The organism is Peribacillus psychrosaccharolyticus ATCC 23296 (assembly GCF_000305495.1).
GTDB lineage: Bacteria > Bacillota > Bacilli > Bacillales > DSM-1321 > Peribacillus > Peribacillus psychrosaccharolyticus.
Window position 1 is genome coordinate 57,672 of sequence record NZ_AJTN02000230.1, and the last position, 57,671, is coordinate 115,342.

General features: G+C 38.9%; 51 protein-coding genes, 3 pseudogenes and 3 riboswitches (2 of these 57 cut by a window edge). Of the genes and pseudogenes, 40 read left to right on the plus strand and 14 right to left on the minus strand.

What is annotated here, in order from left to right:
- Together WYK_RS18005 and WYK_RS18010 are read left to right on the plus strand one after the other, a co-directional pair.
- On the plus strand, positions 1-925 hold the 3' portion of the coding sequence (locus WYK_RS18005) for a TrkH family potassium uptake protein (RefSeq protein WP_040375844.1). Its footprint begins 413 nt before the window's first position; only the last 925 of its 1,338 coding nucleotides appear in the window; its start codon lies beyond the left edge, outside the window; the stop codon is at positions 923-925.
- Positions 926-949: 24 nt separating this feature from the next.
- Positions 950-1,612 (plus strand): potassium channel family protein, encoded by a 663-nt coding sequence (locus tag WYK_RS18010; protein ID WP_040375845.1) that lies wholly within the window; start codon positions 950-952, stop codon positions 1,610-1,612.
- A gap of 506 nt (positions 1,613-2,118) precedes the next feature.
- On the opposite strand, the pseudogene WYK_RS26400 reads toward WYK_RS18010, so the two are convergent.
- Positions 2,119-3,491 (minus strand): annotated as a pseudogene (locus tag WYK_RS26400) (DUF2254 domain-containing protein).
- A gap of 266 nt (positions 3,492-3,757) precedes the next feature.
- Between WYK_RS26400 and WYK_RS18020 the strand changes: the two are divergent.
- The 4 genes and pseudogenes from WYK_RS18020 (at position 3,758) to rbsK (ending at position 8,232) form a co-directional block, all read left to right on the plus strand.
- Positions 3,758-4,692, plus strand: a pseudogene (locus tag WYK_RS18020) (sugar-binding transcriptional regulator).
- A 207-nt stretch (positions 4,693-4,899) separates the two neighbouring features.
- Positions 4,900-6,237: an L-fucose:H+ symporter permease gene (gene fucP / locus WYK_RS18025; RefSeq protein WP_040375846.1), complete on the plus strand. Its 1,338-nt coding sequence runs from the start codon at positions 4,900-4,902 to the stop codon at positions 6,235-6,237.
- Between the two features lie 46 nt (positions 6,238-6,283).
- Positions 6,284-7,297, plus strand: coding sequence for an aldose 1-epimerase family protein (locus WYK_RS18030; RefSeq protein ID WP_040375847.1), 1,014 nt, complete (start codon positions 6,284-6,286; stop codon positions 7,295-7,297).
- A gap of 14 nt (positions 7,298-7,311) precedes the next feature.
- On the plus strand, positions 7,312-8,232 hold the full coding sequence (rbsK, locus tag WYK_RS18035; protein ID WP_040375848.1) for a ribokinase: 921 nt from the start codon (positions 7,312-7,314) through the stop codon (positions 8,230-8,232).
- A gap of 128 nt (positions 8,233-8,360) precedes the next feature.
- Here the strand turns inward: rbsK and WYK_RS18040 are convergent, their stop codons facing one another.
- Entirely contained in the window at positions 8,361-9,365 is a 1,005-nt protein-coding gene (locus tag WYK_RS18040) for an aldo/keto reductase (protein WP_040375849.1), read from the minus strand.
- Positions 9,366-9,607: 242 nt separating this feature from the next.
- Here WYK_RS18040 and WYK_RS18045 point away from each other — a divergent pair, with 242 nt between their 5' ends.
- Positions 9,608-10,222 (plus strand): PH domain-containing protein, encoded by a 615-nt coding sequence (locus tag WYK_RS18045; protein ID WP_040375850.1) that lies wholly within the window; start codon positions 9,608-9,610, stop codon positions 10,220-10,222.
- A 244-nt stretch (positions 10,223-10,466) separates the two neighbouring features.
- On the plus strand, positions 10,467-11,720 hold the full coding sequence (locus WYK_RS18050) for a cytochrome P450 (protein WP_040375851.1): 1,254 nt from the start codon (positions 10,467-10,469) through the stop codon (positions 11,718-11,720).
- 40 nt (positions 11,721-11,760) lie between these two features.
- On the opposite strand, the gene WYK_RS18055 is transcribed toward WYK_RS18050, so the two are convergent.
- Positions 11,761-13,308: a phosphodiester glycosidase family protein gene (locus WYK_RS18055; protein ID WP_040375852.1), complete on the minus strand. Its 1,548-nt coding sequence runs from the start codon at positions 13,306-13,308 to the stop codon at positions 11,761-11,763.
- A 196-nt stretch (positions 13,309-13,504) separates the two neighbouring features.
- Here WYK_RS18055 and WYK_RS18060 point away from each other — a divergent pair, with 196 nt between their 5' ends.
- From WYK_RS18060 to WYK_RS18085, 6 genes are all read left to right on the plus strand, one after another.
- Entirely contained in the window at positions 13,505-14,074 is a 570-nt protein-coding gene (locus WYK_RS18060) for a nitroreductase family protein (RefSeq protein ID WP_040375853.1), read from the plus strand.
- Between the two features lie 668 nt (positions 14,075-14,742).
- Positions 14,743-15,798, plus strand: coding sequence for a Delta(5) desaturase DesA (gene desA / locus WYK_RS18065; RefSeq protein ID WP_040375854.1), 1,056 nt, complete (start codon positions 14,743-14,745; stop codon positions 15,796-15,798).
- Between the two features lie 417 nt (positions 15,799-16,215).
- Complete coding sequence (locus WYK_RS18070) at positions 16,216-17,343, plus strand: sensor histidine kinase (protein ID WP_040375855.1); 1,128 nt, start codon at positions 16,216-16,218, stop codon at positions 17,341-17,343.
- An 11-nt stretch (positions 17,344-17,354) separates the two neighbouring features.
- A complete protein-coding gene (locus tag WYK_RS18075) occupies positions 17,355-17,954 on the plus strand; it encodes a response regulator transcription factor (protein ID WP_040375856.1) in 600 nt (199 codons plus the stop codon).
- A 91-nt stretch (positions 17,955-18,045) separates the two neighbouring features.
- Positions 18,046-18,762 (plus strand): 3-ketoacyl-ACP reductase, encoded by a 717-nt coding sequence (locus WYK_RS18080; protein ID WP_040375857.1) that lies wholly within the window; start codon positions 18,046-18,048, stop codon positions 18,760-18,762.
- Positions 18,763-18,889: 127 nt separating this feature from the next.
- Positions 18,890-19,849: an LCP family protein gene (locus WYK_RS18085; RefSeq protein ID WP_040375858.1), complete on the plus strand. Its 960-nt coding sequence runs from the start codon at positions 18,890-18,892 to the stop codon at positions 19,847-19,849.
- 41 nt (positions 19,850-19,890) lie between these two features.
- Here the strand turns inward: WYK_RS18085 and WYK_RS18090 are convergent, their stop codons facing one another.
- On the minus strand, positions 19,891-20,961 hold the full coding sequence (locus WYK_RS18090; protein ID WP_040375859.1) for a glycosyltransferase: 1,071 nt from the start codon (positions 20,959-20,961) through the stop codon (positions 19,891-19,893).
- Positions 20,962-21,048: 87 nt separating this feature from the next.
- Here WYK_RS18090 and WYK_RS24155 point away from each other — a divergent pair, with 87 nt between their 5' ends.
- From WYK_RS24155 to WYK_RS18105, 4 genes are all read left to right on the plus strand, one after another.
- Positions 21,049-21,318, plus strand: a complete 270-nt coding sequence (locus tag WYK_RS24155) for a hypothetical protein (RefSeq protein ID WP_081704951.1) — start codon at positions 21,049-21,051, stop codon at positions 21,316-21,318.
- 125 nt (positions 21,319-21,443) lie between these two features.
- Positions 21,444-21,851, plus strand: a complete 408-nt coding sequence (locus tag WYK_RS24160; protein ID WP_152526503.1) for a GNAT family N-acetyltransferase — start codon at positions 21,444-21,446, stop codon at positions 21,849-21,851.
- Positions 21,852-21,860: 9 nt separating this feature from the next.
- On the plus strand, positions 21,861-22,343 hold the full coding sequence (locus WYK_RS18100; protein WP_174391526.1) for a tetratricopeptide repeat protein: 483 nt from the start codon (positions 21,861-21,863) through the stop codon (positions 22,341-22,343).
- A gap of 22 nt (positions 22,344-22,365) precedes the next feature.
- On the plus strand, positions 22,366-23,406 hold the full coding sequence (locus tag WYK_RS18105; RefSeq protein ID WP_051387654.1) for a glycosyl hydrolase family 18 protein: 1,041 nt from the start codon (positions 22,366-22,368) through the stop codon (positions 23,404-23,406).
- 83 nt (positions 23,407-23,489) lie between these two features.
- Here the strand turns inward: WYK_RS18105 and WYK_RS18110 are convergent, their stop codons facing one another.
- Positions 23,490-25,379, minus strand: a complete 1,890-nt coding sequence (locus WYK_RS18110) for a terpene cyclase/mutase family protein (protein WP_040375861.1) — start codon at positions 25,377-25,379, stop codon at positions 23,490-23,492.
- Positions 25,380-25,514: 135 nt separating this feature from the next.
- Between WYK_RS18110 and WYK_RS18115 the strand changes: the two genes are divergently transcribed.
- The 4 genes from WYK_RS18115 (at position 25,515) to WYK_RS18130 (ending at position 30,598) form a co-directional block, all read left to right on the plus strand.
- Positions 25,515-26,228: a YwaF family protein gene (locus tag WYK_RS18115; protein ID WP_040375862.1), complete on the plus strand. Its 714-nt coding sequence runs from the start codon at positions 25,515-25,517 to the stop codon at positions 26,226-26,228.
- A gap of 121 nt (positions 26,229-26,349) precedes the next feature.
- Positions 26,350-26,433, plus strand: a riboswitch (cyclic di-GMP riboswitch).
- Positions 26,434-26,586: 153 nt separating this feature from the next.
- Positions 26,587-28,308 (plus strand): methyl-accepting chemotaxis protein, encoded by a 1,722-nt coding sequence (locus WYK_RS18120; RefSeq protein ID WP_040375863.1) that lies wholly within the window; start codon positions 26,587-26,589, stop codon positions 28,306-28,308.
- Positions 28,309-28,324: 16 nt separating this feature from the next.
- On the plus strand, positions 28,325-29,071 hold the full coding sequence (locus WYK_RS18125; protein WP_040375864.1) for an SDR family NAD(P)-dependent oxidoreductase: 747 nt from the start codon (positions 28,325-28,327) through the stop codon (positions 29,069-29,071).
- A 21-nt stretch (positions 29,072-29,092) separates the two neighbouring features.
- The gene (locus WYK_RS18130; protein ID WP_040375865.1) at positions 29,093-30,598 is read left to right on the plus strand and encodes a sodium:solute symporter family protein; all 1,506 of its coding nucleotides are present in this window, start codon (positions 29,093-29,095) and stop codon (positions 30,596-30,598) included.
- A gap of 501 nt (positions 30,599-31,099) precedes the next feature.
- Here the strand turns inward: WYK_RS18130 and WYK_RS18140 are convergent.
- Entirely contained in the window at positions 31,100-31,594 is a 495-nt protein-coding gene (locus WYK_RS18140; RefSeq protein WP_040375867.1) for a cupin domain-containing protein, read from the minus strand.
- 161 nt (positions 31,595-31,755) lie between these two features.
- Here WYK_RS18140 and WYK_RS18145 point away from each other — a divergent pair, with 161 nt between their 5' ends.
- The 3 genes from WYK_RS18145 to WYK_RS18155 are packed head-to-tail and all read left to right on the plus strand — an operon-like array spanning position 31,756 to position 33,867.
- A complete protein-coding gene (locus WYK_RS18145) occupies positions 31,756-32,499 on the plus strand; it encodes an SDR family NAD(P)-dependent oxidoreductase (RefSeq protein WP_040375868.1) in 744 nt (247 codons plus the stop codon).
- Complete coding sequence (locus WYK_RS18150) at positions 32,489-33,502, plus strand: S-adenosylmethionine:tRNA ribosyltransferase-isomerase (protein WP_040375869.1); 1,014 nt, start codon at positions 32,489-32,491, stop codon at positions 33,500-33,502. Before WYK_RS18145 ends, WYK_RS18150 begins: the two co-directional genes overlap by 11 nt.
- A gap of 14 nt (positions 33,503-33,516) precedes the next feature.
- Positions 33,517-33,867, plus strand: a complete 351-nt coding sequence (locus WYK_RS18155; protein WP_040375870.1) for a VOC family protein — start codon at positions 33,517-33,519, stop codon at positions 33,865-33,867.
- A gap of 18 nt (positions 33,868-33,885) precedes the next feature.
- On the opposite strand, the gene WYK_RS18160 is transcribed toward WYK_RS18155, so the two are convergent.
- Positions 33,886-34,155 (minus strand): DUF1450 domain-containing protein, encoded by a 270-nt coding sequence (locus WYK_RS18160; protein WP_040375871.1) that lies wholly within the window; start codon positions 34,153-34,155, stop codon positions 33,886-33,888.
- 590 nt (positions 34,156-34,745) lie between these two features.
- Between WYK_RS18160 and WYK_RS18165 the strand changes: the two genes are divergently transcribed.
- A complete protein-coding gene (locus WYK_RS18165) occupies positions 34,746-36,695 on the plus strand; it encodes an LTA synthase family protein (RefSeq protein ID WP_040375872.1) in 1,950 nt (649 codons plus the stop codon).
- 78 nt (positions 36,696-36,773) lie between these two features.
- Here WYK_RS18165 and WYK_RS18170 read toward each other — a convergent pair whose 3' ends face one another.
- Positions 36,774-36,983 carry a hypothetical protein gene (locus WYK_RS18170; RefSeq protein WP_040375873.1) on the minus strand — a complete coding sequence of 70 codons (210 nt, stop codon included), beginning with the start codon at positions 36,981-36,983 and terminating at the stop codon, positions 36,774-36,776.
- 187 nt (positions 36,984-37,170) lie between these two features.
- On the opposite strand from WYK_RS18170, the gene WYK_RS18175 reads away from it, so the two are divergent.
- The 3 genes from WYK_RS18175 (at position 37,171) to WYK_RS23435 (ending at position 38,645) form a co-directional block, all read left to right on the plus strand.
- Positions 37,171-37,518, plus strand: a complete 348-nt coding sequence (locus WYK_RS18175; protein ID WP_051387655.1) for a DUF948 domain-containing protein — start codon at positions 37,171-37,173, stop codon at positions 37,516-37,518.
- Between the two features lie 6 nt (positions 37,519-37,524).
- Positions 37,525-37,619: riboswitch (guanidine-I (ykkC/yxkD leader) on the plus strand.
- Positions 37,620-37,694: 75 nt separating this feature from the next.
- Positions 37,695-38,015, plus strand: coding sequence for a quaternary ammonium compound efflux SMR transporter SugE (gene sugE / locus WYK_RS18180; RefSeq protein WP_040375874.1), 321 nt, complete (start codon positions 37,695-37,697; stop codon positions 38,013-38,015).
- A gap of 78 nt (positions 38,016-38,093) precedes the next feature.
- Complete coding sequence (locus WYK_RS23435; protein WP_081704953.1) at positions 38,094-38,645, plus strand: YhcN/YlaJ family sporulation lipoprotein; 552 nt, start codon at positions 38,094-38,096, stop codon at positions 38,643-38,645.
- Between the two features lie 57 nt (positions 38,646-38,702).
- Here WYK_RS23435 and WYK_RS18190 read toward each other — a convergent pair whose 3' ends face one another.
- Positions 38,703-40,154, minus strand: coding sequence for an amino acid permease (locus WYK_RS18190; RefSeq protein WP_040375875.1), 1,452 nt, complete (start codon positions 40,152-40,154; stop codon positions 38,703-38,705).
- A 92-nt stretch (positions 40,155-40,246) separates the two neighbouring features.
- A riboswitch (Lysine riboswitch) is annotated at positions 40,247-40,426 on the minus strand.
- A gap of 88 nt (positions 40,427-40,514) precedes the next feature.
- Positions 40,515-41,477 (minus strand): LacI family DNA-binding transcriptional regulator, encoded by a 963-nt coding sequence (locus WYK_RS18195; protein ID WP_040375876.1) that lies wholly within the window; start codon positions 41,475-41,477, stop codon positions 40,515-40,517.
- A 399-nt stretch (positions 41,478-41,876) separates the two neighbouring features.
- Between WYK_RS18195 and WYK_RS18200 the strand changes: the two genes are divergently transcribed.
- The 3 genes from WYK_RS18200 (at position 41,877) to WYK_RS18210 (ending at position 44,551) form a co-directional block, all read left to right on the plus strand.
- A complete protein-coding gene (locus WYK_RS18200; protein WP_040375877.1) occupies positions 41,877-43,049 on the plus strand; it encodes an FtsW/RodA/SpoVE family cell cycle protein in 1,173 nt (390 codons plus the stop codon).
- A 160-nt stretch (positions 43,050-43,209) separates the two neighbouring features.
- Positions 43,210-44,244 (plus strand): GGDEF domain-containing protein, encoded by a 1,035-nt coding sequence (locus tag WYK_RS23440; RefSeq protein ID WP_051387659.1) that lies wholly within the window; start codon positions 43,210-43,212, stop codon positions 44,242-44,244.
- A gap of 55 nt (positions 44,245-44,299) precedes the next feature.
- Positions 44,300-44,551 (plus strand): DUF2573 family protein, encoded by a 252-nt coding sequence (locus WYK_RS18210; protein WP_040375878.1) that lies wholly within the window; start codon positions 44,300-44,302, stop codon positions 44,549-44,551.
- A gap of 32 nt (positions 44,552-44,583) precedes the next feature.
- Here WYK_RS18210 and WYK_RS18215 read toward each other — a convergent pair whose 3' ends face one another.
- Entirely contained in the window at positions 44,584-44,919 is a 336-nt protein-coding gene (locus tag WYK_RS18215) for a spore coat protein (protein ID WP_040375879.1), read from the minus strand.
- 17 nt (positions 44,920-44,936) lie between these two features.
- Positions 44,937-45,206, minus strand: a complete 270-nt coding sequence (locus WYK_RS18220) for a hypothetical protein (RefSeq protein ID WP_040375880.1) — start codon at positions 45,204-45,206, stop codon at positions 44,937-44,939.
- 180 nt (positions 45,207-45,386) lie between these two features.
- On the opposite strand from WYK_RS18220, the gene WYK_RS18225 reads away from it, so the two are divergent.
- Entirely contained in the window at positions 45,387-46,301 is a 915-nt protein-coding gene (locus WYK_RS18225) for a proline dehydrogenase family protein (protein ID WP_040375881.1), read from the plus strand.
- Positions 46,302-46,347: 46 nt separating this feature from the next.
- Here the strand turns inward: WYK_RS18225 and WYK_RS24165 are convergent, their stop codons facing one another.
- Positions 46,348-46,473, minus strand: a complete 126-nt coding sequence (locus WYK_RS24165; protein WP_081704954.1) for a YuzL family protein — start codon at positions 46,471-46,473, stop codon at positions 46,348-46,350.
- Between the two features lie 177 nt (positions 46,474-46,650).
- Here WYK_RS24165 and WYK_RS18230 point away from each other — a divergent pair.
- The 7 genes and pseudogenes from WYK_RS18230 to WYK_RS18260 all read left to right on the plus strand — a co-directional run bounded on the left by WYK_RS18230 (position 46,651) and on the right by WYK_RS18260 (position 53,800).
- Positions 46,651-49,079 (plus strand): annotated as a pseudogene (locus WYK_RS18230) (3-hydroxyacyl-CoA dehydrogenase NAD-binding domain-containing protein).
- Positions 49,080-49,116: 37 nt separating this feature from the next.
- Entirely contained in the window at positions 49,117-50,295 is a 1,179-nt protein-coding gene (locus WYK_RS18235; protein ID WP_040375882.1) for an acetyl-CoA C-acetyltransferase, read from the plus strand.
- 27 nt (positions 50,296-50,322) lie between these two features.
- Positions 50,323-52,107 (plus strand): acyl-CoA dehydrogenase family protein, encoded by a 1,785-nt coding sequence (locus tag WYK_RS18240; RefSeq protein ID WP_040375883.1) that lies wholly within the window; start codon positions 50,323-50,325, stop codon positions 52,105-52,107.
- Positions 52,108-52,278: 171 nt separating this feature from the next.
- The gene (locus WYK_RS18245; protein WP_040375884.1) at positions 52,279-52,635 is read left to right on the plus strand and encodes an arsenate reductase family protein; all 357 of its coding nucleotides are present in this window, start codon (positions 52,279-52,281) and stop codon (positions 52,633-52,635) included.
- Positions 52,636-52,673: 38 nt separating this feature from the next.
- Positions 52,674-53,057, plus strand: coding sequence for a glycine cleavage system protein GcvH (gene gcvH, locus WYK_RS18250; RefSeq protein ID WP_040375885.1), 384 nt, complete (start codon positions 52,674-52,676; stop codon positions 53,055-53,057).
- Between the two features lie 80 nt (positions 53,058-53,137).
- A complete protein-coding gene (locus WYK_RS18255; protein WP_040375886.1) occupies positions 53,138-53,479 on the plus strand; it encodes a toprim domain-containing protein in 342 nt (113 codons plus the stop codon).
- 9 nt (positions 53,480-53,488) lie between these two features.
- Entirely contained in the window at positions 53,489-53,800 is a 312-nt protein-coding gene (locus WYK_RS18260; RefSeq protein ID WP_040375887.1) for a thioredoxin family protein, read from the plus strand.
- A gap of 705 nt (positions 53,801-54,505) precedes the next feature.
- Here WYK_RS18260 and WYK_RS18265 read toward each other — a convergent pair.
- Positions 54,506-57,671 carry the 3' portion of a S8 family serine peptidase gene (locus WYK_RS18265; RefSeq protein ID WP_040375888.1) on the minus strand. It continues 1,166 nt past the right edge of the window, so 3,166 of the gene's 4,332 nt are visible here — the last part of the coding sequence; its start codon lies beyond the right edge, outside the window; it ends in the stop codon at positions 54,506-54,508.

Sequence of the window (57,671 nt, forward strand, 5' to 3'; positions counted from 1 at the left end):
TATTGGCGGTATCGTATTGGCCATTCGTTTTTCATTTGATATGCCTATCGGTCAAGCCATATATTTTGGATTCTTCCATTCGATTTCAAATTTTAATAATGCAGGTTTTGATTTAATGGGCCAGTTCAATAGTCTAACAGGTTATGTTGACGATCCATTTGTAGTTTTGACGGTTGGTGCTCTTATTATAGTAGGTGGACTAGGTTTTATTGTTATTAATGAACTGTATGAATATCGTAAAACTCATATTCTCTCTGTTCATACGAAAGTTGTACTTAGTACAACTGTGGTCCTTATTGTTGGAGCAACCATCTTAATATTTCTCTTTGAGTATGGTAATCCAAAAACATTAGGACCCTTATCTACTGCTGGAAAAGGACTTGGCTCCTTTTTCCATAGTGTGTCACCCCGAACTGCTGGTGCTAATACTTTGTCTATGGCAGATTTAACTCATGCAACCTTGTTCTTAACCATTTTTCTAATGTTCATCGGTGGAGGTTCAGGTTCAACTGCAGGGGGGATAAAGGTTTCTACATTTGCTCTTTTAATGATTACAGCTCTTTCACAACTAAAAGGGAAAGAAGATGTGGTTTTATTTAAACGTCGTATTGTCATTGAAAACATCTTAAAAGCGCTAACTGTTGCAATGAGTGGAATTATGATAGTAGTAATTGTTACTTTCTTGTTAACCATTACGGAAAAAGGTCATGATTTTATAATGTATCTATTTGAAGCTACCTCAGCTTTCGGCACTGTAGGTCTTTCCATGGGTTTAACACCTGAACTTTCTCTAGTAGGTCGTATAATGATTATTTTAACAATGTTTGTAGGTAGATTAGGACCTCTAACATTAGGTTTCGCAATTACAAAACGTCGTAAAAAAGAAGCGTACCGATATACAAAAGGGAAAATAATGATTGGTTAATATTTAGTAAGGAAGGGATATAGAATGGCTATCAAAAAACAATATGCAGTAATTGGTTTGGGGAGATTTGGAACTAGTATTGCCAGAAGATTACATGAAGCCGGGCAAGAAGTTTTGGGAATTGATATAGATGAAGAAAAAGTAGAAGACGCTTTAGCTTATGTTACAGAGGGAGTCATTTCAGATTCTACTGAGGAGAAGGCACTTTCATCGTTAGATATTACTAACTTTGATTGTGTAATTGTAGCAATTGGAGATGATATTCAAGCAAGTATATTAACATGTATGCTTCTTAAAAACCTTGGGATCCAAAAAATTATTGCTAAGGCCATTGGAAAACGTCATGGACAAGTGTTGGAAGCTATAGGAGTAGATTTAATCATCTATCCTGAAAGAGATATGGGAGAACGAGTAGCAAATCACCTTCTTTCGCCAAATACACTTGATTATATCGAACTATCTAAAGACCATAACCTAGAAGAAGTCATTACTCCATCTAAGATGATTGGGAAAAATCTAAGGGAATTGGATGTTCGTGCTAAATTTAACGTTAGTGTAATTGCTATTATAAGAAAGGGTGATATGATTATTGTCTCGCCATCTCCAGAAGAATTACTCCAAAAAGAAGATATACTAGTTACTATTGGAAGTAAAAATGATTTAGTGAAATTTTCAAGTATAGACTAACAATAATTTCACCTGAATAATAGACACTAAGAAATAAGTGCTTGTTATTCTTTATTTATCCGAAGAGATAATTTCAATTATTGGGTGCATTGCGCTATAATGGCCCAACATTAGGCCAACTTCCTTGTTCAGGACTTATGTTAACTTAAAGAAAGAAAAAGGCTTTTCATAAGCTACTGCTTTTTTTGTTACATCTATTTACTTGGTAAGCATCCTTATCATCCCTTGTCGATAATTTTGACATAAGAGTATTTTTTAACTGGATAGGTCTCAATTTCATTTTTTCTTATTGATCGAAATTTTTTGAAATATATAAATGAACATTAATTAATTTCAAGGGAAAAGTTTTTGGAGTGCGAAAGTAGCCCTTATCGCACTCTTTGATTAGGTTAGGTATATGTTCCAGCACTATGCCTTTTTGTTCTGCCGTCTCCATTACTACTAACCGCCTAAGGCGAAGGTATATTTCAATAAACCCTAAACTGTCCAGACGGATCGTTTAGGGTTTACTTTTTTCTATTTTCCCAGTACTCCTCATACTCTTTTTCATGTCTTGTTGTAACAGCAAGGTTAGAGAGCGCTTGGTAAAATTGTTGGTGGTCAATTTTATATAAAAAGTGATCTTCAAATCCACTTGCTGTAAATAATCCAAATTCCCAAACGGCTTTATAGTCGCGTGTATTAAGGGAATGGGCCATTAATGCTAATACTTTTATAATTTCAGTGGATACAATGACATTTGCTTTAGCATAATGTCTAATATAACCAAACCCATGATAAAGATAATGGTTGAAATCCCTTTTCTGTAAAATGATTCGAAGCTTATTGCTTTCATCCATTAAATAATTAGAAAATATGGATTCACGTGAGATCGAAGCTAGAATCTCACCAATTTGATAGATCACATTCGTAGCAGTTTTGGGATCATAATGTCCGATGGACCTAATCGCAACTTCTACTAGTTTGTTTATACTGAATTCAATATCTTGAACTTCTGTTTGCTTTCTTCTAATACTAATAAGAGAAAGATACTTTAGTTCGTCTATTTCAATCGCGTTATTTTTCCAATACGTTATGATAGGCGTAGAAGCAAAGACATAATTTCCTATTGTATATTCCAACCGAATAACGATGTCATCTTTTTGAGCTTCTTCAATCATCGTAATAAAATCGACGAGTTGAATGTAGCCCGATTTTCTAGCTGTAATAGTCAATCCCATACTCTTGTATGATTGATCGTTAATCGTGCTTAAATCTTTTACTTTATTAGGATCAACTTCATCTTCTAATGTACTTTTGACAATACTTAACGCTTCTTTTTTCATGTCATAAGTCATCTGGTTAACTTGGAGCCATTCGACCGCATGATTAATAAAAAGATAAACGTTCCCATAGATAATGCAGCTATTAATGTGGCGAAAACGGGTACTGCAAAATAATATTGTGCCGTTTCTTTATTTAGAAATAGAAAACATAATAACATATAGAAAAAACTTGAGGTGAATATCCCAAGTACTCGCTGGGTGCTTTTACTTGCGATGAAATTTTTCAACATACGGGGTGAAAATTGTCCGGAAAATGTCGTAAAAACTAACAGAATCAAGTTAAATGTGAACGTAGTCAATGTCAAAATAGCTGCAGTAAGCGTACCGACAAGTGCTTGAGTTAAGCTATAATCTACGGAAAAGTAAGGTCTCATATGTTTTCCCAGCTCATATTGGAAATCAGCCGTTAATGCAACACCTACAAAAAGAAAAGAGAAAAATACATAAATAACAGGCGTAAACCACAAATTGGATTGAATCGTATGAGACAATTCCCTGTTTGACATTCTTATATATTTCTTAACATACTTATCAAGAAGATTCATTTTAAACATATGTATATTTCCTCTCAGTAATAGATACTTTTATATTTTGCTCTAACCAAAAATAATTACCCTCTTAAAATGAACTTGGTTTATATACAACTCGTTGGGTAAATCATTAATTGAAGTTAGCAGATTTTGGATCCTTTTAGTGAAAGGGATCAAATATAGGCAGTTAAAATTTGGTACTATAATAATAATGGTAACGTTTTACTAGAAATAGAATGTTGGTATTTTCGGTACAGCTCTATTTTGTTAGAGAGAAAAGAGGGGAAAGTATGGATAAGGATAAACAAAGACTTAGTATTTCTGCTGCAAGGTTATATTATCAATCTGATTATAGCCAACAAGAGATTTCGGCTAGACTCGGTGTTTCAAGGCCAACGGTATCCAGGCTATTACAGTACGCGAAGGAACAAGGATATGTAAGAATTCAAATAGACGATCCTTTAGAAGACATTCATCAATTATCGAAGCGGCTAAAAGAGAAATACGAATTGAGTTATGTTGATGTATGTTATTCTCCTCTAAATGATGATGAAGAGATTACAAAGCATATTGGAGGGACAGCAGCGGATTATCTGAACCGGGTTGTAAAAGACGGCGATATTATTGGAGTAACGTGGGGAACAACGTTGTTTTCGATAGCTTCTCAGTTAAAAAGTAAGCGTGTTCATGGGGTTGAAGTGGTACAGTTAAAGGGAGGCGTTAGTCATTCCCACAACATTACCTATGCGGCCGAGATTGCTGCTTTGTTTGCCAATGCATTTCATACGATAACTCGTTATTTACCTTTACCTGTTATTTTCGAAACGCCCATTCTTAAACAGCTGGTCGAAGAGGACAGCCATATACAAAGGATCATTGAAATGGGAAGACAAGCGAATCTTGCCATATTTACGGTTGGTACGGTGAAAGAAGATACATTACTTTTTAAGTTGGGGTATTTAGGAACGGAAGAAAAAAATGATCTGAAGCAGCATGCTGTTGGTGATATTTGTTCGCGTTTTTTTGATGCTGAGGGGAATATATGCAACGAAACCATAAATAGCCGAACAGTCGGGATTGATTTAGAGGAACTGAAAAAGAAAGAAAAAGTATTCTAGTTGCTGGAGGAGAAGGTAAGGTTAGAGCGATTAAGGCAGCATTAACAGGCGGGTATGCAAATACCCTCATAACAGACCAATTTACAGCACGAGCACTTCTTGAATAAAAAAAGGATTTAGCGGGCAATTGCCAAGCTAAATCCTTTTTTTATCTAAGTTCAGAAAATATGAACAAAATTTCATGTTAGCGTTTACATTTGTTCAATAGAGTGCTATTCTTTAACTATTAAATTCTTTGTTTCTAAATTAGGAAGAAGTTATAAGAAAAAATCGTTAATCAAAGGTCATCTCATTCATTATAAAGGAGTGTAAAAATGAAAAAACCTACTATTATACAGATGCCTGATGGGTATCTGAACCGTACCCCAGTCTTACAATTTATTCTGTTATCATCTCTTTTTGCAATGTGGGCTATGGCGGCTAGCTTGAACGATATCCTGATTACTCAATTTAAAAGTGTGTTTGAATTAAGTGATTTTGCAAGCGCTTTAGTACAGAGTGCCTTTTATGGAGGGTACTTCCTGGTAGCGATTCCAGCTTCAATGGTTATTAAAAAGACAAATTATAAGTTTGCCATCATTACTGGCCTTTTATTTTATATTATCGGTTGTTCATTGTTTTATCCTGCATCGCATTTAGCAACCTATACGATGTTCTTGTTCGCACTATTTGCGATCGCTATTGGCTTAGGATTTCTTGAAACGGCGGCAAATACATACAGTTCAATGATTGGTCCCCGCCAAACCGCGACACTCCGATTAAATATCAGCCAAACCTTTTACCCTGTAGGTTCAATTCTAGGTATTTTAATGGGAAAATATCTTGTATTTCAAGAAGGTGAAAGTCTTGAGGCGCAGATGTCTAAGATGTCTCCGGAAGATGCGCAAGTGTTTGGAATTCAAATGCTTCAGCACACACTTGAACCTTATAAATATATAATATTTATTCTGATAGTCGTATTACTACTATTCCTGTTTACTAAATTTCCAGCATGTAAGCCAGAAAAACTCTCAAACACTACTCAAAAAGCTAAAGGAAATCTGCTGAAAACGATTAAATATTTAGCTGGGAATAATAAATTCCGCAAAGGAATACTAGCACAGTTTCTATATGTAGGAATGCAAACTACGGTTTGGGCTTTTACCATTCGACTAACGTTGCATTTAAATCCTCATATTAATGAAAGAACTGCATCAAACTTTATGATTTATAGCTTTATTGCTTTCTTTGCAGGAAAATTTATTGCTAATCTGCTAATTACAAAGTATTCGTCATCGAAAATTCTAGTCGTTTATGCAACACTAGGCTCTATCTTACTCGCTTATGTGGCGTTTGTTCCGAATATGACAGCGGTTTATGCAGCTATCGTTGTTAGTTTCCTATTTGGTCCTTGTTGGGCAACTATATTTGCAGAAACACTGGCGGAAGTTGACGAGGAGTATACAGAGGTTGCCGGTGCAGTGTTAGTAATGGCCATTGTAGGTGGAGCTGTTATACCAGCAGTACAAGGGTTGGTTTCGGATTCGCTTGGTAATATGCAATATGCATTCATCGTGTCCATGCTTTGCTTTATGTATATAGGATTCTACTTTTACGGAAAAAGAGAAACTAAAAAGTCTATAGAAGCAGATATTCAGCAATCCATATCCTGAGTGTATGTCCATTTAACCAGGTATAATTAGGAAGGAAGGGATCAATATGATTGGAACGATTGAACTTCGTCGAGATTTTTTTAAAGAACATGCGACGGTGCTGTTTACAAGTAATGAGTTTAAGGTAATATTGTTCCGTTATCCATCTGGAGTAGAAGCAATTGAATTAACCAATTCACGAGGGAAGATGGTTGTTTTACCCTATCTAGGTCAAATCATATGGGATTTGGTTTTTGATAATGTCGATCTTAAAATGAAGAATATGTTCTCTCAACCGAAAGATGCTGCAGAAATTGTAGATACATATGGGTGCTTTGCTTTTCACTCGGGATTACTCAGTAATGGCTGTCCAGGTCCTGAGGATACTCATGTCTTACATGGAGAAATGGCTTGTGCGAATATGGACAAGGCGTGGTTAAATATAACGGAAAACAGTATAGAGATATGTGGCTCGACTGAATATGTAAAAGGCTTTGGACATCATTATTTAGCAAAGCCAAGTGTAATGATGAAGGCAGAACAATCCTACATTGAATCGAAGATGAACGTTAAAAATCTGTCAGGAACTGAAATGCCATTGCAATATATGTTCCATACCAATTATGCCTATCTTGCAAATGGTGTCATGACGCAAAATATTCCGGACAGTACATTTTCTCTGCGTGAATCGATCCCTGACCACGTGAAGCCTACTAATAAGTGGCTCGAATTTAATGAAAAAATAAAGCAGGGTCAAGAAACACTTCATACGCTAGAACGGCCAGATCTGTATGATCCTGAGATAGTATTCTTTGCTGATCATCTGAATCAATATCAACAAAATGCGGAGTTCGAAATTACTTCACCGGAAGGCACAACCTTTTTCACTACGTTTTCAACGGAAGAGTTTAATTATGCTACCCGTTGGCTGTTATATAATGAAGATCAACAGGTAGGTGCATTTGTATTACCTGCCACTTGTCGCCCTGAAGGATTTTTAGCTGCTGAAAAATCAGGTAGTTTGCTAAATCTTTCTCCGGGAGAAGAAAAAACATTTAAAGTCATAACTGGCAAGAAATAAGGAGGACAAATTTGATGGATATTGCTGTAATTGGATCGAATATGGTTGATCTTATATCGTATATAGATGAAATGCCTAAAGAAGGAGAGACTCTCGAGGCACCAAGTTTTGAAATTGGTTGTGGAGGCAAAGGCGCTAATCAAGCTGTTGCGGCTGCTAAAATGGGATCTAAGGTAATGATGCTTACAAAGGTTGGAGATGACCTTTTTGCAGACAATACCATTCGCAACTTAGAAAGTTATGGAATTGACACTGAGTTTACAAATAAGATCCCTGGAGCATCCAGCGGTGTTGCGCCAATATTTGTAGATCCTCAATCTAGAAATCGGATTTTAATTATCAAGGGTGCAAATCAATACCTGCTTCCGGAAGATATTGATCAAGCAGCAGATAAGTTGAAAAAATGTTCACTAATCATTTTACAGCTAGAAATTCCCTTACAGGCTATTTATCGAGCGATAGATTTTGGGAACGAACATAATATTCCGGTTGTACTGAATCCAGCTCCTGCTTCACGGGAGTTAGACTTTGATTATGTATGTAAATGTGATTTCTTCATTCCGAATGAAACTGAATTAGAAATTTTAACGGATATGCCGGTAGAAACGGACCAACAAGTTCGGGATGCTGCATTAACACTAATAGAAAAAGGTGTAAAAAATGTAATTGTCACGTTAGGAAGCCGCGGGGTAATGTGGGTAACAAACGAGCGGGTTGATATGATTAGTGCTCATCGTGTGGCGGCTATTGATACGACAGGAGCTGGAGATTCATTCATTGGTTGCTTTGCCCATTTCTATGTGCAAACTGGTGATATCTTTCATTCCATTCGAATGGCAACAGGCTTCGCAGCATTAAGTGTAACAAAACGTGGAACTCAATCTTCTTATCCAGACAAAAGTGAACTAGAGTCATTTATGGCTGAGCAGGTTTAAACGAAAAAAAGTCCATTCATATGATGAATGGGCTTCTTAAATTCTCTTAATCAATCGATTAAATTTATAAAAGTCATATGTATGTAAGGTTTTGCGTTCTTAATCAATCGATTAATTAAATTGGAATGTTATGCATTGGACCCCGGATCTGGTAAAGCACCGACAATTGGGTGGGGAACATATAACTCTTCTAAATAATGCATCTCATCAGATGACAGCTGAATATCTAGAGCAGCTGCTGCACTTTCAAGATGGCTTTCTTTTTGAGCACCTATGATGGGAGCCACAATCCCACCCTTGTTAAGAATCCACGCTAAGGCAATTTTATCACGTGTAACCCCTTTGTTGTTTGCAACTTCTGCTAACCGTTCTACTATGCCGCGGTCCGCATTCATCATATGATCATATTTTGAATGTTGGATGGTGTCAGTTTCAGAACGATGAGTACTTTCTGACCAGTCACGGGTCAAGCGACCTGAAGCAAGTGGACTGTAAGGTGTAATCGCAATTTTTTCATCACGACAGAAAGGAATCATTTCACGCTCTTCTTCACGATAAATCATGTTATAGTGATTTTGCATGGAGACAAATTTTGTCCAGCCATTACGTTCTGCAATTCGTTGTGCTTTTTGAAACTGCCAAGCATACATAGCACTCGCGCCAAGATAACGAACTTTCCCAGATTTCACTACATCATGGAGGGCTTCCATTGTTTCTTCAATGGGTGTGTGATAATCCCAGCGATGAACAATGTATAAATCAACATAATCAGTTCCCAAACGCTCCAAACTATGATCGATTTCGGTCATAATTTCTTTTCGAGATAATCCACCGCTGTTAGGACGATCGGGACGCATCGTTTGGTGGACTTTTGTTGCAAGAACGATATCGTCGCGTTTGGTATAGTCCTTCAATGCACGTCCTAAAATTTTCTCACTTTCTCCGATAGAATAAATATTTGCAGTATCAAAAAAATTAATACCTAGTTCGATAGCTTTTTTAATGATTGGACGACTATGTTCTTCATCTAAAATCCACTTGTGGAGCCATTTTTCAGTATCCCCAAACCCCATAGCTCCCAAGCAGATACGAGAAACGTCCATTCCAGTATGACCGAATTTTACATATTCCATAGAAACACCTCCAATGTTTTACTTAGACAACACCTTTATAAGTGCATAGGTAATATACTTCGTTTCTTTCTTCACTTTCCCTTCTTTTGTATTAATCAATTGATTGATTAAAATTATATAATTCCTTTCATACCAAGGCTTTTACGATCTTAATCAATCGATTGATTAAAATTATTTATACATAAAATCAACAATATGATAAAATCTAAATAGTTATAATTTACCAAGAGAGGGTTGAGGGTATGTTTAAGAAAATGGCTGCAGATGCGTTGGGAATATCCGATATCGGAACAATTATTCAACCAGTTGATTATGATAAAACAGATGCTGATGATTATGTCATGCATGAAGATAATGAGAAGATTTATTTTTTGATTAAGACGAAAGCAGATGAGTATTGCTTTACTAATCTAGCAATTATTCATGTGGATGGGGAAAGTGCAATTTCTTCAAAACGGACGTTGAAGCGATATCCATATGCACAGTATAAAATTTCAGATGTATTTCTTGAAACAGCTGGAAAGATTGATATGGATGTAGAGATTAAATTTACGATTGGTAAAGAAAAAATGGATATCGATGTTAGAAAAGATCAAATTGAACAGTTGAAGGATTTATATAAATCACTACTACGGATTTCGGAAATCACTCACGAAAATGATATTCACCTGGAAATGGGCTCAACCAGTCTAGACAAAGCTGTTCTCGTGCTCCAAAATTCTAGAACAGATGATTCTAAATTGGCGGATACATTCCGAGAATTAACGGACTTTGGTTTTACCTGGCTCTCGTCTGTCCGTGAGCAGTATCATGTTAAAGATTTCGGTGATGTTTACGAAAAGTATATTAATAATTGATCTTCGAAGGAAGCCTTGCTCATTGCAGCAAGGTTTTTTTTTGTAAGGGGGTATTTTCACCATTTTGCGGAAAAATTAGCGGTATTTTAGTGATAATCCCGTCTAAATGAAAATATATACCCCGTGAGGTATTCTTCGGATGATTCTCAGGATAGTCAGATCCATTTTGATCATACTAAATAGGAAAGTTTTACTATATTCTTATCTGGGTACTTATTAATATTAAATCTTAGGAGTTGAGCGTATGGTTTCTGACATTCCGAAAGAGAGAGTACTTGATAATACAATCTCTGTTTTAGCTGAAGGGTACCAATTTATGTCCAATCGCCGAATTCGCTTAAAATCGGACATATTTGAAACGCGGTTAATGGGTCAGCGAGCAATTAGTATTTGCGGGGAGGAAGCGGCGAAGCTGTTTTATGATAATGATCGGTTTATAAGAAAGGGCGTAGTTCCGAAGCGGATACAAAAGTCTTTATTTGGTGAGAGTGGTGTTCAATTGCTTGATGGGGAGGAGCATCGGCATCGTAAGCAAATGTTTATGTCGATTATGACTCACGAGCGGCTGCATGATCTTGCGCAGATTACGAAAAGACAATGGAATGCTAGAATCACTGATTGGGAACAGCGAGATAAAGTTGTCTTATTTGATGAAGCGGAGGAGGTGCTGTGTCGAGTTGCCTTTGAGTGGGCTGGTGTGCCGCTAAAGGAAGAAGATGTTGAAAAGCGTGCAATTGAAATGGGGAAGATGATTGACGCAATCGGTGGTGTAGGTGAGCGGTATCAGCGTGGGAAAAATGCTCGAATTCGTTCTGAGGAATGGATAATGGGGATTATCGATCAAATCCGTGAAGGAAGCATCACACCTAACGCTGAAACAGCAGCGGCTGTTATTGCTTTTCATAAGAATCAAGATGGAAAGTTATTGGATACACAAACGGCAGCGGTTGAATTAATCAACATTTTGCGTCCGATTATAGCGGTAGGAAGGTTTATAACATTCGGAGCATTGGCGCTGCATGATAATCCAGATATTCAAACAAAATTAAAAACAGATCATGGACGATATGGTTTGATGTTTGTACAAGAAGTTCGGCGATATTATCCGTTTGCTCCGTTCTTGGGTGCAAAGGTAAAAGAAAGTTTCACCTGGAACGATTACGAATTTAAAAAAGGGACTTTAGTCTTGCTTGACCTGTATGGCACCAATCACGATCCTTCAATATGGGACCATCCTGAAAATTTCCAGCCAGATCGATTTGCTGATTGGAAGGAAAGTCCGTTCAGTTTTATTCCTCAAGGCGGCGGCGATTATGACAGAGGACATCGCTGTGCCGGTGAATGGGCAACCATTAACATAATGAAAGCAAGTCTTGAATTTCTAACTAAGCAGATCACATATGAAGTACCTGAGCAAGATTTAACATATAACCTCATTCGCATCCCTAGTTTGCCAAAAAGTGGTTTTATCATAAATCACGTGAAACGATTAAGCTGATGAAAGAGACCATCGAGTTTCCTCGTGGTCTCTTTCTCATCTAGTTAGTAAACAAAAGGGCATCTCCAACAGGTCGTTCCCCAGTTGAATCGGAAGGATGATTAACGATGCTCCCATTAATGACCATCGTGGTTGAACCGCCGCCATCTAAATTGAGTGCATCTTTTGCACCGAGTGATTTCATTAACATGGCGCTCTCTTGGAAACTGAGTCCGACACTGATTTGTGGATTTCGGCCATCTACAGCGACTAGAAGAATGGTTCCATCTGGTTTACTTCCTGCTAGGGTTCGCGGATTACGATTAATTCCAAAACGGTAGAAGAAGTCATGACTCCAATTGAAGCCTTCTCGATCAGCGTCGATGAAAAATTGATTGTTTTTCAACAGCAACGGGCCGCCATTTACGACTGAAGTCTTTGGTGTGAGTGATAAAGTTTGATGGTCAGACTGAATATGTGTCTGCGTCATTACTTTCATCCCAACAGCAGCATGGGTCCTCAGCCACGCTGCCGCTTCTCCGGTCCCACTAAGTACTGATCCATTTCGAGGAATGATATGACCTTGAAACTCATCCTGCACAATTACCTCTCCTTGTTCATTTAAAACAACCTCAACACCATTTCCTACCGGAGTGACAGTATCAAAAATCGGCTTATAAAGAATGAGTTCACTATCTGAACGGCAGGTTACGTCGTGCGTTGGTAAAGGATTAGCCAGGTTGCCGCAGGATCTAATCAAACCACTAACGCGGTTCATTCCATCCACGTCTCGTTGAAAACCATCAGAGGATTTTATTTGTACTTGAGTAGATAATACAGAAACATCTGTTTTTCGTTCAGATAAACTGAATCCTGAACGGTGATTTATGCTTTCACTAAGTAATTCACCGTTGATGATGGAAATGCCGGCTAGGTCGCCAGGTGTTCCATCACTATTTTTTGTTACGAAGTAACCTCCATTTATGGCAGCGATTGCATTTGAACGTGCAGCCATACTTGAGACTGTTTCTTTTCCATTAACTTGTCCATTCGCTAATGTAGTAAGTAAGTGGCTTGCCGCTTTTTGTTCAATTTCTAAAATATGTACCATCCAAGGACCGGTTGTTTCAGTACTTGATCCATCAAAGCCATTATAAATAATCTTCCCTGAAAAACCTTTTGCTGATAGCTGTTTGTTGATTAATTCAGCATCTGCTTCATTTGTATAATTTCCTGAGCGGACACTATATCCGATAATGTCTTCAGGAATGTCATTGAATGGATCGTTTTGAATAGGGAGAATGGAGAAGGTGAAGTCGTTATTTGCTAGTTTATGCAGCAGGTCCTGAGCGGCCGCCTGATTGTCAAAAAAACCAACTTCGACCGTATATTGATTAGATGCATGACCTCGTTCGATTTTCGTATAAGTTAACCCTGGTGAGAGTTTTTGAATAACCCATTTTTCATTTAAGTTCGGATTTCCGAGCGGCAGTTCATTTTTTTGATATCTTTCCTGTGTTCCTTTCGCATGAATATCAGAAGGATAAAAAAACAGTAAGAATAGGGAACTAAAAATCAGAATCCGGTAGACAGGTATATTTCTTTGCACTAAGTAACCACCCTTTGATTTTTGTCATTTATTGTCATACAATAACATTAAATGGGAATTAAAAACAGGATATATTTTACTATAGATTGTCCTTTTCTTGAGATTTGTAATAGATGAAATAGAAATACTTTCTGCTCAGCTTATATAGGTGGTACTATGAAGGGAATTAAAGTTGAGAAATATTGGAGGAGATTGAATGGAAGCCATGGAAGCGATTTTAACAAGAAGAAGTATTGGTAAGGTTAAGCCTGATCAGGTACCAGTTGAAATGATTGAACAAATTTTAACGGCTGGGATTCATGCACCTAATCATCGTCGGACCAATCCTTGGCGTTTTTTCGTCATGACGGGTGAAGGAAGAAATAAGCTAGGTAAGGTTCTAGGAGAAATTACACATGCAGAAAATGAAGGATTGCCTGCAGATGAATTGGCAGTCAAAGTAGATAAATCAAGCAAAAATCCATTAAGAGCACCAGTAGTCATTGCAGTTGGTGTAGAGCCGAGTGATAAGGAAAATGTTCTTTTAGCTGAGGAACATGCTGCGGTAAATAGTGCTGTGCAAAATATGCTGCTTGCTGCCCACTCTTTTGGATTAGGGGCTGTGTGGAGAACAGGGAATATTTGCTACCATAAAAAGGTTGCTGAATTCTTCGGGTTATCGGAGAAGGGTGAAATTCTTGCTTTTGTTTACTTAGGCTACCCAGATATGGAACGGCGCGAAGCGAACAAACCAGATATAAACTCGTTTACAACATGGATTGACTAATATCTTTACTTTTCGAAAAATCCCGATGTAAAAATCGGGATTTCAGTTTGTAGCCAAAAGAGGTGCGGAATGGTTCATTCCGTACCTCTTTTGGCATTTTAACACGTTTCATGGAATTTTCCCTGCTTATCAAGGCAACTAAGTCTCTAATAGTACTGTTTTCCCTCTTTTAATTCTATCTGCTTTCAGGATCACTTGAATAATCTTTGATTCTTCCTGTTCGAATTGATATGTCGGAAAGAGTTTTTTTCGAAATTCCCCCGATATGAATGGACCTCCTTCTAAATCTGCTCTAGGTAGCACGTGTTCCATTTGAGCGTCGGACTAAAATCCAAATTAAATTTAGAAAGACCGTTGATTGAAGTATTGGCGTGAAGATTCCTGCGGGAACAGCGGGACAGGTGAGACCCCGCAGGAGCGTAAGCATTGATGCGGCTCACCGCCCGCCCGCGGAAAGCGAAACGCCTGGAATGGAAATCAACAACCGCATTATAAAAATAAAAAGAAGACTGTAGACAAACTCGATTTCCACCCGAGTTTGTCTACATTTTTTTTGTTATTTTTGAGAGTAAAAAATAAAATAATTACACAATATAACTTTATGTGGATATTAAGGTTATATAAGGTAAAAGAAGTCACCAGCTGAACTTGCGATTGAGGAGGAAGACATGAGTAAACAAAAACAATTGGCATTAAGAAAAACGGTTGCACCTTTTGAAGGATCTAGTATCAAAGATAGTATCAAACAATTAATCAATACAATTCCACCCTTTTTCTTATCTTGGTATGCAGCGTATCTAAGTTTAGCTGTTTCTTATTGGTTGACCCTTATTTGCGCCGTCATTACAGCAGGATTTGTAATCAGGGTCTTTATCATTTTCCATGATTGCTGTCATCAATCGTTCTTGAAAAGTAAAAAATGGAATAAAGTCTTGGGTACTATTTCTGGAATCATCACCCTTTTTCCATATGAAAAGTGGAAACGTGAGCATTCCATTCATCATGCTACCAGCAGCAATTTGAACAAAAGAGGAACAGGTGATATCTGGATCTTAACCGTTGACGAATATATCGCTTCTTCTTTTTGGCAGCGTCTTGTCTATCGAATGTATCGAAATCCAATCGTCATGTTTGGAATTGGACCATTTTATCTCTTTTTAATAAGTAATCGCTTAAACCGTAAAGGTGCAAGAGGAAAAGAACGTATGAACACGTATTTTATTAACCTATCCGTACTTGTAATTTACGGATTATTAGCCTGGACAATTGGATGGCAGGACTTTCTATTAGTTCAAGCGCCTATTGTATTTATCGCAGGGTCACTTGGAATTTGGTTGTTTTATGTTCAACACCAGTTTGAAGACTCGTACTTTGAGGACGAAGAACAGTGGGATTACCTCAAAGCCGCAATCGATGGCAGTTCCTATTATAAACTTCCAAAAGTATTACAATGGATTACAGGAAATATTGGCTTCCATCACGTTCATCATCTAAGTCCCAAAGTACCCAACTACAATCTTGAAAAAGTTCACGAAGCATCACCGCCGCTTCAGGATGCAACAACCATAACGATCAGTTCAAGTCTAAGAGCCCTTCGCTTCCGCTTATGGGATGGCGAAAATAAAACATTCGTCAGCTTCAAGGAAATCAAATCAAGGATCAGCGAAGCCAAAGCAGAGATGAGACAAAACAATACAGCCTCGCACATCCAAGAAAATAAATAACCACCCAAAAACCATTCAATTTACACCTGAATGGTTTTTTGATAAATTTAAACAAGAAAAGCAGAAGCCCCCGTTCAGCTCACAAAGGAAAAAGGGAGGGACCCGAAAGGCGTTTTTTGCCTTTTGAGGGCACTCATCTTTTCCAAAGTGAGTTGGGGGAAGAGCTAGACAATAAGAAAAGCAGAATTCCCCCGTTCAGCTCACAAAGGAAAAATCACTATACCCTTTGGGGTATTTTAATGCAACGAGGCGGGAATAACACCTGCTCAGACGGGATTAAGCCTATTCGAGACGGGATTACCTCATAACCACACGGGAATAAGCGTTTCTGAGACAGGAATACCTCCGTTCAAATTCCCCGTTTGATAAACATGATGGCTATATGTTATCTATTCGTTACTATTGAAGGGAGTTATTATGGCAAATTGGTTTCATATTTTTCCGAAGAGAACGGGCCTGAGTCCTTATGTATGGCTGATTTTTTGTATTCTTCCTTTTTATTTTATTTTTAAGTCGTCTTCGGTACTTGAAACGATTTATGGTATTTTATTAGTCATTTTATTTTTTACTTCATATGGTCTTTCTTATGTGTCGAAGGGGTGGCCGGTTTATGTTTGGGTCAGCTTTCAGATCGTAATTAGTATTGCGATGACTAGTTTGTTTGGATATATTTACTTTTCGCTGTTTTTAGCCTTCTTTATTGGGAATATTCGTAATAAGATTGGTTTTTTCACGTTGTATTCGATCAATTTAGTCAGTGTAATTGTTACGATTAATATTGGTTTTCTAACGAAAAACCCGATTTTTTTTACACAGTCTCCGTTTATTCTGATTAGTGTTTTTGCGGTGATTTTGCTGCCTTTTACTACATACAATCGCAATAAACACGAGTTACTGGAAGAAAAATTAGAAGATGTTAATAAGCGTATTTCGGAATTGGTCAAGCTTGAGGAGCGTCAAAGGATTGCACGTGATCTTCATGATACACTTGGTCAAAAGCTTTCACTCATAGGGTTAAAGAGTGACTTGGCGGGTAAGCTGCTCTCGAGAAATGTGGATGCTGCTCAAGATGAAATTAATGATATTCGACAGACGGCAAGAGCTGCCTTGAAAGAGGTACGTGAGATGGTTTCTGACATGCGCGGGACTCGTCTAGAAGAAGAAGTCATTCATGTTAAACAAATTTTACAAGCAGCAAGCATTGATTTTCAAATGAAGGGGAATGTTCACTTAGAAAATACGCCTTTATTGGTCGAAAATGTATTAAGCATGTGTTTGAAAGAAGCTGTAACCAATATTGTGAAACATAGCCAAGCGTCTTGTTGTACGTTAATTATTAATCAATCTTCAAAAGAGGTGCATTTGAAAATTGTAGATAATGGTGTTGGGCTATCTAATAAGGTCAAGTTAACGAAAGGAAACGGACTATTAGGAATGAAAGAGCGCTTGGAATTTGTGAATGGAAATCTTGATATTCAAACGCAGGATGGTGCAACGATTAACATTACGGTTCCAAATGTTATTATGCAATCTCGAACAGTATAGGAGGGGAAAATGTGATTCGAATCGTAATTGCGGAAGATCAGCAGATGCTGCTTGGAGCGATGGGTGCACTTCTTGATTTAGAGGAGGATATGGAAGTGGTCGGAAAAGCAAAAAATGGCGAAGAAGCTCTAGAGTTGGTAAGAGAGCATCAACCAGATATTTGCATTACGGATATTGAAATGCCGATAAAAAATGGCATCGATGTGGCAGAAGCGTTAAAGAATAGTTCGTGTAAAGTTCTAATTCTTACAACTTTTGCCCGTTCAGGTTATTTTGAACGTGCTCGTAAAGCTGAAGTAGGCGGGTATTTATTAAAGGATAGTCCGAGTGAGGAGCTGGCGGCTTCAATTCGAATGATTATCAATGGAAGAAGAATATATGCACCTGAGTTGATGGATGTTGCCTACGAGGAGGTTAATCCACTAACAGATCGGGAAAAGCAGGTTCTCCAACTGATAGCTGATGGAAAGAACACAAAGGAAATTGCCAGTAATTTATATCTTACCAATGGAACGGTTCGTAATTATATTTCCATCATTCTTGATAAACTAGATGTAAGCAACCGAATTGAAGCCATTAAACGATCACAGGAAAAGGGATGGTTTAAATAGACGTATGCTTCAAGGCGGAAATATTGAATCCTTTTCCATGCAGGGATATAATCTTATCATTAAGAAACAGTAGATTAGAAGGAGTGATCGTATGCAAGAAATTCAAGGAAAAACAGCACTGATTACAGGAGCTGGACGGGGAATTGGTCGTGCAACAGCTATCGCTTTTGCAAAAGAAGGCATTAATGTTGGACTTGTTGGCCGGACAATAGAAAATCTTGAAAAAGTTGCGGCAGAACTAAAGCCATTTGGCGTAAAGGTTGCCATTGCAGCGGCTAACGTTGCTAATAATGCTGAAGTCATTGAAGCGGTTGATCAGATTAAAGCGGAATTAGGAGCAATTGATATTCTGATTAACAATGCAGGAATCGGAAAGTTCGGCAGCTTTCTTGAACTATCTCCAGAAGAATTTGAGAATATCGTTCAGGTAAACCTAATGGGAACCTATTATGTAACAAGAGCTGTCTTACCAGAGATGATTGAGCAGAAATCTGGAGATATAATTAATATTTCTTCAACTGCTGGACAAAAAGGAGCACCTGTTACAAGTGCGTATAGTGCTTCTAAATTTGGTGTTTTAGGATTAACTGAATCGCTTATGCTCGAAGTAAGGAAGCATAATATTCGTGTTAGCGCCTTAACACCAAGTACAGTAGCTACTGATTTAGCAATTGATACGAACCTGACAGATGGTAATCCAGATAAAGTTATGCAGCCAGAAGATCTTGCTGAGGTAATGGTTGCACAGTTAAAACTTCATCCTCGGATCCTTATGAAGTCAGCGGGCTTATGGTCAACTAATCCCTAATAGCAAGTAAGAATGGACCTGTCATTTTGACAGGTCTTTTTTTTGGGTGTTTTTTTCACATATTGTATTTATTGGATATATTTGATAGATTATGTAGAAAGAGCTGAAATAGAAAAGGACGGAAAATATGGCGGGCAGCAGACAGAGTTCTAAAAATGGTAAAAGGAAAAGTAAAAGACGAAAGATTATAGTATCTGTGTTTCTTGTTTTCTTGCTTGTTTTACTGGGGGCAGCCTCCTATTTATATTATGAATATTCTCAGGCCTTAAAAAAAGCAGAAACGGATACAGATACGGCTGTTCCAACGGAAGAAATTGAGTTTAATGGAGTTGAAAATCCTCTTGGGAAAGTGAATGTTCTTCTGCTGGGAGTTGATGCTAGAGAAGGTGAAGAGGTTTCTCGGACGGATACCATTATGATTGCTCAGTATGATCCAGAAACGAAGAAGTCTAAACTTGTCTCTCTTATGCGGGATAGTTATGTTGAAATACCTGGATATAAAAAACATAAACTAAACTCGGCCTTTACTTATGGCGGGACGGAACTGCTGAGACAGACGATATACGAGAATTTTGCTATTGATTTACAATATTATGCCTTAATTGATTTTAAAGGATTTACAAAGATGATTGATGCAGCTTTTCCTAATGGAATAGAAATTAATGTAGAAAAAGCTATGTCAAAAAATATTGGCGTAAAACTAAAGCCTGGTTTACAAGAACTGCACGGAAAAGAATTACTCGGTTATGTTAGATATCGTCATGATGCAGAAGGGGACTTTGGACGAGTGGAACGTCAGCAGAAGGTTATTAAACAGCTGACGAATGAAGTGGTTAGTATTAAGGGGGTAATGAAGTTACCGACTATGATTGGAACCATTCAACCATACATTTCCACCAATATCGAACGGTCTTTATTATTATCAATCGGAACTGCGTTTCTTTCTAATGAAAATCGAAATCTTCAAACGCTTAGAATTCCTCAAGACGGAACGTATCAAGACAAACGATATCCAGGGGCAGGACTTGTCCTGGATTTAGATATAGAAAAAAACAAAGCCGCTTTACAAGATTTTTTAGGAAAGTAAGATTCCCCGCCGTAACCTTTTAATTTATGGCGGGGCTGTAGTTATTCCCCAAAATACCGTTTGAAGAATTCTTGGTTATACTGTATTTGTGAATTGTTCGGGAGAAATTCGGCTGCTTTTTCGTTATAACTCCTGGCAATTTCCTGATGTCCAAGTCTTGAGTAACATAAGCAGAGCTGTAAATTCGGGAGCCATGTGTAACATGAACGGTTGATAAAAGGACTTTTTTCTGGTATTTCTACGACAGTTGCCAGCTTATACCATGAAATAGCTTTTACCAAATCATTTTGCTCTAAGTACAAAAAGCCCAATCTGCAGCAAATTTCTCCTCTTGGTGCATCATAGAGAAAGCTTTTTTGACAGATGTCCATTGCTTCGGGATACCTTTTGAGATTAAGATAACAATCAGCTAATTTTCCACATGCCTGAATATTATCTTCAGACCACCCTAGACCCTCCTCTAAAAAGTATTGATACCAATAAATTGCCTTTTCATATTTTCGATTGTCATTACATTCATTTGCATAATAATATTTGTCTCTTGGTGAAAAAGGTTGCCCTGACTCTAATGCTTTTTCATAAATAAGAAGATTCCGATTGCTGGCATGACGCTCCTTTTGGTGGACTACGGCGATATCGGAGGGAATGATGTTTCCTGCTACCTCAAGATATTCATGAACAAAACCAATCCATTTAAAATTATTTTCGCGTTTAACTAACCTATTTCGCCTAGAACTAAAGCTTGGACTTCCATCTTCATTGAACGTCAGGTGATAGAGCATAGAAACAGCATCAATATCTAAGGACAGTGTCTTTTTCAGCGTTCGCAGTTTTTCTCGGTTTTCATCGGTAAATACATCATCAGCATCGAGCCACAGGATGAAATCTTTTGTGGCCTTAGAAAAGGAATAGTTACGAGCTGCCCCAAAATCATTAATCCATTCGAAATCATAAATTTTGTCGGTAAATGTTTTGGCTAATTCTTTAGTCCGGTCTGTTGAGCCGGTATCAATTATAATGATTTCGTCCACGACATCTTTAACAGATTCTAAGCATTTAGGTAATGACTGCTCCTCATTTTTAACAATCATACATAAGCTAATGGTATTCATTTGTATCCAATCACCTCTCATTTAACATATTAAGGTTTGTTAGAAGGTGTGAGTCTGAACGATAAAAATAATCGGGAGGAAGAGATCATGTGTGTTCTTACAAAGGATTTGGCATTGAAATTTGAAAAAGCAGAAATTGATTCACTGACATCAAGGCTTATGGCTGTTCAAAGTATTAAAGATAACTCTATGTGTGTTGATATTCGCGATTTTGGCGGTGCTCGTGCTTTCTCTGTTAAACATATACCTGGTCCTGCTTTTAATACGGTAAAGGGTTTGAGTACGGAGGCTATTCCTTTTCTGGATCATATCCTTGATTTTTTTAAAGAAAAGAGATCCCTTGCCGATTTGAATTAACACCGACAAACACGTCATCGGAAGTGTGTACCTCTTTAACAGAAAGAGGTTTTTATCAGTCGAACTTTCATACGCTTTTGTATGGCTCGACAAACGCGAACCAAGCTGCTGTTCCCGAAACGATAATGATTCGGAAATTGGAAGATCACGAGTTTGACAGTTTTGGTGACATTTACGTTCGGGGATTTGGCATGCCTTCCTTTCTTAAGGAGGATATTGCAAGGAATAATCAGGTTCTTAATGGTCTGAAGAACTGGAGGGTTTTGGCAGCCATGGTAGAGGGGGAGTTGGCCGGAGTTGCTGTGTTATATACAAATGGTAAATGTGCGGATTTAGCAGCGGCAGTAACTGTCCCTGAGGCTCGGAATAGAGGAGTCCAACGCGCGTTGCTTGCAGAGCGTTTTAAACTAGCAAGCAGTCTTGGGTGTCATTACATAATTGGACAAGCCCAATTTGGCTCTGCCAGTCAGCGAAATATGCAGCGAGCAGGAATGAATATTGCCTATACTAAAGCTATTTGGGTTCAAAGATAGGAGGAGATTATGAATAAGTTGACAGAGGCAATAGAACTGAGAAAGCAGCAGAATTACGTGAAATCAAACGAAATGCTGATCGAATTGGCAGAGACATATCCCGAGGATGCAGAGATTGCTTACCAATGCGCCTGGAGTTTTGACGTTAGAGGAATGGAACGACAAGCTGTTCCATATTATCAAAAAGCAATTGAGCTTGGCTTACCCAACCAAGACTTTCAAGCAGCTTTTTTGGGACTTGGAAGTACATACCGAGCAATTGGAGAGTATGCGAACTCGAAAGAGACACTGGAGAAGGCACTTAAACTATTTCCGGATAATCGGGCCATTCATGTGTTTTATGCACTTACACTTTTTAATAGTAACGTACATCATCAGGCAATGGAGATTCTGATTAACCAGTTAGTAGATACAACCAATGATGAGGAAATAAAACGATATCGAAAGGCATTAAGCTTTTATGCAGATAAATTAGAGATTGTCTGGGAGTAAATGAGACTTGGAGGAAATACAATTGAAATATCGATTATTACGAAAAATGATTACGTTATTCCTCATGGTTAGCGTATTATTTGGTACTTTTTCTTATGCTGAGGCTCAAACAGTGAAGAAAGAGGTACTGGGATTTACAGTGAAATACAATAAGTCAGATGTTAGTTCGTATAAAGTTATGAATAACCAATCTGAAACGCTGACTTCTATAGCTGTGGCAACACATGTTGTAGATGGGTTAGGAACTATTCGTGGTACTTCAGCAAAGGAGCAAATTACTTTAGCTAATGAAAGAAACTTGAACGCGATGCTGATGATTGGTAATGAGTTTAATCGAAAAAATGCTCATAAACTACTAAACAGTAAAACAAATCGAACGAGATTTGTTAAGAATACACTGGCTATTCTTATAAAAGATCACTACAAAGGCGTCAATATTGATATTGAGAATGTACAAGGTTCAGATCGAAACGTATATACGAAGCTGATAAAGGAATTAGCTGAAGCCTTAAAACTTAAAGGGTATAGTCTATCGGTGTCATTGCAGCCTAAAACAGCTGATCACCCTCTGCTGACTTGGAACTATGCTTATGACTATAAAGCCGTCGCAAAGTATGTCGATTACCTATTAATCATGACCTATGATGAACACTATAAATCTAGCTTACCGGGTTCAGTTGCTTCCATTGGTTGGGTGAAGAAAGTCATAGCCTACACTAAAACGGTTGTTCCAGCTGATAAAATCCTGCTTGGTATTGGTTCTTATGGGTATGACTGGAGTACAAAAGGGAAAACTGTTTCAAGAAGCTATGAGGAATCAATGAAGCTAGCAAAAAAATATAAAGCAAAGATTGTTTTTGACCGCGTGACAAAAACACCGAATTTTACTTATAAAGACGGTAAGGGTGTTCGACATATTGTTTGGTTTGAAAATGCGCAAAGTCTTTCCTATAAATTAGACGTAGTGAACGCAGAAAACCTAAAAGGAATTGGTATCTGGAGATTAGGCCACAATCAAGATGAACAGTACTGGGACATGATTAATAGTAAGCTTTCGAAATAGATATGCGTCGAAATTTTTAGACTCATGGTACTGTATCTAAAAAAGCTCTCTATTCATTAAGGAGAGCTTTTTCAAATAGAAAACTAGTTATTTGAGCTATTGAGGTATTTTTCCCGGTAATGGGCAAGTGTAAGCAGCGTGAAGATGTTCTGGTAGCTATGGTAATGGATATAAAGGAAGTTTGCTAGTCCTTGTCCAGCTGGATAGGAAGTAGTCCAATCATTTTTCTTGCCTTCACGGATCAGGTAGGCAATCCCTTTTTCTATGGAGGCGCTTGGCTTGGCTGACACTGCGATGAGAGCATCTAGTGCCCATGCGGTTTGAGTTAATGAACTAGTTCCAAGCGGTACATACTTTTTTGTGATATCACTGTAGCAAGATTCTCCCCATCCTCCATCTTGGTTTTGGATACTTTTAAGCCATTTGACGGCCCTGCTGATTGCAGAATTTGTGGAATGACCCGAAGCGGCTAAACCAGTTAAGGCTGCCCAGGTGCCATAAATATAACAAACACCCCATCTTCCATACCATGAACCATTCTCTTCCTGATGAAGAAGCAGCCAATCTGCAGCCTTTTTTATCGATCGATTTGGCATTTGGAGGCCCGCATACTTACTTAGAAATTCTAAAGCTCTGCCTGTTAAATCAGGTGTAGAAGGATCTGTTAAAATATATTTTGCTTCTTCGACAGGGAGCATGCTTAATAATTGATTGTCGACATTTTTCTCGAAGGCGGGAAAGCCGCCATCGTCATTTTGCATAGAAAGAAGAAATGTGACGCCTCGCTCCCAGGAGTCGTGATGAGCAGGACTTGAGACAAAGACAGGGTGGAGTGCACGCAGTGAAGCACTCGTATCGTCTACATCAGGATTTATGGTATTTAAATCGGAAAATCCCCAGCCTCCGGGTGCAATATCTGGATTATGAATGACCCAATCCCCATATTTTACATGCTGTTTCTTACGTAAATAGGCAGTTGCTTTTTTGATCGACGGTGTTGAAGAAGAAAGACCAGATTCCTGTAAGGCGTAGCTGATTAATGCTGTATTCCAAACGTTTGCGGTTGTATGTTGAATATGCACCTGACCATCAATATTAGAAGCCATTGCTATTAGTCCTTCGACTGCCTTAATAATTACCGGATCCTTTTTTGAATAGCCAAGGGAAAGGAACGCGATAATCATAAAAAAAGTAGAGCTAAAATAATTATAGAGTGTTCCGTCTGGTTCAAGACGGTTTAACATATATTGTTCAATTGAATCAACAGCAAGTGATTTCAGCTTAGAAGGCAGACCAATTAAGGCAGCTGTACTGGTTTGAAGTCTCGAAAATAGAGAACGATAATCGTTGGAACGCATCTCCTCCCACTCGGGATCAGAACTTCTGCTTTGATGTAAATCACTCAAATCTGGCGCATTAACACCTTTTACCTGAAATTTCTTTTCCCCGAGCAGGACGAGCGGCATAAAATGAACTCGTGCATAGATGGAAATATCAAACATATTGACAAAGAAAGTCGGCGGAAGCAAAACAGCTTCTATGGGAATGGGAAAAAGTAATGGCCATTTATATTGACCTGTGACCGTTAGCATTAATCTTGTAAACATCTTTGTCTGTTTGAGTCCGCCTTTTTCATGGATAAATCGCCTAGCTTTTCTCATATCCGGATCTTCTTTTTTCTTTAACCCTGAATAAAGAAGCGCATAGTAGGCTTCTGTGGTGAGAGAAAGATTTCCTTCCTTTTCATCTGCAAAGAGTTTCCATACCCCGCTCGGATCGCGTTTGCTTTCAATTCGTTTGACCAATGATTGTATTAACTTCTCGTCATCGATCTCTAGAACTCTTAGTAAAATAATCATATAGGCATCGACTACAATATTCGTTTCGAATGGGTCATGCCATGAGCCATCTTTTCCTTGGCTGTTCTGAAGAATAGCCGTAAGACGGTTTATCTCTGGCTGGACATGCTGCATCCGATCACTCCTTTTATAAGAGACGTCACGGATATGTATATTCCCATTTCAAGGCTAATATACGAAAAAACACTTGATACAAAAGCTTTTATCTGTCATTAATTTACATATATGGTTAGAGGGGAAGAAGATGAGATGGATAGATTTATAGGGGATGATGATTACCATCAGTTTATCTTTTGGTCTGCGGACCATAAATTGGCTCTAGTTGCATTGGGACTACTCATAATAGGTCTCCTCATATTAAAAGGTCGTAGTGTAAATACGACAAGATATCTGTGGTTAGAAAGAATCTTTGCTGTCACCCTGCTAATTATAGAAGGGTTATACCACATGTGGCTCTTTACGACGGAGCAATGGCATTTAAGACAATCTCTGCCTCTAGAGTTGTGCAGTCTTAGCCTTATGGTGACAATCGTACTGTTATGGACGGGGAACCGCTATTTATACCAGTTTGTCTTATATGCTGGAATTGGCGGTGCTGTTCAAGCCATGCTGACTCCTGTAATGAATTGGAGCTTTCCGCATTTTCGGTACTTTCACTTTTTTTATACACATATAGGCATTATTATAACGGCTCTCTATTTTACTTGGGTAAAAGGTTATCGGCCTACGCTAAGAGGAATTGGAGGAACCATGCTTACCTTAAATATTCTCCTGCCTTTTATATGGTTGATAAATAATCAACTCGGTGGAAACTATATGTTTTTGCGGGAGAAGCCAGGTAGTGGGAGTGTCTTGGATCTACTTGGTCCCTATCCTTGGTATATTCTATCGATGGAAGGATTAGCACTGAGTATTTTTATCATTTTATGGACCTTACTCAGGGGAAATGTGACAAAAAAATGAAATAAACAGAGGGAATAGACCTATAATGTTAAAAAAAAGAGTGAAAGTCTTATTAAAATTGCCGATATAATAAAAAATGTGCTCTTCGTTTTTAAGAAACAAAGATTACTTCATAAATGTATTGTGTAAATAGCAAATCCATTGAAAAGTGGAGACGCAAAGCCACGGGCCTACAGCATAGTGCTAGGGCAGCCGGGTTGCCGTACAAGTTACCATGGTTTTATACACTGCACCTTATTCTGGTGCTTTTTTTTATTTTGCTGGCAGCCTGGATTATATACAGTACTTTTAGTGATCATGTGTCTTGTTCAAAATTAGTTTACATCATCTCAGTACATCACTAGAAGGAGGAAATAAGGTGTTTAAGAAAAAATCGTTACGCTATAAAATCATGATCATCGTGTTAGTTACCGTATGTTTACTAACAGTGATCCTTTCAACTACGAGTATATATATGTTGAAATCAAGGCTTCAAGAAGATTTAAAACAAGAATTGACAAGTGTAGGTTTATTAACAGAAAAAACATTAAACTCGACTGCGATAGAAATTTTAAGCAAGTCATCGAGTACAACAAATGCAACCTTTAAAAAAGTACAAGGTGACCTTGATTCAATTCAAGAAGAGCAGGGAATTATGAGCTGGAGTTATATCTGGAGTGTTGATGGAGATAAAGTCACGCCGATAGGCTATACAAGTAATTTAAATGAGATTTATAAAGCAGGTGAAGTATTTGAGGATATTGCTCCCATTCATTTAAAAACGGCTCAAAAAGCAATGGAATCAGGTAAATCAGAGGTGACTGATATTTTCGAGGATACGTTTGGATCCTGGAGAACAGTATTTACTCCAATCGAAAATAACGGACAGGTTATTGCTGTCATTGGGATCGATTATTCGGCTGATTATATTAACAATATTGTAAAAAAATCGATTATTAATCAGGTAGTCATAGGGATATTGGGGTTAATTGTGATTCTGGTTGTGATCCATTTTGTATTAAGACGTCTTTTGAAACCGCTTGGCTTCGTAGTGGAAGTAGCTGATAGTGTCGCGAAGGGTGATTTAACGGCTACGATAAAAGCAGTTAATACCGATGATGAAGTTGGCAAGCTTTCGCATTCTGTGCAAGAAATGGTCTCGAGCTTGCATAGTTTAATCACTAATATTCATGATACATCAAGCTATCTAGCTGCTTCAGCGGAAGAACTATCTGCAAATGCTTCAGAAACGTATGACTATTCGATGAAAGTGTCTGAAGATATTACGAAAGTGGCAGTTGGGAATGAAACTACCTTACAGACAACTGAGGAAAGTGTCGCTGCGATTGAAGAAACTGCATATGGAATACAGAAAATTGCCGGTTCATCCTTGATCGTATCAGAATCTTCCGTTCATACATCGAATGAGGCACAATTAGGAAATGAAATTGTGCACCGACTAATTGATCAGATGCAAAATATCCATGAATCGGTCCATCAAATCGGACATGTCATAGGCAAATTGAATGACAATACAGCGAAAATCAGCAGTTTTGTCAAAATCATATCTGAAATTGCTGATCAAACGAACTTACTTGCTCTTAATGCAGCCATTGAAGCAGCTCGTGCAGGTGAACATGGTAAAGGGTTTGCTGTAGTAGCTGATGAAGTAAGGAAACTGGCAGAACAATCATCAAATTCTGCCGTACAGATTACCGAGCTAATTCGCGTCATCCAAACTGATTCGTCATACTCCATTCAAGTCATGGATAAAGGTGAAAAAGATGTGGAAGCAGGATTGACTCTAACGAACGAGGCCGGTTCCATTTTTGAACGGATTTTTGAATCGACAGAAAAAGTTGCCCTGCAAATTCAGGAAGTATCTGCCGCATCTGAAGAAATATCTGCTTCTTCTGAAGAGGTCGCAGCATCGGTTAATGAAATGAAGGTCACTGCGGAGAATACAGCGAAATTTTCTACCAATGTTTCCGAAGCCAGTCGTGAACAGCTGATATCAATGGAAGAGATTAAGGCAACTTCTGATTCATTAGGAAAAACAGCCGAAGAATTACAAATATTAATTGGCCATTTCAAAATTTAAGAAAGCAGGGGGAGCTATGAACTTTAGTAAGAAGACAGTTTTAGTAACCGGCTCAAGTAAAGGCATTGGTAAAGCAGCGGTGCTTGCCTTTGCCGAAGCGGGGGCAAATGTTTTAATCAACTACATAGGAAGTGATGAAGAGGCAGAGGAAGTTCGGGAAAAGGCTGAGACTTATGGTGTAAAAGCCTTTAAATATCGAGCAGATGTCTCAGATTCTAAACAAGTTTCCGAGATGTTCACCTATATGGATGAGCAATTGGGAAGTGTAGATATTCTTGTCAACAATGCAGGATTTGCGCAGGAGTCGCCTATTATCGAGATGTCCGATCATATGTGGGACAGGATGATTAAGGTGCATCTATACGGTACTTTTTATAACGCGAGAGAAGCGGCCAAGCGGATGAAGGTTCAAGGAAGCGGCAAAATCATCAACATCTCATCAGATTTAGGAAGCCTTGGGTGTGAGGACTTTACCCATTACTCAGCAGCGAAAGGCGGAATCAATGCCTTTACAAAAGCACTTGCGAGGGAATTAGCTCCTGAGATTAATGTAAATGCTGTAGCGCCAAGCGGCACGCTGACAGATATACTAGAAGCGTTTGGTGAAAATTACATTGAAGAAGAAGCGAGTAAGTACCCATTACAACGTTTGGCAAAGCCTGAGGAGATTGCCCAGACCATCCTCTTCATAGCATCGGAGCAAGCTAATTTCTTCGCAGGACAAATTATCAGTCCGAATGGCGGAGTAGTTATGAATGGTTAATAAACAGTGGAGGGTTCAATAGTGAGTGCAATCGTAATATTTTGTCTTTATCTAGTATTTATTTATTATATAGGATTCAAAGGGTATCAACGGATAAAAACAGCAGAAGACCTGATTGTGGCAGGATGGAGTATGCCGCTATACGTTGTAACGGGCAGTCTGATTGCAGCTTTGCTTGCTGCACCATTCTTCTTTGCAGCTGTAGGTTCTGGTTATACAGATGGTGGATTTGAAGGTACAGCTACAATGGCTGGTCTTGGGACTTGTATGATTCTTGGTGCATTAATCTGGACAAAGCCGCTAAGAAGATTGAAAGGATGGACCATCGCCGATTATTATGGCTTACGATATGGATCTAAAAAACTGGGAGCCTATACAGGCAGCTTAATGGCCATTGCTTTTGGATTGTTCAATGCAGGAGCATTGACCGTCGGTGGTACTTATATTATTCAAGCCATTTTTACGATAGATTTTGTACCGGCAGCTATTTTATTCGTTTCACTAACCGTAGTGTATTCTGTAGTGGGCGGGTTATGGGCAGTAGCTTATACAGAGATTGTCCAAGGAATCTTTGCGATTGCCGGCATTCTTGGTATCGCACTGGTCGTGTTCTTTCAATATGATGAGTTTATCTTTAATCCGAATTGGTGGAATGTTAGTCACCTCTTTGAAAAAGGGGGAGCAGGCTTTTGGTCGCTCTACTTGATTTTGGCTCTTGGGGATATTCCAGCGGCTGATTTGGGACAAAGAGTCGCCGCAGCTAAAAATCCGAGAGTTGCCTACTTAAGCATGATTATTGCTGGTTCGGTAGTCATTGCAATCAGCTGGATTCCGGGAATGCTTGGTGAATCATTCAAAATGATTTTCCCAGATAGTGCAAATCCAGAAACATTAATGCTCGCTTTTGCTCAAGGTTACTTCCCGCCGATTGTTTCAGGAATCTTCCTAACAGCAATGGCGGCTATGGGAATGTCGACATTAGCAGCTTGTTATGTGGCATCCTCAGGCATTATAACCAAAAATATTTATCTTGATTTTATCAATCCAAATCCAGATCCAAAAAAATTGCTGCTCTTTTCAAGGTTGGTTATCGTAGTCTGTGCAACACTTGGATTGATTCTATCACTTGGCTTCCAAAAGGTAATTGATCTGGCTTACTTGGCATGGGATATTGTTTTTGTTACATTATTCTGGCCATTAGTATTAGGACCGTTTTGGAAACGTGTAAGTACACCGGCGGTTTGGGCAAGTATTACCGTTGGACTGGCATATTATATTCTTACTTCCGTATTTTCAGTTCCAGGAACTGTTTCAGATTCAACAGGCTTCCTGGGTCTCCTTTCTGAACTATGGCATATGCCTGCATTCTCTGGAGCAGTAATTTCAGGATTGACGATAGTCGTGGTCAGCTTGATTATTCCTCCTACTGAAGAAGTACTGGAAATGCACCGAATTGAGAAAGATAAGTCATTAGATGAACTACAAGATTATAAAGATAAAATCATTCCAGAAGACAACGCAAGTTAAAAGAAGTCCGAGCTCCTTATGAGGAGCTCGGACTTCTTTTGGCGTTTTAAACACATTTCATGGAATTTTCCCTGCTTATCAAGGCAACTAAGTCTCTAATAAGTACATTGTATCTGCTTTCAGGATTACTTGTGTTCTACTTAATAATCTTTGATTCTTCCTGTTCGAACGGATTTGTCGGAAAGAGTTTTCTTCGTAATTCCCCTGTTTTGAATTGATCTCCACCTAAATCTGCTCTTGGGTAGCACGTGTTTTCATTTGAACGTCGGACTAAAATCCAAATTAAATGTAGAAAGACCGTTGATTGGAGTGTTGGCGTGAAGACTCCTGCGGGAACAGCGGGACATGTGAGATCCCGCAGGAGCGTAAGCATTGATGCGGCTCACCGCCCGACCGCGGAAAGCGAAACGCCTGGAACGGAAATCAACAGCCGATTTTAAAAATTAAAGAAGACTGTAGACAAACTCGATTTCCACCCGAGTTTGTCTACAGTCTTTCTTTTTATTCTTTCAACCATTCTGATAATAAGGGACCATTTTTTCCGAATACGGGGTCAGCATCTGGCAAGGGCACTTGCTTTATTTCCAAAATCAACTCGGAGTCATTTTCAGATTCACCGGTTTTTAAATTGTAGTTCATCCCATTTGGATAGGCGCCGAGAACCAAGAAATCAGGACTCGCTAGGATACATTTATGTCCAGTACCTGCTGGGAGGATAATTACGTCACCTGTTTTTACTTCTATAGACTGTCCTTGTTCACCGCCAAGCATAATGGTTGCTGTGCCCTGCATCACACCAAGGACTTCATGAGTATTGCTATGAAAATGGTGATAATCAAAAATTCCTCCTTCCCAGCTGTTTCTCCAATTGTTTTTGCTGAATTTTTCTTCTATCTCATTTCCTTTTCCAAATGCATGTTTGTAAATAAGAACGGGTAGATTGGGGTTGTTAGGTATGATCCCATCATCTTTAAAACGAAGACTATGACTATCCATAGGCACCTCCAGCTTTTTTCTATATATGTTCCCTTTTTTGCTGGAGAAAAACCACATACGACTAAAGTTGTAGTGAATCTTCCATCTAATTGGCGATGCTGCTGCCTCTTCCTGCGCGTAAGATAAATGTATAAGTCAGCAAGTGGAAAGGGGAAACATGTATGGAAACAATATCTAACCAAGTGGTGATTATCACGGGTGCCTCAAAAGGATTAGGGAGAGAGCTCGCTCTAGCTTTTGCAAAACAGGGAGCGTGTTTGGCACTGTGTGCACGGAACGAGGAGTTACTGCTCCAGGTTAAAACTGAAGCGGAGAAATTAGGGGCGATTGTTCTAGCCGTAGCTGGGGACCTTTCTATAGGAAGAGATGTGGAGAAATTTGCGGTGTGTATTGAAAAAGAATTTGGCAGGGTGGATGTTTTAATTAATAATGCTTCGGTTCTAGGACCGAGTCCAATGCCATATTTAGTTGATTATCCTGAAGATGATTATCAGGAGGTTGTAAGGATAAATACGGTCAGTCCCTTTTTAATGACCAAACGTATTCTTCCAAGTATGCTTCAGAAAGGCAGAGGATCTATTATCAATGTTACCTCAGAAGCAGGGAACACTGGTTATGCTGGATGGGGTGCTTATGGAATTTCAAAGTTTGCTATAGAAGGATTGACGCAAACCTGGGCAGATGAAGTGAGTGGTACGGGGGTCATTATCAACATGGTAGATCCAGGGGAAATGGATACTGACATGCATGCATTGGCAGTTCCAGATTGTACGTACCCTATAAATCATCCGGCTGATGTATGTGACGTCTTTCTCTTTCTTGCCTCAGAGAAGGCACTGACAATAAACGGACAACGACTAGAGGCAGTCGAGTTCAGAGAAGGGCGGAAAAGCTATGCAGATTAACACGCAATCTTTTATCCTGCCGCACGAACTTCACGCAGCGTTTCCCCCTGAACGACGCGGAATCAGAAGAGATCATGTTCGAATGATGACAATAGATAGAAAAACAGGAAAAGTGATTCATGATTCTTTTAATCATTTAGCTGATTATGTAAAACCAGGTGACATGATCGTGTTGAATAACAGTCGGACCATCCCAGCTGCTCTACAGGCGACCATCGATAATACTAGTCAAGAAATAGAGGTGCGATTGGCTCGCAGCTTAAGTGAAACAAGTTGGGAAGCTTTAGTACTATCAGCCAATGTGAAAATTGGCGATTGCCTCCATTTTTCCGACGAACTATCTGCCGTTGTAACAGACATAAAACGTGACTCGCCATTACTCGTCCTTAGCTTTTCAATTAGCGGGTTGTCTCTTATTCAGCATGTTTATAGCTTAGGTGAACCCATTCGCTATGAATATATCGAAAAGTCATGGGACCTGCATTATTATCAGAATGTATATGGAACGGTTCCAGGCTCTGTGGAATTGGCTTCAGCTGGAAGAGCATTTAGCTGGGAGATGCTGCTGGATTTGCAGAAGAGAGGAATACAGCTTTCTTATCTGCAGCTTCATACGGGACTTTCCTATTTGAACGATAATGATCAACTCTCCCCTGAAGACAATATAGAGAGGTACGACATTCCCAAAGAAACTATGGCTGCAGTATTGAAAACAAAAGCTACAGGAGGCAGAGTTATTGCAGTAGGTACCACTGTAGTCCGAGCACTTGAGTCAGCAGTATCAACAGGCATTTTCTCTGGAGAGACAGCGCTTTATATTGACGCTGCTTTTCCATTGAAAATAGTCGATGGAATTATTACTGGATTTCATGAACCAGAAGCAAGCCACTTAGATATGCTTACAGCATTTATTAAACCCGAAATCTTGTTTGATGCATATGGTGAGGCAATACGGGAAAAGTATTTATGGCATGAGTTTGGTGATATCAACTTTATTGTATAGGGAAGGTGTCAGAGATGAAGGTTCATCATATCGGTATAGAAACTAATAATATCGAGAAATCCAGACGATTTTACGAACAGTTGGGTTTTCAGATGAAAGACAGAATGGTTTTAATGGGGGAGGAACTCTGTTTCTTAACACTCGAAAATTTCACTTTAGAATTAATTGTTCAAAAAACAGAGATCGCTGCCGCCAATCCCCATCTTTGTTTGGAGGTAACGGATTTAAAGGAACAAGCCTGGGCAGTACAAAATGGCACAGCCTTTGAAGGACCCTTTTCTTTAGAAAATGGCTGGAAAACACTCTTTGTCGAAGGTCCATCTGGAGAAATGGTTGAATTAGTACAGACCAAAAACACCCCTTAGCTGTGATAGGGGGTGTTTTTATTGTGAATGAGCTTTTAGCTTTTCTAATAATTCAAACGCCGTATCGGCAGTTAGTATCTGTCCGTCAACCTTAGCATAGGGTGATTGTTTACAGGTTTTACACTCGCTTAGGCATTCGTATTCTTTATATTCAACACGATTTGATGAAAAAAATTCTTCATATCGAGGAAATGATTGTTCATCAACGAATTGATCCAAATTGTTTTGGCAGAACTCCACTTTTAATTTCTTTTTGCTTGAAAATATCTTAGAAAGGAATGTTGGCATCACTGATCTCATCCTTTAGCTTAGTATGGTCAACCATCATTATATCACCGACACGTCTGGAAAACGATTATCAACGATTGTCTTGAATCTAGAAGTTTACGAAGGTTTAATGGTCGCGTAATAAATGCTGTGTATTACAATCTAATGTAAATAAATGGTTTTAATTAGGCATAATTACATATTGAAAAAGTGAAGAAAAGGTTTAAAATAGGTGTACAAAGCTTGGTATATCAACTTATCATAAGTTTGCAGCTGGGATGCAGGGAGTCCATATACTCATTAATGATAAATAGATAAAGTGGAAAATTAAACGTGAAAGTGGTAATATAAATGTCGTAGCATTAATTTGTTATTTTTATGTAAAACTTTTCATAAGATGATTAAGGCAAGCAGTAGATTTGTCCTTTTACGCTTAATGACAACTGAACGAATATACGAATTGTAAAAAAATGTATTTTTCTTGACATCTTCACCAAGAGTGATACTATTTACTTTATGTGCAAAGTCTCTCTAATGCTGTTTTGAGGGCTTTTTATTTTTTGAATGACCATTAAATCTAACTACTAGATTAATAGAGGTGAAAAAGTTATATGAACAAATTAAAAAAGGGCCAATCTTTATTGCGACATAAGCTTATTGGTTTCTTCTTAATTGCGGTTGTACTTTTCTGGATTAAGACATATATTGGATATCGTGTTGAATTTAACTTAGGAATTGAAAGTAAGATGCAGGAATTCCTGCTGTTTATTAACCCAGTTAGTTCAGCCATGTTTATCTTTGGGCTTGCGCTTTTAGCTAGAGGGAAAAAAGCATATAAATGGATTATTGGATTAAACTTTGTTATGTCTTTCCTTTTATATGCAAACATTATGTATTATCGCTTTTTCAGTGATTTCATAACGCTTCCTACCCTAACCCAAACAAAAAATGCGGGAGATCTTGGACAAAGTATTACAGCACTTATGAATCCTTATGACTTTATGTATTTCCTTGATACAGTAATTTTATTAGGGCTTTACTTGTTTAAAACAGTAAAAGTTGAAACAGGAAGAATGAATCGCCGTAAGGTAGCAGTGATCTTTGCCTGCGCGGTTGCTATTTTTTCAGTCAATTTAGGCTTGGCGGAGCAGGATCGTCCGCAGCTCCTTAAAAAAACGTTTGACCGAAACTATATTGTTAAGTATTTAGGTATGTACAATTATACGGTATATGATGCAATTCAAAATACAAAAACATATGCTCAGCGTGCAACAGCTAACAGTTCAGATATTGCTGAGGTAGTGAACTATACGAAGGCTACTACAGCCTCACCAAACCCAGAATACTTTGGAAAAGCTGAAGGAAAAAACATTATTTATCTTCATCTTGAATCCATTCAGAATTTTATCATTGACTATAAATTAAACGGCGAAGAAGTAACGCCTTTCTTAAATTCACTTTCTGACAGCAAGGACTTTATGTATTTTGATAACTTCTTCCACCAAACAGGTCAAGGTAAAACGGCTGACGCAGAGTTTATGTTAGAGAACTCACTGTTTGGTCTGCCGCAGGGAGCAGCATTTACAACACAGTCTCAGAATACTTTCCAGTCTGCTCCAGCTATTTTAGGGCAAAAAGGATACACATCAGCTGTATTCCATGGTAACTATAAAAGTTTCTGGAATCGGGACAAAATGTATAAAGCGCTTGGCTTCAATCAATTTTTTGACGCTAGTTACTATGATATGAATGAAGATGACGTGATGAACTACGGATTAAAAGACAAACCGTTCTTTGAAGAATCTATTCCGTTGATTGAATCACTGGAACAGCCATTCTATGCCAAGTTTATCAGCTTGTCTAATCACTTCCCATATCCACTGGATCAAGAAGAAGCAACGATTGAGAAACATACAACCGGTGATTCATCGGTAGATAATTACTTCCAAACTGCAAGATATGCAGATGAGGCATTGGAACAATTCTTTAATTACCTGAAAGAGTCTGGACTATATGATAATTCGGTAATTATTATGTATGGTGATCACTATGGTATTTCTGATAACCATAATGCAGCCATGTCTCAAGTACTTGGTAAAGAAGTTAATAAATTTGAAAATACGCAATTACAGCGTGTACCGCTATTAATTCATGTTCCTGGTGTTGAAGGCGGCGATATGCATCAATATGGCGGACAGATTGATTTAATGCCAACGATGCTTCACTTATTAGGTGTTGATACTAAAGATTATGTTCAATTCGGTTCAGATCTATTATCAAAAGAGCACCGTGAAGTTGTCCCATTCCGTAATGGTGATTTTATCACTCCTAACTATACGGTCTTAAAAGGCAAAAACTATGATACAAATACCGGTGAGCTAGTTGAAGAAAATGAAGAAATCATTCAAGATCAAAAAATGGCACAAACTATGCTTGAGCTTTCGGATAAAGTAGTAAATGGAGACTTGCTTCGTTTCTATACTCCAAATGGCTTTAAACCGATCGATCCAGCAAATTACGAGTACACGAATAACGAAGAAGAAACAGTTTCGGAAAAATAGAAAATATCAGGCTGTCGAGATAAACTCGGCAGCGGCAGTTTTTAAAAACCCTAACCGGTTAAGGTTAGGGTTTTTAATTTATAAGACCATAATGATTAAGTAGGATGTAGCAAATGTTATCCACGCATTACCGCTGGTTAAAGGGTGGATGAGAAGAATAACAGTGGCAATTAACACAATAGCTTGAGAAATGGTAATTCGAACTAAAGACTTGTTTTTTGCCTCCTTTAACAAGAACATGACTGCAAGAATAATAAATCCTGTTCTCCAAACGAGACTGATATCCATCCATTCTGCCTCCTTTATTTCAATGATGGGTCTAGTTTTACCCAGTATGTTGGTTTTAGTCATAGAAAATTTGGTTATCTTAGGAGTAAATGAGTCGAAATTCAGTAAGTACAAATAGATAGTTGTTATTTATAGTGTGGAAAGGGTAAAGTAGGGTAATGACCATTTAAATGGAGGAGGATACGGAATGTTTATAGTCTACCTAAGTTTAGTAATTGTGATTTTTTCCTTAGCTTATCTTGCTTTTCGGGCCTTTAAGACATATAAAGATATGAAACCAGCCCTAAAAAGCCTTAATGAAACGTCGGTTAGATTGCAAGGAAGGATGGAATTGCTTAAGGAAGAAACCACTCATTTGACTCAGACACAGCAGGCTATTGCTGATGATGTACAGTTGAAAAAAGAATCAGTTCAATATACAATGGATTCTGTAAAAGCTGTTCCTGCGTCATTCAAACAAGTATGGTACGCTGTTAAAGGAATGAACGTCAAAAATCCTGCGGTCAGTGCTAGAAAACGATCAGGCTTAAAATAGAATAACCAACAAGGTTTCTAGGGTTCCGCAGGTTAAGGTCTGGTCTGGTCCGAGAGAAACGCGCGAATTTGCGTACACGGAGGGATAAAAGCCCGGGAGATATCTATGGATACCTCCCGGGCTTTTTGTGACCTTAAGCAATGTTCAGCGTGATTAACGAAGGAGGAGAAAAGAATATGGCGTGGATTTTTTTAATTATTGCAGGAATCTTTGAGGTGGTTTGGGCTATCAGCCTAAAGTATACAGAAGGATTCACTAAGTTATGGCCAACGGTTGTAACAATCATAGGAATGGTTATTAGTTTTTATTTTCTCTCAGCAGCAATTAAGACGCTTCCAATCGGAACTGCTTACGCAATTTGGACTGGTATTGGCGCATTGGGTGCGGTGATCATGGGAATCATTCTTTTTAATGAACCAAGAAGTGCTTCTCGTTTAATTTTTGTTGGATGTATATTGGTTGGAATTATAGGGTTGAAAGTTACCTCTTCTAATTAAGGCATGATCATTTTTACTCCATATGAATAAATCAATTGATACGGCGGATAATAACTGTATCAACGTAGAGGAGTGAGAATGATGAGGAAACCTGCCGCAATTATAGCTAGTAGTGTTTTGGCAATATTTATTGGAGGATGTTCAGCCAATAATGATAATCAGAACACGGATGTAGGGATGAATAATCGAGACAACCCCAACTCACCTAATGTAAATCAGGTTAAAAACGGAGATTATATAACGCCGAGAAATGTTAATACAAATGATACGGGAGTAAGAGACAATAAAAACGGAAAAGATATGCGCCTGTCAGAAGACATCTCTAAAAGCCTGAATGATTTGAAAGAAATCAAACGGTCAACGGTAATCGTGGTTGGTGATCAGGCCTATGTTGCCGCACAGCTTACAGATCATAAACAGACGCATTTTTCTAATGACGTAAAGCAGAGGATAGCCAAAAGAGTTAGAGAGGCTGACCGTACAGTCAGACATGTTTATATTTCTACCAGTCCTAACTTTGTGAAGCGAATGGATCAATATGCAAATGATGTGAGGAATGGAAAACCAATCTCAGGTATGTATGAAGAATTCAGCTCTGTAGTAAAAAGGATTTTCCCACGAGCTTATTAGAGAACAAGCTAAAAGAGGCAGACTGCAATGGCAGTCGCCTCTTTTTTTTACATATTATTATTTTTCTTCTTCTGTAGTAAAGTCACATTCTTCTAACGGAATTATTTTTGTTTTTTTAATGAATTTATAGCCTAACCAAAGTACAAAGAATAAAGGTAGGCCTATATACGCACTGATTGCTCCTAACCAGTCAATTGAACCGCCGGTAAAGGCTTCGTAGTTCTGTCCGAATATAACAACGAGACAGACGCCTAGAGCGAATAAAGGACCAATTGGGAATAGCTTTGAACGATAAGGAAGATCGTTTAAATCTCTTCCTTGGGCTACATAGGCTTTTCTAAAACGATAATGGGCAATAGCTATACCTACCCATGTGACAAACCCGGCCATACCAGAAGCATTTAGGAGCCAGACGTATACCACACCATCACCAAAGAAGGTAGTAGAAAAGGCAAGGGTACCAACAAGGCTTGTCATAATTAATGCATTAACTGGAACGCCTCTCTTATCTAGTTTCCCGAGGAACTTAGGGGCTTTACCGTCCCGTGCAAGGTCCCAAAGCATCCGAGTTGATGCATACATTCCAGAGTTACCAGCAGAAAGAACAGATGTTAAGATAACAGCGTTCATTAAGGAAGCAGCGAAGGCAAGTCCTGCTCGTTCAAACACGAGTGTGAAAGGACTAACCGCTACATTTTCACTGAGAAGACGAGCATCTGTATAAGGAATAATCATTCCGATGATAAAGATCGCTAAAATATAAAATAAAATAATTCTCCAGAAAACGGAGTTGATGGCCTTAGGGATTGTTTTTTCTGGATTCTCACTTTCTCCAGCAGCAATTCCTAGAAGTTCTGTTCCTTGGAATGAGAAGCCAGCCACCATAAAGATACCAAGAATGGTGAAGAATCCACCGTTAAATGGTGCATCATCAATTGTAAAGTTAGAGAAACCAATTGTTTCTCCACCCATGATTCCGAAAATGATTAATATACCGGTAATTAAGAAGATGATAACGGTTATGACTTTAATAAGAGCAAACCAATATTCTGCTTCACCGAATCCTTTTACAGACATGTAATTAAACAAAAACATTATAACTAAAGCAAGCGCGCTCCAAAGAAGAGATGGGCTGTCTGGAAACCAGAATTTCATAATCAAAACAACTGCAGCAAGCTCAGCTGCAATGGTGACTGCCCAGTTATACCAATAATTCCATCCAATCGCAAATCCGAAGGAAGGATCAATAAATCGTGAAGCATAAACCCTGAATGAACCAGTGACAGGCATGAACGCTGCCATTTCAGCTAGACCAGTCATTAAAAAGTAAACCATAAGTCCAATGGCTGCATATGCGACCAATGCTCCGCCTGGTCCAGCCGTATGAATGGCCCCACCACTGGCAAGGAAAAGCCCAGTACCAATAGTTCCGCCTAAAGAGATCATTGTTAAATGCCGTGCTTTCAGTCCACGTTGTAGTTGACCGTTTGATGATTGTGAATTCTTCACTGAACTAACACTCCTTTAATATATAGAAGAAAAAAGGCACAAAAAAACAGCAGTCGAAAAAGATCGACGGCTGTTTACAGTCCGTTTATCCTTCCGAAGATAGCACCCCACGTTACAAAACGTGACAGAGATGTTCCTATTTGAAAACATCGCCAGCGTGGGTATACAATGTTATACCCAAACTTCGGCAACTTATCCTTTCTGAGGGAGTCAAAAATTTTCATTGAATCTCGTCCGTCATACTTTTATAAGCTGCAGCCTCTAACTCATCGGTTAATGAGGAAGTATTAAATTAATTATGTTAAAATTATAAATGACTTTAAAGCAGAGTGCAATGAATAAATATGGAAGCAATCTTATTTATACGGTATTGCGTTTAATCAGACGGAATTCGAGCTTGATTTGTGCCGGTTCTTTTTCTAGTTGACTAAGGTCAAAGGCGGTTTTTCCAATCTGCTCTAGAGGCAGTGAAACGGTTGTTATGCCGAGCATTTCTGCAACGCTGTCATTATTAAAACCAATAATACCAAGATTTCCGGGAACATCCTTTCCGGATTGCTTCGCTTGTAAGATGAAACCCGCTGCTGCTTCATCATTAGAAATAATAAGGGCATCTGGTTTTTCAACAAGTTCATCCCATCTATGAAACACCTCACCGCCATCTGTCATGTTATAGATACCGTCGATCAGCCACTCTTTTCTCGCGTCCAGTTGATACTTTTCGACTGATTCGTGATAAGCCTTTAAACGCTGATGACTGTTACGTCCAATCATTCTTCCTAAGACTAATCCAATTTTAGAATAATTATTCTTAATTAAATGATCAAATGCGCAGGTTACTGCTGCATAATGGTCAATGCATACAGAAGGAAACTCAGTTTGCATAGTATCTTCACATAGAATGATGGGTCCGTACCCTTTATATGCACGGAGAATTTTCATCTCGACCACCCTTGAACAAATGATGATACTATCTAATTGTTTTGTTCTGAGCATATCAAGAGCCTGTATTTCTTTATGCCGTTGATAATTTGTATGAAAAATAACTAGATGATAACCGGCTGCATTGGCTTGTTTAGAAATCCCTTCAATGATCGCTCCGAAGTAGGGGTGATTCGTATAGGGCGTAATGACTCCGATAAGAAATGTCTTCCCCTTTGCAAGATGGACTGCGTTGCTGTTTCTAGTATAGTGTAACTGCTCAATGGCTTCCTTAACAGCTGACCTCTTTGCTTCGTTTACATAAGGGTGTTCATTTAAAACCCGTGAAACAGTTGTAACGGACACGCCTGCGAGCTTTGCTATTTGTTTAATGTTAGTCATTATTCACCTGCTTATTTTGGCTTTTCCTTACTTTATCCTATGAAACCAGTTTCAGTGCAAATTTTAGGATCAGCGCCTAGTTTGTACAGTTTATGAATCTGTAATTCCCTCTTGCTGTGAAATGCGTTTCAGCCTTTACACTTATGTAAAGCGATAGGGAGGGAATCAGTATGGAGATTTTGATGGGAATAGGTCTGCTAATCTTGCTTTGCAGTGTAGAATTGCTGCTTGCTTATGGAGCATTAAAGTTAAAAAAAGAAAACGAAAAGTAAAAATATGGATTCCTCAATGCGCAATATGAAATATTATCCATCCTTCGATATAGTTGAGATTTTGCTTGGATAAAGTATAATGGATAAATGGCTTTAAGTAGTGCTGCATTGTTAGGGGAGATTTAAAATGGAACAGCAAAATAGATTTTCAAATCGCATCGACTACACCTTAGTTTTTATCTTATTTCTATTATGTATGTCTAGTTGTATCGCCATTTACAGTGCAATGACAACAGGGCAATATACTGAAAATTTTCTAGTAAAACAAATATTCTGGTATGCCGTTGGTGTGGGCATTATCGCAGCGGTAATTACTTTAGATTCCGATCAATTACTGAAAATTTCCTGGTATGCTTACGGTTTTGGACTATTCTTGTTACTTTTACTTATTGTTGCACCAGAAAGTATCGTACCAGTTCGAAATGGGGCAAAGAGTTGGTTCATCATTCCGGCAATTGGCTCTATTCAGCCGTCGGAGTTTATGAAGGTCTTTCTCATCATGGGATTGGCTAAAACGATCTCTAGTCATCATCCTAAATTCATCATAAAAACAATAAAATCAGATTTGTGGCTGTTGATTAAATTAGGGATTGTTACAATGGTTCCACTTGCACTCGTTATGCAGCAGCCTGACCTTGGGACATCAATGGTGTTTTTAGCCATCATGCTGGGGATGATGTTTATTTCAGGTATATCCTGGAAAATCCTTTTACCGATTGTATCAGCGGTTGCTTCAATTGGATCATTGATTTTATATTTAGTATTGAAACAGCCAGCCTTCCTAGAAAAATATTTGGGTGTAAAGGAATATCAGTTCGGCAGGATTTACTCTTGGCTTGATCCGTATAACTACTCGAGTACAACAGGCTTTCAGCTGACTAAGTCACTGCTGGCAATTGGTTCAGGTCAAACGACAGGTAAAGGTATCGGTTCTCGTGAAGTCTACCTTCCGGAAAGCCATTCCGATTTTATCTTCAGTGTGATTGGCGAAGAATTTGGTTTCGTTGGTTCAAGTATTTTGATTAGTTTATTTTTCTTATTAATATATCATTTAACCAAAACTGGCATGTATACGAAAAATCGTTATTATACATATCTCTGTGTCGGTGTGATTAGTATGGTTACTTTCCACGTCTTCCAAAATATCGGAATGACGATTGGCGTTTTGCCGATTACGGGTATTCCTCTTCCATTTATCAGTTATGGAGGAAGTTCTCTAATGGGGAATATGATGGCAATGGGACTGATCTTCAGCATCCGCTATCATTATAAGAAATACATGTTTTCATCTAATAGTTAGAAAAAGCTGCTTGTTGTTAATACCTAGTATTTAGGTCATTAACAACAGGCATTTTTTAGGTGTATTTAAGGGTGGAAAAGGTAAAAACTGAATATATAGGTTTTTAGTCCTGGTATAAAGGGAATAGGAAACATAGAAACTTAACCCGGGGGACTAGAGCATGCATACCAACTTAAAAAAAAGCCATAGTTGTTTACTAGTTATTATTATGATGGGGCTGTTATTCAACATACATCTTGTCTACCTGTTAATCGTTGGGGTGATATATGGATGCAGTGTAAGCCATTTATATAAAACGGAGAGGATTAAGGCAAACCAACAGAATAACCTTATTCACTTTGGAACCGCAACCTTTAATCATAAAGGAAAGATGACGACAATTAATGAAAAAGGGAAAGAAATTCTGTTTGCTGATTCTTCTGAAACGATGGACCTTTGGGCGCTTATAGATGAGTATGGTTTACCTATAGCACAGGAAGAACGACCCTCTGTTGTAACGCTAAGGAATAAGCAGCCCATGCAAAACCAAATGATTGGTTTAAAGCATAAAACCAACGGTCAAGAGAAATGGCTTCTTGTGCACACAAATCCAGTTCTCTCGAAGAAGAGCCGAATAGATGAAGTAGTTATCGTTTTTACAGAAGTATCTTTCTTACTTCAATATAGAAATGAAATGCAAAACCGTAATAATTACTTGAAGCACCTATCCTTAACAGATGGGTTAACTGGAATTCCAAACCGGCGTTATTTCGAGGATTATTTACATGACATATGGGAGGACATGCGTAAACAAAAAAAGCCAATGACGTTGATTATGCTTGATATTGATTATTTTAAGAAGTTTAATGATACATACGGTCATATCGAAGGAGATATCTGTCTTAAAAAAATAGCGAAAATCTTGGAGAAAACGGTCCATGATTTAGGAAAAGTATTCCGTTATGGCGGTGAAGAGTTTGCGGTCATCCTTCCTAATACGGATGTTCATACAAGCAAGAAGCTGGCAGCCATGTTAGAGCAAGCGGTAGAAGATTTGAAAATACCACATTCAGTGTCGACTGACCGTGCCTATGTTACCGTAAGTACTGGAGCAACTACTTTTGTTCCTCAGGACATGGAGAATGTAGAGAAGTATGTGCAATCAGCGGATAATCAGTTATATGAAGCGAAGCGGAACAGGCGTCAGGCTTGCTAATTCTAGTCAATCATTCATACTATTAAATAATTGAGGCAGGTAAAGGAGGAATTAGATGACTGAACAGTTTACAGAACAGTTTGAAGCACTGCTTGAAAAATATTCAGAGCTATTGCTTGGAAGCGGCGAGGAAGAACTAAAGGAAAAAGTTCGTTATTATGCGTTATATACTCAAATTTCAAAAACCATGCCTGCACTGGTCAAGCATTGGAATCACATCTATCCAGACGGCAAACAAGAAATGATACAGCTTATTGCGGAGATTAAGCAATTGAATGATGCTCACCGCAATAAACCAGCTGAATAATAATGAAGGAGGCGTAATGCCTCCTTTTCTTATTAATGAAGAGAATAAGGAAATTGGTTTTCGTAGTCAGTAAATTGTTGATGTGATTGGCTTATTTTCTGTGTCTCGGCTTTTTCGAGACTGTACCAGCCTTTTTGGAACATTAGATTGTATAAATTCCGCTGCATATCAGCTGTTTCATTATAGATAGAAAGAATGTCTTGATATAACTCTTGATGGCTTGCTTCATTAATCGCCGTATCATAGGAACTTTTCATGTACTTTTCCGTGCTTAAAAGATCATTGATAAAATCCCGCTCGTTCATTTGCGGCGTTTTAGGTACTGGTGTTTCTGGATTCTGAACTTTATTTTGGTTTTGATTATTCATAGGAAAGCCTCCTCTGACTATTGTAGTTGTTGTTGACCAGGATCCAGGTGTGAGAGAATTTTTTCGTAATGTCTTTGGTGCATTTGTCCACATTCATTTATGGCTGTGACAAGCTGAGGGTCCGTGCACTGCGTTGCGTAGAAATAGGCCTTTTTAAGTGCTAACAAATTCCATGAAAGCATGTCTGTAATATAGAGAGCATCCTTAGATGTTATGACCTTTGGAGGTTGTGCCATCGTGCTTTGTGTTTGCTGCTGATTGGACTGTTCAAATGATTGGTTCTGCATTTGTATCCTCCTTTTCAATTAAACGAACTTTCTTACCTTCCCCCTGTCCAAAAAAACTATTCAAAATAAATAATTTTGAAGATTTAAATTATATATCCAATATATTAAATAAATGGTAATATAATCTTACGATAGTTTTCCCCTTGCTTGATAAAAGGGAGGGATACAGGAGGCAGCAATATGGAGAAAGCAATGAGAGATTTTTTTCTGTTTTTATCGAAAAATAGAGGTATGACAAAATTGGCTAAAAGATATGGACTGCGCTTTGGAGCAAAACGGTTTGTGGCTGGAGAAACAATCGATTTTGCGGCAGAAGCGATTAAGGATTTAAATGATCAAGGGTTAGCTGTAACGATAGATTACCTAGGTGAATTTGTGGATAACGAAAAAGAAGCGAATGAAATGGCTGATAATTGTCTCATTGCGATTGAAGAGATTGGTAAACGGGGTCTCAACTCACAGCTTTCTTTAAAATTAACGTCAATGGGTCTGGACTTGAATGAAAACGTTGTCATGAATAACATGCGAAGAATTCTTGATAAAGCGCAAGAACATAATGTGTTTATTACAATTGATATGGAAGATTACGAACGATGCGGTAAGACAATCGAAATTTTTAAGAAGTTAAAAAGGGAATATGACAATATCGGTACCGTAATCCAAGCTTATCTTTACCGCACAGAACAAGATATTCGAGAATTAAATGAGTATCAACCTAATCTTCGTCTTGTTAAGGGTGCATACAAAGAATCACCTGATGTGGCTTTCCTAGAAAAGAAGAATGTCGATGAAAACTATAAAAACATTATTCGGATGCATTTAGAAAATGGAAATTATACGGCCATTGCTACGCATGATGATGCGATCATTGAATACACTAAACAGTTAGTAAAGGAATATAATATTCCGTATAATCAATTTGAATTTCAGATGCTGTTTGGGATTCGAAATGAACGGCAGCTTGAGCTTGCTGCTGAAGGGTATAAAATGCGAGTCTACGTTCCATATGGAACGGATTGGTATGGTTACTTCATGCGGCGGCTTGCGGAAAGACCGGCAAATGTAGCATTTGTTCTGAAAGGAATGTTTAAATAAAGATTAATACGGAACCAAGCGTTCATGAGACTTGGTTCCGTTCAGCTTATTTTTTATATTGATTGTTTTGACTGTTTACTTTGTTTTTTTCCTGTTGTTCACCCGGTCCAGCGTTTCCCTTAACACTTGCAGCGCTGACCGCACCTTTTGAGGGATTTCGTTTACGTTTCATCTTGTATTCACCTCCGCCTTTATTATTTTTTCTAATGCGGGATTATTTACTCAGATTCTGCTTAAAGAAATAAATGTAAAAAAATAAACATTTTTTGGTTACTTTTGATTGCGAAATCTTCTGGAATATTTTATATTTGTAATAGGAATAAATTGTTGATATTTTTTTGAAATAAAAATGAATGAGCATTCATTCAATACATTATGTAAGGGGGATTTAAACTTGGTTCGACAAATACGAAAGGCTGCTGTTTTAGGGTCGGGAGTTATGGGATCAGGGATTGCTGCACACCTTGCGAACATTGGCATTCCAACTTTATTATTGGATATCGTACCTCGTGAACTATCAGAGGATGAAAAGAAAAAAGGACTTACTATTAATGATAAACAAGTACGTAATCGCTTTAGTCAATCAGCGATTACAAAGCTGCTTAAACAAAAACCAGCTCCACTTACCTCAAAAAAACACCTTGCGCTTATCGAGGCGGGAAATTTTGAAGATGATTTACAACGATTAAGTGAAGTGGATTGGGTTATAGAAGTTGTGGTTGAAAATCTTGCAGTTAAGAAGGATGTTTTCACTAAGGTTGATCAATTCCGAAAACCAGGCAGCATCATCAGCTCCAATACATCTGGTATTTCAATTGAGGCCATGGCAGAAGGACGTTCTGAAGACTTCCAGAAAAATTTCTTAGGCACACATTTCTTTAATCCACCGCGCTATTTGAAACTGCTTGAAGTCATTCCAACGAAAGCAACCGATCCAAACGTTCTTACTTTTATGAAACAGTTTGGTGAAGATGTTCTTGGTAAAGGGGTAGTAGAAGCGAAAGACACACCAAACTTCATTGCCAATCGAATTGGTACGTATGGGTTGCTTGTAACTGTTAGAGAAATGCTGAAAGGCGGTTACAGTGTCGGTGAAGTGGACTCAATAACAGGCCCGCTGATTGGCAGAGCAAAAAGTGCAACATTCCGTACACTTGATGTGGTCGGACTAGATACCTTTGCACATGTTGCGAAAAACGTGTATGACCAAGTTGACGGCGAAGAAAAAGACGTATTCACTTTGCCGGATTTCGTAACTAAAATGCTGGATAATGGTTGGTACGGCAGTAAATCTGGTCAAGGATTCTTCCTTAAAAAAGGAAAAGAAATTCTTGAATTAGATCCAGAAACATTAGAATATGTTGCAAGGAAAAAATTAAAAGCTCCATCCGTTGAGATGGCGAAACAAGCAAAAGGCCTTGGCAACAAAATGAAAGCGCTTGTATATAGTGAAGATCGTGCTGGTCAGCTTTTATGGGACATTTTAACTCCGGCTCTTCTCTATTCAGCAGAACTTACGGGAGAAATTGCTGATGATATCGTTTCTATCGATCAGGCGATGAAGTGGGGCTTTGGATGGTCAACAGGTCCATTTGAAACATGGGATAGCATTGGTCTAGAAAAATCCGTTTCCCGCCTTGAGCAAGAAGGTAAAAAGGTTCCCCAATGGGTGACTGAAATGTTGGCAAATGGCTTCACTTCTTTCTATAAGGAAGAAGATGGTGTTGTTTCTTACTATAACAATGGTGAATACAAACCATTGCAGGAAAATCCAAAAGTTATCAATTTAAAACAAATAAAAAACAAAAAGGTGTCATTAAGAAAAATAGTGGTGCAAGTCTAATTGATATTGGCGACGGCATAGCACTTTTAGAATTCACTTCACCTAATAATGCAATTGGCATGGATATCATTCAAATGATTAATCAATCCATTGATGAAGTGGAAGCAAATTATAAAGGGCTTGTGATCGGGAACCAAGGGAAGAACTTCTGTGTTGGCGCGAATATCGCGATGATGCTCATGGAAGCACAGGATGATAATATCTTTGAACTGGATATGGTCATCACTCAATTCCATAAAGCAATGCTGAAAATTAAATATAGCTCACGTCCAGTTGTTGCTGCCCCATTTAATATGACACTTGGCGGTGGTGCAGAAGTTTGCTTGCCTGCTGCAAAAATCCAGGCATCAACTGAAACATATATGGGACTTGTCGAAGCGGGTGTCGGTTTAATTCCAGGAGGCGGCGGAGCAAAAGAGCTTTATGTTAAAACACTGAAAAGCATGCCAAAGAATGTTGAGTTCGATCTTCAAAAAGTCGCGAATAACGTCTTTGAATCGATTGCAACCGCGAAGGTATCCACTTCTGGTGAAGAAGCACGCGAAAATAACTTCTTGAATTTTGCCGATGGAATCAGTATTAATCCTGACCACCTAATTCATGATGCTAAACAGGCTGCTCTTGCTCTCTATGAAGAGGGATATACAGCACCAGCTAAAACCAAGATTCCAGTAGTTGGTGAAACAGGTTATGCCGCTCTTCTATTAGGAGCAGAATCTATGAGATTAACAGGTTTCATTTCTGACCATGATATGGTGATCGCGAAGAAATTAGCTTTTGTACTGGCTGGAGGCTTGGTTCCGTTTGGAACAGAAGTTGATGAGCAGTATATTCTTAACCTAGAAAAAGAAGCGTTCCTAAGCTTAATCCAAATGCCAAAGTCGCAGCAGCGGATGCAAAATATGCTTGTTAAAGGGAAGCCGTTACGTAACTAAAATCACTAGCTTACTAGAAAATTTAAGGGGGATCCTCATGAGAGAAGCGGTAATAGTAGCTGGAGCAAGGACTCCGGTGGGCAAGGCAAAAAAAGGTTCACTTGCCAATGTCCGTCCAGATGACCTAGGGGCTCTTGTTGTAAAAGAAACGTTGAAGCGTGCGGGAAATTATGAAGGTACAATTGATGACCTGATCATTGGATGCGCTATGCCTGAAGCTGAGCAAGGGCTGAATATGGCAAGAAATATCGGTGCGTTAGCTGGTCTTAAGCACGATGTACCGGCCATTACCATTAACCGATATTGTTCAAGCGGATTACAAAGTATAGCTTACGGTGCAGAACGGATTATGCTTGGACAAAGTGATACAGTTCTTGCAGGCGGAGCAGAATCAATGAGTCTTGTCCCAATGATGGGCCATGTCACTCGTCCGAACCGTGTGCTTGCTGAAACGGCACCAGAATATTATATGGGAATGGGGCACACAGCAGAGGAAGTAGCTAGACAGTTTGGTATTTCTCGTGAAGATCAGGATACTTTTGCTGTACGCAGTCATCAAAAAGCGGCTAAAGCCATCGCTGAAGGAAAGTTCGCTGATGAAATCGTACCAGTTGATGTAACGCTTCGGTCTGTGGGAAAAGATAATCGATTACAAGAAAAAACGTTTCAATTCTCACAAGATGAAGGTGTCCGCGAGGGAACTACTTCTCAAATTTTGGGGAAATTACGACCAGCATTCTCTGTTACTGGATCGGTTACGGCTGGTAACTCATCACAGACGAGTGATGGAGCTGCCGCGGTTATGGTTATGGACAGTGAAAAAGCGTCATCACTTGGACTTCAAGCGATGGGCAGATTCCGCTCATTTGCAGTAGCGGGAGTACCTCCGGAAATTATGGGAATTGGTCCTGTGGCAGCTATTCCGAAGGCGCTTAAATTGGCTGGCCTAGAACTATCTGATATTGGTCTTTTTGAACTGAACGAAGCCTTTGCTTCTCAATCCATCCAGATCATTCGTAAACTTGGCTTGAATGAAGAGATCGTTAATGTGAACGGCGGCGCTATTGCACTTGGCCATCCGCTTGGCTGTACTGGTGCGAAGTTAACATTGAGTCTATTGCATGAAATGAAACGCAGAAACACTCAATTTGGGATTGTGACTATGTGTATCGGCGGCGGTATGGGTGCTGCTGGAGTATTTGAACTGTTAGCTTAAATAATAAAATTCAGGAGGTCATTATATATGTCTAATCAAACTGAAAACCTGCTCAAAGGTGGAGCCTTTTTATTAGAAGATATTACGTATGAACAAATGTTTACGCCAGAAGACTATTCAGATGAGCAAAAAATGATTGCGAAAACAACTGAGGATTTTGTTCTTAACAAAGTTCTTCCTAAGGTAGAAAAATTAGAAAACCACGAATTTGAAAATTCAGTGGAGCTTCTAAAGCAAGCTGGAGAACTTGGATTGCTTGGAGCAGATGTACCTGAAGAATACGGCGGACTTGGACTTGATAAAATCAGTTCAGCACTAATTGCTGAAAAAATGGCGCGCGCCGGCGGTTTCGGTATTACTCATGGTGCCCATGTGGGGATTGGTTCACTGCCAATCGTCCTATTCGGCAACGAGGAGCAAAAGCAAAAATACTTACCGGCTCTTGCAAGCGGTGAACTGCTTGCTGCCTATGCACTGACTGAGCCAAGCTCGGGATCAGATGCGTTAGGAGCAAAAACAACGGCTAAACTTAATGCAGAAGGTACGCATTACGTGTTGAATGGTGAAAAACAATGGATCACTAACGCTGGCTTTGCAGATGTATTTGTTGTGTATGCAAAAATTGATGGCGATAAGTTTTCAGCTTTTATCGTTGAACGTAGTTTCTCAGGTGTTTCAACGGGTGCTGAAGAAAAGAAAATGGGCATTAAGAGCTCTTCTACACGGACATTAATCCTAGAAGATGCACAGGTGCCGGTTGAGAACCTACTTGGAGAAGCAGGCAGAGGCCATGTGATTGCCTTTAATATTTTAAATATCGGTCGTTATAAGTTAGGTGTAGGTGTAGTAGGCGGAGCGAAGCGTGCATTTGAACTTGCAGCTGGATATACAAACCAGCGTCAACAGTTCAAAACGCCAATCTCTTCTTTCAATCTAACAAAAGAAAAACTGGCTACAATGGCTTCTAAAATCTATGCAGCGGAAAGCTCCGTTTACCGTACCGTGGGTCTGTTTGAGCAAAGAATGAGCCAGCTTTCTGCTGATGAAATCAAAGATGGTAAAGAAGTAGCTAAGTCGATTGCTGAATATGCAATTGAGTGTTCACTCAATAAATTCTTCGCTTCTGAAGTCCTTGATTATGTGGTTGACGAAGGCGTTCAGCTTCATGGCGGATACGGCTTCATGCAAGAATATGAGATTGAGAGAGCCTACCGTGATTCAAGAATTAATCGTATTTTTGAAGGAACAAATGAAATTAACCGTTTACTCGTTCCTGGAACATACCTGAAAAAAGCGCTTAAAGGCGAGCTTCCATTATTCCAGAAGGCACAAGCTCTTCAAGAGGAATTAATGATGATGATGCCTGAAGAACCTGGTGATGAGCCATTATCACAAGAGAAAATGCTTGTCAGCAACGCCAAAAAAATTGGTATCTTAGCAGCTGGATTAGCTGCACAAAAGTATGGCAAAGAACTAGATAAAGAGCAAGAAGTTCTTGTGAATATTGCTGATATTGTTTCACTAGCCTATGCTGCAGAATCGGCTGTACTGCGGACAGAAAAAGCAATCGCTGCAACTGGACTTGAAAAGAACCAACAAAAAGTTCTTTACACAGAAATTTTTGTTCAAGAAGCATTTAACCAAATTGAACAGCATGCGAAAGAAACATTGATTGCTGTTGAAACAGGCGATACATTACGGATCATGCTTTCTTCATTCCGTAAATTAACTCGTCATAACCCAATCAATGTAATTGCGAAGAAACGTGAAGCAGCAGTTAAAATTATTGATGCTGAAAAATTTGTCCTCTAATCATTAAATCTCAAAAGGAGTATCCCTGCGGGGGTACTTCTTTTTTTAATTTGTTTAGATACACCACGGTATTTTTTTAGTATGATAGAACATAGAGTCAACGCTGTTTATACAGCTGATTTTTTGTATTGAAAAGAAAAAACGGGTATTCTATTTGTAGGTGGTGAAAAAATGTCTCTATCATTTTATTGGTATCCTAAATGCAGTACTTGCCGTAATGCAAAAAAATGGCTTGATCAGCAGGGGTTGGAATATGAAGCGATTCATTTGCTCGAAAATCCGCCATCCAGATCGCAATTGGAAGAGCTGTATCGAACAAGTGGTTTAGAGTTAAAGAAATTCTTTAATACCAGCGGCCAGAAATACCGGGAACTTGGTTTGAAGGACAAGCTGAAGGATGCAACTGAAGTTGAAATGCTTGATATACTAGCTACAGATGGCATGTTGATAAAAAGACCTATTGTATCAGATGGGAATAAAGTAACAGTAGGCTTTAAAGAAGAAGAGTACGCGAAGACCTGGGGCTGATAAGGCTCTAGTCTACATAATATAGGGGGGAATTCATAATGGCAGCACCAAAGGAATTTCGTTATTCAAAAGAGCATGAATGGGTACAAACAGAAGGTGAAACGGCAAGAGTTGGAATCACACAGTTCGCTCAGGCTGAACTAGGTGATATCGTTTTTGTTGAGCTTCCGGAAGTAGGCGCTGAATTAAAAGCTAATGAACCATTTGGCAGCGTTGAATCTGTTAAAACAGTCTCTGAATTGTATGCACCGATCAGCGGCAAAATCATTGCTATTAATGAAGAATTAAATGATAACCCTGAGTTCGTTAATGAATCCCCATATGAAAAAGCATGGATGGTCGTTATTGAGCCGGCAGACAAAAGTGAAATTGAAAACTTGATGACTGCGGAACAATACGACGAAATGACAAACGAAGGTTAAGTTATGTGTGCAGGTGGGGAGGGGCATTGCCCTTCTCTGTTTTTTTATTTACACAATCATGAAGAAACAGGTGATTTGTATTGGAAAACGAATGCTCAGATAAAGTGTTAATTGTTGAAGGAGTGACGGATAAACGAAAAGTCACACAAATTCTTAACGAGAAGCTGGAAATTATCTGTACAAATGGGACCATATCTATCACACGGCTTGATGAACTGGTTGATGAGCTGACAGATAAGGATGTCTACATTCTTGTCGATGCTGATGAATCAGGTGAGAAGCTGCGCAAAAAATTGCTGCGTGAAATGCCGAATGCTTCGCATTTATATATTGATCGAGTGTATCGTCAAGTTGCAGATGCACCTTTACACCATTTGGCTGACGTATTATCAGCAGGAAAAATAGAAGTGAAAAGAGGATGACTGGATTACATGAAAGAGTGGACGGAGACTGAATTGAACCTAGCCATTCAGTGGAAACGAACGTTTTGTTTATACTTATACACCCCGATGTGCGGCACCTGTATGGTCGCTTCTAAAATGATGAATGTATCATTAGAACTACTGCAAGAATTGGAATGCGGGAAGATGAACCTAAACTTTATGCAGAAGGTTGCCCATCAATACGAAGTAGAAAGTGTCCCATGCCTGATGTTATTCAAAAATGGAACACTAACTAAGAAAATCTACGCCTTTCAATCAGTACCATATCTATATGAAGAATTAAAAACTTTGAACGCTTGATCCTTGTCTCCTAGAAGATAAGGATTTTTTTATATAATTAACGATTCTGGACAAAACACGCTGAATGGGCGGGGGATTGTCTTCGAAACCTCATTGATTGAAGACTCGAATACTCTGATTCTGCCCGAAGCTGAATGATCTAGATTTCCTCAATTGAGCAAACTTCCCTTGGTTTTAGCTTTTAAAAATAGAGTAACTTTCTCTTTTTCGTTTTGGATTTTAAAAGTCTTTTTGTCCTTTTGATGACGCATTCTGTACAAAACACGCTGAATGGGAGGGGGATTGTCTTCAAAACCTCATCGATTGAAGACTCGAATACTCTGATTCTGCCCAAATTAGGAGTTATTCGGCCCAAACTCAAGATGATTCGGCCCAAACCGGGTTTTATTCGGCCCGAAGCTGAATGATCTCAATTTCCTTAATAGAGTAAACTTCATTTTCAGCTTTTTAGGTTTTAGCTTTTAAAAATAGAGTAACTTTCTCTTTTTCGTTTGATTTTAAAAGTTTTTTTCTTATTTGATGACGCATTCTGGACAAAACACGCTGAATGGGAGGGGGATAGCCTAGAAACCTCAGCTATTGAATACTCGAATACTCCGATTCGGCCCGAAGTCATTTCAACCTCATATTCAGCAGCGTCGACACTTCACTATAAAGTTAAAAAAACCGCATACCCAGTTTAGTAACGGGTATGCGGCGGTATGCTTATTCTTTTTTTGCGTTAATCCAAAGCTTACCTTCGGCGCGTTTGATGGTTACATTTCCGTAGCTGTCAGCTATTTTCACTTCAATAACTGCGCCAGGTGCCTTTACATTCGTTGTGGCCGTATAGTAGCCGACGTAATGACCTGAGGAGGTTTCCTTCATTGGCAAGTCTGTTGCGTTTGCAACCCCACCTGCATTTGTCAGCGGCATCAAAATAGTGAAGTCGGCGGTTAAGCCTGGTTCGCTGTCAAATTCTATTTTGACTGATTCACCGTTTTTTAGGATTTTATCTGCATTCGGTACTAACGTTGAAATCTCAGGAGCTGTGTATTTTACATCAATTGAGATTGTTTTCGTGATTTTATTGCTTGCTTTATCTTGTGCAATAACTTTGATTGTATTGATGCCTTCATCGAGAACAAGGCGATAAGTGAAGGTCTGATCTTTGATTGCTGCTTTTTGACCATTCACTTTAACCCAATCAAGGTTTTCATCAGTAACCTTACCCGTAACTGTAACCGTTTCGCGATTCGACTTAGAGCCGTTCACAGGTGATGTGATTTCTAGTTCTGGCTTAAGTGTATCCAAGATAATTTTGACAGGAGCAGATGCTTCAGTGGAGCCTTTGTCTGTCCGTGCCTTAGCAGTCAAAATGTTTTCTCCGTTAGTTAGGGTAACAGGAACTGTGAAGGTTCCACTGTCTGTCGAATTAGCAGTAGCTATTTTTTCACCTTTATTAAAGATGTCGACAGCTGTTGTTGGTGCGGAGGTACCTTCAATCGTTACTTCTTTTTGATTCGTATAAGTGCCGTCTTTTGGAGAAGTAATGACAGGTTCTTTTACTTCATAATCCACGGTTGCACGAATCATGTAATTTCCTTCTTCTTCAGGAGAAAGTGACCATGCACCGCTGACTCCCTGCCAGCTGCGTTTTGCATTCGGACCATCTTCATCTGTTGCGAGTCCTGGAGAGTTAGGATTCGCTTTTGTTTGAGTGTAAACGACGAAGAAGTCGCCTTCAACCATAATTCCGTGTGTACTTAAATCAACATGTGTCCATTGACCATTCCGTAATGCTGTTTCGGTAAATGGTCCGGCAAGTTTTTTGCCTGGTGATCCGTCTGTACCTGTTGCATCGTAGACGGAGACTTCAAATTCGGTTCCACCTGGTAATGGCCATGTCGTATCCCAGAAACGGAAGAGAGCACCTGTCACATTGGCCGTTTTATTACCATTAGCCAGTGACATTTTTACCGCCCAGCTATTTCCGGCTGCATTGAATGAACGAGCATTTTCTGCTGTGCCATCATCATACTTTATTTCATCAGGATACCCAATGAACGGTTTAAGCTCGAAATCTTTAGTGGCCGTATTACCTTCTGAAAGAGTAACGGCAGCTTCGCTTCCATAATAGGAAGGTGCTACAACTTTTAACGTGTAATCTCCTTCGTAAGCCGTTATCGAATACTCACCATTTGAATTCGTTACTACGGGCTGGATTGCAGCATCTTCAACCAAGTAAATCGTTGCACCTGATACTGGTTCACCCGTGATTTTGTTTGTTATCGTACCATTAACCGTCCCTTTAGGTATTTCTTGAAGGGTAAAGTTAGCTGTTGAGACAGCGTCTTGTTCGACTGTCACGGTTTTTGTCTGTGAACGGTAGCCGTATGTTTCTGCTTGTAACGTAAATGACCCTGTTGCATGTGTTAATTGGTAGGTACCATCTTGAGGGTTTGTGTACACAGATCTTCCAGTCTCAAGTACACTTACTTGAGCTTGTAGAGGAAGAAGTACAGGAACAGGTTGTTCTTTTTCAGGTTCTTGTTTGGCTTTTTCAAAGATTGGTTTAATTTTATCCGGGTCAACTGCGGGTTTAGCTGAAACGGAAGAATCATTGTTGCCTAAACTAATTCCTGCTTTTGCTTTTGTAGTTGGAAGCAGAGACGTATTGCTCAGTTTAACATCATCGATATACCAGCCAGGTTTAGGGATGGAAGCATCTGTCGTGACATTAAAAGCAATATAGACTCGTTGGCCGGCATATTCACTTAGGTTTACTTCACCATCAATCCAAGTAGTCGATTTATCATTGAATCGCGCTGCTTGAACATAATTGATTCCATCTGTTGAGATGAATACATGAGCAAAGTCATAGTTTCTTTCAAGCTCATACCAATGCTTAAATTGTAAATAGCTTGAACCTTCCGGTAAATCAATTGGAGGCATTTTTAAGCTCATATTGGCGCTGTTTGAATAATTTCCGGCAAGGTTTGTAGCGTAGACCTTCTCTCCGGAAGAAGCCGAACCAGGTCCGCTGGTTGGGATACCCCAATCCCAGTCATTGTTCGTGCCGAATTTAGTCCAACCTACAGGATTTTGTTCAAAATCCTCCGTGTAGCCGACGCTGATTCCAGGAATCAATTCGACAGTATCATTTTCAGTTGTAGTAACAGATCCGCCAAAGTCCGTAGCTGTCCATTTATAGACAATGGAATCTTCTGTTAATGCTGAAGCTGGAATCGTTGCTTCGTAGGTGCCTGATTTGAAATCACCGCTTACTCGATCCGCTTTTACTTCCGCCCAAGTATTATCTGCTTTTTGATACTTCACATGGACTTCTGAAACACTGATATTATCAGTTACCTCAGCTGTTAGAGTTAGATCCATATTCTTATACGAACTGTCAGGACCTTGGTGATGGATAACAGCTGGTTCTGTGTCATCGCCGTCTTTCGAAACTCTTCCCTCGATTTTTCCAAGTCCGCTTACAATTGAGGAAACCGCATCAAATGCATTTACTAAGCCATGGCCATATGCATTATTTGGTGTTGTCGAATAAGCAGCATCCGTTAAGGGAGTGGCCGTTGTAAGGAGGATTTCCTCGAGCTCATCAACGGTTAAACTCGCATTAACTTGTCGAAGCAGCGCAGCTACAGCTGTCACGTGAGGACCAGCCATTGACGTGCCATTCCAACCGCCTTCATACGTACCTCCAGGAACAGATGAACGAATATTCACTCCTGGTGCAGAAATATCTGGTTTGATTTCTCCATAGGGTGAAGGTCCACGTAAGGAAAAGCTGGCAATTTGATTATTTAGATCTGTGGCCGCTGTTGCAAAGGATTCTGGATAGTTTGCCGGGTTGGCAATAGAACCTGCACCA

Bases quoted from the DNA above. Each gene is read 5' to 3' on its own strand.
- desA (WP_040375854.1), top strand. From the start codon at position 14,743: ATGAGTAAACAAAAACAATTGGCATTAAGAAAAACGGTTGCACCTTTT.
- WYK_RS23440 (WP_051387659.1), top strand. From the start codon at position 43,210: ATGCATACCAACTTAAAAAAAAGCCATAGTTGTTTACTAGTTATTATT.
- WYK_RS18040 (WP_040375849.1), bottom strand. From the start codon at position 9,365: ATGGAATATGTAAAATTCGGTCATACTGGAATGGACGTTTCTCGTATC.
- WYK_RS18100 (WP_174391526.1), top strand. From the start codon at position 21,861: ATGAATAAGTTGACAGAGGCAATAGAACTGAGAAAGCAGCAGAATTAC.
- WYK_RS18210 (WP_040375878.1), top strand. From the start codon at position 44,300: ATGACTGAACAGTTTACAGAACAGTTTGAAGCACTGCTTGAAAAATAT.
- WYK_RS18260 (WP_040375887.1), top strand. From the start codon at position 53,489: ATGAAAGAGTGGACGGAGACTGAATTGAACCTAGCCATTCAGTGGAAA.
- WYK_RS18220 (WP_040375880.1), bottom strand. From the start codon at position 45,206: ATGCAGAACCAATCATTTGAACAGTCCAATCAGCAGCAAACACAAAGC.
- gcvH (WP_040375885.1), top strand. From the start codon at position 52,674: ATGGCAGCACCAAAGGAATTTCGTTATTCAAAAGAGCATGAATGGGTA.
- WYK_RS18085 (WP_040375858.1), top strand. From the start codon at position 18,890: ATGGCGGGCAGCAGACAGAGTTCTAAAAATGGTAAAAGGAAAAGTAAA.
- rbsK (WP_040375848.1), top strand. From the start codon at position 7,312: ATGGATATTGCTGTAATTGGATCGAATATGGTTGATCTTATATCGTAT.
- WYK_RS18010 (WP_040375845.1), top strand. From the start codon at position 950: ATGGCTATCAAAAAACAATATGCAGTAATTGGTTTGGGGAGATTTGGA.
- WYK_RS18160 (WP_040375871.1), bottom strand. From the start codon at position 34,155: ATGCCAACATTCCTTTCTAAGATATTTTCAAGCAAAAAGAAATTAAAA.
- sugE (WP_040375874.1), top strand. From the start codon at position 37,695: ATGGCGTGGATTTTTTTAATTATTGCAGGAATCTTTGAGGTGGTTTGG.
- WYK_RS24155 (WP_081704951.1), top strand. From the start codon at position 21,049: ATGTGTGTTCTTACAAAGGATTTGGCATTGAAATTTGAAAAAGCAGAA.
- WYK_RS24160 (WP_152526503.1), top strand. From the start codon at position 21,444: ATGATTCGGAAATTGGAAGATCACGAGTTTGACAGTTTTGGTGACATT.
- WYK_RS18225 (WP_040375881.1), top strand. From the start codon at position 45,387: ATGGAGAAAGCAATGAGAGATTTTTTTCTGTTTTTATCGAAAAATAGA.
- WYK_RS18080 (WP_040375857.1), top strand. From the start codon at position 18,046: ATGCAAGAAATTCAAGGAAAAACAGCACTGATTACAGGAGCTGGACGG.
- WYK_RS18195 (WP_040375876.1), bottom strand. From the start codon at position 41,477: ATGACTAACATTAAACAAATAGCAAAGCTCGCAGGCGTGTCCGTTACA.
- WYK_RS18150 (WP_040375869.1), top strand. From the start codon at position 32,489: ATGCAGATTAACACGCAATCTTTTATCCTGCCGCACGAACTTCACGCA.
- WYK_RS18090 (WP_040375859.1), bottom strand. From the start codon at position 20,961: ATGAATACCATTAGCTTATGTATGATTGTTAAAAATGAGGAGCAGTCA.
- WYK_RS18200 (WP_040375877.1), top strand. From the start codon at position 41,877: ATGGAACAGCAAAATAGATTTTCAAATCGCATCGACTACACCTTAGTT.
- WYK_RS18170 (WP_040375873.1), bottom strand. From the start codon at position 36,983: ATGGATATCAGTCTCGTTTGGAGAACAGGATTTATTATTCTTGCAGTC.
- WYK_RS18240 (WP_040375883.1), top strand. From the start codon at position 50,323: ATGTCTAATCAAACTGAAAACCTGCTCAAAGGTGGAGCCTTTTTATTA.
- WYK_RS18060 (WP_040375853.1), top strand. From the start codon at position 13,505: ATGGAAGCCATGGAAGCGATTTTAACAAGAAGAAGTATTGGTAAGGTT.
- WYK_RS18125 (WP_040375864.1), top strand. From the start codon at position 28,325: ATGAACTTTAGTAAGAAGACAGTTTTAGTAACCGGCTCAAGTAAAGGC.
- WYK_RS18145 (WP_040375868.1), top strand. From the start codon at position 31,756: ATGGAAACAATATCTAACCAAGTGGTGATTATCACGGGTGCCTCAAAA.
- WYK_RS18140 (WP_040375867.1), bottom strand. From the start codon at position 31,594: ATGGATAGTCATAGTCTTCGTTTTAAAGATGATGGGATCATACCTAAC.
- WYK_RS18245 (WP_040375884.1), top strand. From the start codon at position 52,279: ATGTCTCTATCATTTTATTGGTATCCTAAATGCAGTACTTGCCGTAAT.
- WYK_RS18235 (WP_040375882.1), top strand. From the start codon at position 49,117: ATGAGAGAAGCGGTAATAGTAGCTGGAGCAAGGACTCCGGTGGGCAAG.
- WYK_RS18165 (WP_040375872.1), top strand. From the start codon at position 34,746: ATGAACAAATTAAAAAAGGGCCAATCTTTATTGCGACATAAGCTTATT.
- WYK_RS18215 (WP_040375879.1), bottom strand. From the start codon at position 44,919: ATGAATAATCAAAACCAAAATAAAGTTCAGAATCCAGAAACACCAGTA.
- WYK_RS18030 (WP_040375847.1), top strand. From the start codon at position 6,284: ATGATTGGAACGATTGAACTTCGTCGAGATTTTTTTAAAGAACATGCG.
- WYK_RS18110 (WP_040375861.1), bottom strand. From the start codon at position 25,379: ATGCAGCATGTCCAGCCAGAGATAAACCGTCTTACGGCTATTCTTCAG.
- WYK_RS24165 (WP_081704954.1), bottom strand. From the start codon at position 46,473: ATGAAACGTAAACGAAATCCCTCAAAAGGTGCGGTCAGCGCTGCAAGT.
- WYK_RS23435 (WP_081704953.1), top strand. From the start codon at position 38,094: ATGATGAGGAAACCTGCCGCAATTATAGCTAGTAGTGTTTTGGCAATA.
- WYK_RS18070 (WP_040375855.1), top strand. From the start codon at position 16,216: ATGGCAAATTGGTTTCATATTTTTCCGAAGAGAACGGGCCTGAGTCCT.
- WYK_RS18175 (WP_051387655.1), top strand. From the start codon at position 37,171: ATGTTTATAGTCTACCTAAGTTTAGTAATTGTGATTTTTTCCTTAGCT.
- WYK_RS18155 (WP_040375870.1), top strand. From the start codon at position 33,517: ATGAAGGTTCATCATATCGGTATAGAAACTAATAATATCGAGAAATCC.
- WYK_RS18045 (WP_040375850.1), top strand. From the start codon at position 9,608: ATGTTTAAGAAAATGGCTGCAGATGCGTTGGGAATATCCGATATCGGA.
- WYK_RS18050 (WP_040375851.1), top strand. From the start codon at position 10,467: ATGGTTTCTGACATTCCGAAAGAGAGAGTACTTGATAATACAATCTCT.
- WYK_RS18115 (WP_040375862.1), top strand. From the start codon at position 25,515: ATGGATAGATTTATAGGGGATGATGATTACCATCAGTTTATCTTTTGG.
- fucP (WP_040375846.1), top strand. From the start codon at position 4,900: ATGAAAAAACCTACTATTATACAGATGCCTGATGGGTATCTGAACCGT.